The sequence below is a fragment of the Bradyrhizobium sp. 137 genome (assembly GCF_023074095.1).
Lineage (GTDB): Bacteria > Pseudomonadota > Alphaproteobacteria > Rhizobiales > Xanthobacteraceae > Bradyrhizobium.
This window is the reverse complement of sequence record NZ_JADPKU010000019.1, coordinates 1-44,692: the sequence shown is the minus strand read 5'-3', so window position 1 is coordinate 44,692 and position 44,692 is coordinate 1. Positions and strand designations below refer to the sequence as shown.

44 protein-coding genes and 1 tRNA gene are annotated in these 44,692 nt (G+C 64.6%); 23 read left to right on the top strand and 22 right to left on the bottom strand.

Features of this window, described 5'->3' with window-relative positions; all coding sequences use genetic code 11:
• Positions 1–99 precede the first annotated feature (99 nt).
• The gene (locus IVA78_RS03790; protein ID WP_247275682.1) at positions 100–942 is read right to left on the bottom strand and encodes a GNAT family N-acetyltransferase; all 843 of its coding nucleotides are present in this window, start codon (positions 940–942) and stop codon (positions 100–102) included.
• A gap of 108 nt (positions 943–1,050) precedes the next feature.
• Here IVA78_RS03790 and IVA78_RS03785 point away from each other — a divergent pair, with 108 nt between their 5' ends.
• Positions 1,051–1,752, top strand: a complete 702-nt coding sequence (locus IVA78_RS03785; RefSeq protein ID WP_247420507.1) for an SDR family oxidoreductase — start codon at positions 1,051–1,053, stop codon at positions 1,750–1,752.
• A gap of 8 nt (positions 1,753–1,760) precedes the next feature.
• Here the strand turns inward: IVA78_RS03785 and IVA78_RS03780 are convergent, their stop codons facing one another.
• Positions 1,761–2,816: a serine hydrolase gene (locus IVA78_RS03780; RefSeq protein ID WP_247420510.1), complete on the bottom strand. Its 1,056-nt coding sequence runs from the start codon at positions 2,814–2,816 to the stop codon at positions 1,761–1,763.
• Positions 2,817–3,035: 219 nt separating this feature from the next.
• Here IVA78_RS03780 and IVA78_RS03775 point away from each other — a divergent pair, with 219 nt between their 5' ends.
• Positions 3,036–3,425, top strand: coding sequence for a metalloregulator ArsR/SmtB family transcription factor (locus IVA78_RS03775; RefSeq protein WP_247275685.1), 390 nt, complete (start codon positions 3,036–3,038; stop codon positions 3,423–3,425).
• The gene (locus tag IVA78_RS03770; protein ID WP_247275686.1) at positions 3,425–3,916 is read left to right on the top strand and encodes an SRPBCC family protein; all 492 of its coding nucleotides are present in this window, start codon (positions 3,425–3,427) and stop codon (positions 3,914–3,916) included. The genes IVA78_RS03775 and IVA78_RS03770 overlap by 1 nt, the downstream gene beginning before the upstream one ends.
• Positions 3,917–4,112: 196 nt before the next feature.
• Here the strand turns inward: IVA78_RS03770 and IVA78_RS03765 are convergent, their stop codons facing one another.
• Entirely contained in the window at positions 4,113–4,439 is a 327-nt protein-coding gene (locus IVA78_RS03765; protein ID WP_247275687.1) for a hypothetical protein, read from the bottom strand.
• 208 nt (positions 4,440–4,647) lie between these two features.
• Here IVA78_RS03765 and IVA78_RS03760 point away from each other — a divergent pair, with 208 nt between their 5' ends.
• Complete coding sequence (locus IVA78_RS03760) at positions 4,648–5,145, top strand: ferritin-like domain-containing protein (RefSeq protein WP_247275688.1); 498 nt, start codon at positions 4,648–4,650, stop codon at positions 5,143–5,145.
• 124 nt (positions 5,146–5,269) lie between these two features.
• Entirely contained in the window at positions 5,270–5,539 is a 270-nt protein-coding gene (locus IVA78_RS03755; RefSeq protein WP_247275689.1) for a hypothetical protein, read from the top strand.
• A gap of 3 nt (positions 5,540–5,542) precedes the next feature.
• Here the strand turns inward: IVA78_RS03755 and IVA78_RS03750 are convergent, their stop codons facing one another.
• Together IVA78_RS03750 and IVA78_RS03745 are read right to left on the bottom strand one after the other, a co-directional pair.
• Complete coding sequence (locus tag IVA78_RS03750; protein ID WP_247275690.1) at positions 5,543–6,517, bottom strand: tripartite tricarboxylate transporter substrate binding protein; 975 nt, start codon at positions 6,515–6,517, stop codon at positions 5,543–5,545.
• Between the two features lie 36 nt (positions 6,518–6,553).
• Positions 6,554–7,435 carry an IclR family transcriptional regulator gene (locus IVA78_RS03745; RefSeq protein ID WP_247275691.1) on the bottom strand — a complete coding sequence of 294 codons (882 nt, stop codon included), beginning with the start codon at positions 7,433–7,435 and terminating at the stop codon, positions 6,554–6,556.
• Between the two features lie 212 nt (positions 7,436–7,647).
• Here IVA78_RS03745 and IVA78_RS03740 point away from each other — a divergent pair, with 212 nt between their 5' ends.
• Entirely contained in the window at positions 7,648–8,490 is an 843-nt protein-coding gene (locus IVA78_RS03740; protein ID WP_247275692.1) for a hypothetical protein, read from the top strand.
• A gap of 66 nt (positions 8,491–8,556) precedes the next feature.
• On the opposite strand, the gene IVA78_RS03735 is transcribed toward IVA78_RS03740, so the two are convergent.
• From IVA78_RS03735 to IVA78_RS03720, 4 genes are all read right to left on the bottom strand, one after another.
• Positions 8,557–9,768 carry an ABC transporter substrate-binding protein gene (locus IVA78_RS03735; protein WP_247275693.1) on the bottom strand — a complete coding sequence of 404 codons (1,212 nt, stop codon included), beginning with the start codon at positions 9,766–9,768 and terminating at the stop codon, positions 8,557–8,559.
• Between the two features lie 44 nt (positions 9,769–9,812).
• The gene (locus IVA78_RS03730; protein WP_247275694.1) at positions 9,813–10,664 is read right to left on the bottom strand and encodes a fumarylacetoacetate hydrolase family protein; all 852 of its coding nucleotides are present in this window, start codon (positions 10,662–10,664) and stop codon (positions 9,813–9,815) included.
• Between the two features lie 25 nt (positions 10,665–10,689).
• Entirely contained in the window at positions 10,690–12,195 is a 1,506-nt protein-coding gene (locus IVA78_RS03725) for a bifunctional 3-(3-hydroxy-phenyl)propionate/3-hydroxycinnamic acid hydroxylase (RefSeq protein WP_247275695.1), read from the bottom strand.
• Between the two features lie 73 nt (positions 12,196–12,268).
• Complete coding sequence (locus IVA78_RS03720; protein WP_247275696.1) at positions 12,269–13,060, bottom strand: DNA-binding transcriptional regulator; 792 nt, start codon at positions 13,058–13,060, stop codon at positions 12,269–12,271.
• Positions 13,061–13,208: 148 nt separating this feature from the next.
• On the opposite strand from IVA78_RS03720, the gene IVA78_RS03715 reads away from it, so the two are divergent.
• Positions 13,209–14,192: a VOC family protein gene (locus IVA78_RS03715; protein ID WP_247275697.1), complete on the top strand. Its 984-nt coding sequence runs from the start codon at positions 13,209–13,211 to the stop codon at positions 14,190–14,192.
• A 16-nt stretch (positions 14,193–14,208) separates the two neighbouring features.
• Here the strand turns inward: IVA78_RS03715 and IVA78_RS03710 are convergent, their stop codons facing one another.
• Together IVA78_RS03710 and IVA78_RS03705 are read right to left on the bottom strand one after the other, a co-directional pair.
• Positions 14,209–14,871, bottom strand: coding sequence for a response regulator transcription factor (locus IVA78_RS03710; RefSeq protein ID WP_247275698.1), 663 nt, complete (start codon positions 14,869–14,871; stop codon positions 14,209–14,211).
• On the bottom strand, positions 14,868–16,250 hold the full coding sequence (locus tag IVA78_RS03705; RefSeq protein ID WP_247275699.1) for a histidine kinase: 1,383 nt from the start codon (positions 16,248–16,250) through the stop codon (positions 14,868–14,870). Before IVA78_RS03705 ends, IVA78_RS03710 begins: the two co-directional genes overlap by 4 nt.
• A 195-nt stretch (positions 16,251–16,445) precedes the next feature.
• Here IVA78_RS03705 and IVA78_RS03700 point away from each other — a divergent pair, with 195 nt between their 5' ends.
• Positions 16,446–17,327, top strand: a complete 882-nt coding sequence (locus IVA78_RS03700) for a DUF3280 domain-containing protein (RefSeq protein WP_247275700.1) — start codon at positions 16,446–16,448, stop codon at positions 17,325–17,327.
• Here the strand turns inward: IVA78_RS03700 and IVA78_RS03695 are convergent.
• The 3 genes from IVA78_RS03695 to IVA78_RS03685 are packed head-to-tail and all read right to left on the bottom strand — an operon-like array spanning position 17,317 to position 20,353.
• On the bottom strand, positions 17,317–18,348 hold the full coding sequence (locus IVA78_RS03695) for an L-idonate 5-dehydrogenase (protein WP_247275701.1): 1,032 nt from the start codon (positions 18,346–18,348) through the stop codon (positions 17,317–17,319). The genes IVA78_RS03700 and IVA78_RS03695 overlap by 11 nt on opposite strands.
• Positions 18,349–18,374: 26 nt before the next feature.
• On the bottom strand, positions 18,375–19,142 hold the full coding sequence (locus tag IVA78_RS03690; protein ID WP_247275702.1) for an SDR family oxidoreductase: 768 nt from the start codon (positions 19,140–19,142) through the stop codon (positions 18,375–18,377).
• Between the two features lie 11 nt (positions 19,143–19,153).
• Positions 19,154–20,353, bottom strand: a complete 1,200-nt coding sequence (locus tag IVA78_RS03685) for a mandelate racemase/muconate lactonizing enzyme family protein (RefSeq protein WP_247275703.1) — start codon at positions 20,351–20,353, stop codon at positions 19,154–19,156.
• Between the two features lie 178 nt (positions 20,354–20,531).
• Between IVA78_RS03685 and IVA78_RS03680 the strand changes: the two genes are divergently transcribed.
• Together IVA78_RS03680 and IVA78_RS03675 are read left to right on the top strand one after the other, a co-directional pair.
• Complete coding sequence (locus tag IVA78_RS03680; RefSeq protein ID WP_247275704.1) at positions 20,532–21,299, top strand: GntR family transcriptional regulator; 768 nt, start codon at positions 20,532–20,534, stop codon at positions 21,297–21,299.
• Positions 21,300–21,323: 24 nt separating this feature from the next.
• A complete protein-coding gene (locus IVA78_RS03675; RefSeq protein WP_247275705.1) occupies positions 21,324–22,688 on the top strand; it encodes an MFS transporter in 1,365 nt (454 codons plus the stop codon).
• Positions 22,689–22,867: 179 nt separating this feature from the next.
• On the opposite strand, the gene IVA78_RS03670 is transcribed toward IVA78_RS03675, so the two are convergent.
• The 4 genes from IVA78_RS03670 to IVA78_RS03655 form a co-directional block, all read right to left on the bottom strand.
• Positions 22,868–24,118 (bottom strand): arsenic transporter, encoded by a 1,251-nt coding sequence (locus tag IVA78_RS03670; protein WP_247275706.1) that lies wholly within the window; start codon positions 24,116–24,118, stop codon positions 22,868–22,870.
• A gap of 10 nt (positions 24,119–24,128) precedes the next feature.
• On the bottom strand, positions 24,129–25,427 hold the full coding sequence (locus IVA78_RS03665) for an MFS transporter (protein WP_247275707.1): 1,299 nt from the start codon (positions 25,425–25,427) through the stop codon (positions 24,129–24,131).
• Between the two features lie 83 nt (positions 25,428–25,510).
• On the bottom strand, positions 25,511–25,951 hold the full coding sequence (locus IVA78_RS03660) for an EamA family transporter (protein ID WP_247275708.1): 441 nt from the start codon (positions 25,949–25,951) through the stop codon (positions 25,511–25,513).
• 188 nt (positions 25,952–26,139) lie between these two features.
• The gene (locus tag IVA78_RS03655; protein ID WP_247275709.1) at positions 26,140–28,617 is read right to left on the bottom strand and encodes a PAS domain S-box protein; all 2,478 of its coding nucleotides are present in this window, start codon (positions 28,615–28,617) and stop codon (positions 26,140–26,142) included.
• A gap of 205 nt (positions 28,618–28,822) precedes the next feature.
• On the opposite strand from IVA78_RS03655, the gene IVA78_RS03650 reads away from it, so the two are divergent.
• From IVA78_RS03650 to IVA78_RS03635, 4 genes are all read left to right on the top strand, one after another.
• Complete coding sequence (locus IVA78_RS03650; RefSeq protein ID WP_247275710.1) at positions 28,823–29,893, top strand: putative zinc-binding peptidase; 1,071 nt, start codon at positions 28,823–28,825, stop codon at positions 29,891–29,893.
• Between the two features lie 190 nt (positions 29,894–30,083).
• The gene (locus IVA78_RS03645) at positions 30,084–32,099 is read left to right on the top strand and encodes an acetyl/propionyl/methylcrotonyl-CoA carboxylase subunit alpha (RefSeq protein WP_247275711.1); all 2,016 of its coding nucleotides are present in this window, start codon (positions 30,084–30,086) and stop codon (positions 32,097–32,099) included.
• Between the two features lie 60 nt (positions 32,100–32,159).
• A complete protein-coding gene (locus IVA78_RS03640) occupies positions 32,160–33,026 on the top strand; it encodes an isocitrate lyase/PEP mutase family protein (RefSeq protein ID WP_247275712.1) in 867 nt (288 codons plus the stop codon).
• Positions 33,023–33,322, top strand: a complete 300-nt coding sequence (locus tag IVA78_RS03635; protein WP_247275713.1) for an acylphosphatase — start codon at positions 33,023–33,025, stop codon at positions 33,320–33,322. The genes IVA78_RS03640 and IVA78_RS03635 overlap by 4 nt, the downstream gene beginning before the upstream one ends.
• A 255-nt stretch (positions 33,323–33,577) precedes the next feature.
• Here IVA78_RS03635 and IVA78_RS03630 read toward each other — a convergent pair whose 3' ends face one another.
• On the bottom strand, positions 33,578–35,098 hold the full coding sequence (locus IVA78_RS03630; protein ID WP_247464317.1) for a PAS domain-containing sensor histidine kinase: 1,521 nt from the start codon (positions 35,096–35,098) through the stop codon (positions 33,578–33,580).
• Positions 35,099–35,255: 157 nt separating this feature from the next.
• Entirely contained in the window at positions 35,256–36,104 is an 849-nt protein-coding gene (locus tag IVA78_RS03625; protein ID WP_247464314.1) for a LysR substrate-binding domain-containing protein, read from the bottom strand.
• Between the two features lie 110 nt (positions 36,105–36,214).
• Here IVA78_RS03625 and IVA78_RS03620 point away from each other — a divergent pair, with 110 nt between their 5' ends.
• Complete coding sequence (locus tag IVA78_RS03620; protein WP_247420552.1) at positions 36,215–36,637, top strand: 4-oxalocrotonate tautomerase family protein; 423 nt, start codon at positions 36,215–36,217, stop codon at positions 36,635–36,637.
• A 57-nt stretch (positions 36,638–36,694) separates the two neighbouring features.
• On the opposite strand, the gene IVA78_RS03615 is transcribed toward IVA78_RS03620, so the two are convergent.
• Positions 36,695–37,408 (bottom strand): DNA helicase, encoded by a 714-nt coding sequence (locus IVA78_RS03615; protein WP_247275717.1) that lies wholly within the window; start codon positions 37,406–37,408, stop codon positions 36,695–36,697.
• Positions 37,409–37,579: 171 nt separating this feature from the next.
• Positions 37,580–38,329, bottom strand: a complete 750-nt coding sequence (gene lipB, locus IVA78_RS03610) for a lipoyl(octanoyl) transferase LipB (RefSeq protein ID WP_247275718.1) — start codon at positions 38,327–38,329, stop codon at positions 37,580–37,582.
• A gap of 98 nt (positions 38,330–38,427) precedes the next feature.
• Between lipB and IVA78_RS03605 the strand changes: the two genes are divergently transcribed.
• The 8 genes from IVA78_RS03605 to IVA78_RS03570 form a co-directional block, all read left to right on the top strand.
• The gene (locus IVA78_RS03605; RefSeq protein ID WP_011088012.1) at positions 38,428–38,670 is read left to right on the top strand and encodes a FliM/FliN family flagellar motor switch protein; all 243 of its coding nucleotides are present in this window, start codon (positions 38,428–38,430) and stop codon (positions 38,668–38,670) included.
• 179 nt (positions 38,671–38,849) lie between these two features.
• A tRNA-Leu gene (locus IVA78_RS03600) sits at positions 38,850–38,934 on the top strand.
• A gap of 266 nt (positions 38,935–39,200) precedes the next feature.
• A complete protein-coding gene (locus IVA78_RS03595) occupies positions 39,201–39,848 on the top strand; it encodes a response regulator transcription factor (RefSeq protein WP_247275719.1) in 648 nt (215 codons plus the stop codon).
• Positions 39,849–40,012: 164 nt separating this feature from the next.
• Positions 40,013–40,297 carry a circadian clock KaiB family protein gene (locus IVA78_RS03590; protein WP_247275720.1) on the top strand — a complete coding sequence of 95 codons (285 nt, stop codon included), beginning with the start codon at positions 40,013–40,015 and terminating at the stop codon, positions 40,295–40,297.
• Positions 40,294–41,784, top strand: coding sequence for a circadian clock protein KaiC (kaiC, locus tag IVA78_RS03585; protein ID WP_247275721.1), 1,491 nt, complete (start codon positions 40,294–40,296; stop codon positions 41,782–41,784). The genes IVA78_RS03590 and kaiC overlap by 4 nt, the downstream gene beginning before the upstream one ends.
• Positions 41,785–41,823: 39 nt before the next feature.
• Positions 41,824–43,704 carry a response regulator gene (locus IVA78_RS03580; protein ID WP_247275722.1) on the top strand — a complete coding sequence of 627 codons (1,881 nt, stop codon included), beginning with the start codon at positions 41,824–41,826 and terminating at the stop codon, positions 43,702–43,704.
• Between the two features lie 162 nt (positions 43,705–43,866).
• On the top strand, positions 43,867–44,076 hold the full coding sequence (locus IVA78_RS03575; protein WP_247275783.1) for a hypothetical protein: 210 nt from the start codon (positions 43,867–43,869) through the stop codon (positions 44,074–44,076).
• A gap of 205 nt (positions 44,077–44,281) precedes the next feature.
• Positions 44,282–44,692: transposase (locus tag IVA78_RS03570; protein ID WP_247464310.1), on the top strand; the 411-nt coding region annotated here is incomplete at its 3' end.

Here is a 44,692-nt window from a genome sequence, read left to right as displayed (position 1 = left end):
CGTCGATCTCATCCTACGGCAGCGATCGCAGCGATGCCCCTACTGCAGAAGACGTATCCGTGAAAAACTGCAGCACAAACCAATTCTGCCAAAGTAGTGCTAGCCCAGCTCGAAGCTGGTGACGCCGAAGACGCGGTCGATCCGCAGCGACCGGATCGGTCCCGTGTACATCCGCGCCGTCTCGAACACTGGTTTGAGCCCGAGCTCGCCCGCGAGCGCGATGGCCTCGCGATTGACGGCGGGGACATCGAGGAACACTTCGCCGCCGGCCACACCCGCAAGCAGGGCCTGAACGATCGCTTCCGCCGCCGCGCGATCGTCGGCAACGAGCGGACCGATCTTGTGACCCGTTTGGCACGGCCGGATCACGCCCCATGCGGACAGCTTGCCGTCGCGCAGCAGCGCGCGGCCGACATGGCCTGATGTGTTGATCCAGGCGTGCAGGAACGCGCTACGCGCGGCAGGGAAGACGGTGGCATCATCGGCTTCAACACGTGCAAACGGGATGTTATCGAGGGCGACGACATCGGCAGGCGGTTTCGGTGGCGCGGCTACGGTGCCGCCATAGCGGATATTGGCGTAGGCGAGCTGGAAGCCCGATTTTCTGTAATTGTCTTGCTGCGCGACCACGCCATCGAGCCCGATCACGCGAGTGCCCGCGTGCGCGATCGCCGCGTTCCAGATGCGCAGGCCATGGCCTTTGCCGCGAAAACTCTCGCGCACGATATAGAAGCCGAGGAAGGCGAAGCGGTCATCGTAATTGACGCAGGAGACGGTCGCGACCGGCTCGCCGTCGATCTCGCCGAGAAAGAAGCCTTGCGCATCGGGGATCGCAAAGCAGGCGGCATCGGCCAGGCCCGGATTCCAGCCCTCGGCCGCGGCCCAATCGATGGGGACGGCGATCTCCTCCGGACGCAAAATGCGGATCTGCAAATCGCTCATGACGAATGCTCTCGACGATGGACCTGCCGGCGGGTCTGGCGGTAGAAGGCCTCATGATAGGTCGGGCATGCGGCTCGCCTCAACGATATTCGCAAGGGATGATCGGTCATGGCGGAGAAGGTTGCACTCGTCACCGCGGGCGGCAGCGGCATGGGGGCTGGGGCGGCACGGCGGCTGGCAGCAGATGGGTTTCGCGTCGCGATCCTGTCGTCCTCCGGCAAAGGCGAGGCGCTCGCCGCCGAGCTCGGCGGCTTCGGCGTCACCGGTTCGAACAAGTCCAACGACGATCTGAAGCACCTCGTCGAGGGCGCGATGACCAGGTGGGGACGGATCGACGTGCTCGTCAACAGCGCCGGCCACGGGCCGCGCGCGCCAATCACGGAGATCACCGACGAGCAATGGCATGCCGGGCTCGATACGTACCTTCTCAACGTGATCCGTCCCACCCGGCTGGTCACGCCAGTGATGCAGGCGCAGAAGAGCGGCGCCATCATCAACATCTCGACCGCCTGGGCGTTCGAGCCGAGCGCGATGTTTCCGACTTCGGCCGTATTCCGGGCAGGGCTTGCTGCCTTCACGAAAATCTTCACCGACGCGCATGCGGCCGACAACATCCGCATGAACAACGTGCTGCCGGGCTGGATCGACAGCCTGCCGCAGACCGAGGCGCGGCGCGACAGCGTGCCGATGAAGCGCTACGGCAAGGTCGAGGAGATCGCGGCGACGGTCTCGTTCCTGGCCTCCGACGGCGCGGCCTACATCACCGGCCAGAACATTCGCGTCGACGGCGGACTGACGCGCTCGGTTTGAGCGGACCCTCAATGTGAGGCGACGAGCCGCGCCAGTTCCGGCAGGATCTTGTAGCGCGCAATCTCGTGCGGATATTCGCCGCGATTGGCGAGCAGGATCAGGCCGAGCCGTCGCGCCGGCACGAGACCGATATAGCCGGAAGCGTTGTTGAGACCGCCCGGCTTGTCCACGAGGGCGACGCCGGGCAGATGCACGCTCTCCCAGGCCATGCCTTGTCCGAATTTTTCGTCGATGCGGAAGGCCTCATGCTGCGTCATCCGCAACGCCTCGCGCAGATGCGGATCGAGCGAGCGGCCATCGACGCAGGCGGCAACGAAGCTCGCGAGATCCCGCGCCGAAGAGAACATCTGGCCCGTGCCGGAAAAGTCAAAATAGCTCTGCTGGTTGCCGATCGGGCCGATTGCCATGCCCTGGTCCGAATAGCCCTGGACCACGCGCCGCATCCAGGCCTCGTCCATGACAGCGCGGTTGTCTTCGCCGCGCTCGGGGACACAGGTCGCGGTCATGCCGAGCGGTCCAAGGATGCGCTGTTCGAACAGGGTCGCGATCGGAGCGCCGTAGCGGCGCTCGAGCACGAGCTGAAGCAGGACGTAGCCGGCGTGGGTGTAGATGCGCTGCCGTCCGGGTGCGACGCCGGGCGGCGGTGCGAAGGCGTTCAGCATGGCGATGAACTGGTCGCGCGTAAACTGCTCGTCCGGCCAGGGCGGATGATCGGTCGGCAGCAACAGCCCCGAGGTGTGCGTGACCAGCTCGCCGATGGTGACGCGGCGGACGTAGTCGCCGTTCAGCTCGGGAAGGTATTTCGGCAAATGGTCGTCGAGCCCCAGCTCGCCGCGCAGCGCACCGAGCGCCACGAGAGTCGCCTCGAAGGGTTTTCGCAAGGAGGCGACATTGAACAGCGTGTCCGGCGTCACCGGCCGTTTTGCCGCATCATCGGCAAAGCCGTAGGTGAAGAACTCGACATGGCGGCCGGCATAGAGCGCGGCGGCAAGGCCGCCCGCATGATCCGGCGTCGCGGTCGCCGTAAGCCCGTTCGCGACGATGTCGCGCATCTGCGCAATCATGTCGGAATCCGCCGAGGCGCGGCCGGGCAAGGCCAGTGCGAGTGGAACGAGCGCTGCCCGGGAGAGCGCCCTCCGGGCCCTTCTTAACGTGACGGCGCGCACGCCCCAATTCACGATTGCGCGTTGAGGGTTCCGCCTGGCGGGGCCCGAGACCGAATCACTTAGCCTGTGGGCTAACAATGATTGACGCGAAACGGTGCTGGCGCTATAGTTAGCTTCATGGCTAACCAATTGTCCCGGCTCGATCAGATCTTTGCCGCGCTCGCCGACCCCACGCGGCGGGCGATCGTGATGCGGCTCTGCGCGGGCGAGGCCTCCGTCGGCGAGCTCGCCGATCCCTTCGACATGGCGCTGCCGAGTTTCATGAAACACATCCATGTGCTGGAGACGAGCGGGCTCGTGCTGTCGGAGAAATCCGGCCGCGTCCGTACCTGCCGCCTCAGCCCGGATGCGCTGATCAGCGCGGAAGACTGGTTCCAGCAGCAGCGTGCCGTCTGGGAGATGCGGCTCGACCGGTTCGCAGTCTATGTGATGAAGCTCAAGAAAGAGAAGGAAAGGGCGGCCGCCAAGCGTCCGTCCCGGACAACCAAACGGAAAGGTTCTGAGTGATGACGAGTTCTGCCAATGCCGCCCTGTCGCAATGGTCGCTCGACCGCGAGATCGTGATGTCGCGCGTGATCGACGCGCCGCGCGATCTCGTGTTCGAGGCCTGGTCCGATCCGAAACACCTGCCGCAATGGTTCGGACCGAAGGGGTTCAAGGTCGAGACCTTCGAGATCGACGTGCGCGTCGGCGGAGTCTGGCGCTTCAACATGGTCGGCCCCGACGGCACCGTCTATCCGAACCGCATGCGCTTCCGCCGCATCGAGCGGCCGTCTCTGATGGAGATGGATCACGGCGCCGACCAGGACGACGATCCCGGCCTGTTCCGCTTCACCGTCACCTTTGCCGAGCAAAGCAACGGCAAGACCGTGCTGACGCTGCGCCAATTGGCCTCGAGCACCGAGCAGCGCGACGCCATGATCGGATTCGGCGCCGTCGAATACGGCTACCAGACACTGGACAAGCTGGCGGGGTATGTGGCCGGGATGAAGGGCTGAGAAGGGCCGCACTCATTCCGAGGTCGATGCTTCGCATTGAGCTAGCTGAACGCGTTCTAGGTTCAGCAGCTCGGAAGGTTCTAAGTTCGGTAGCTCGGCAAGACCGGTGCGGCCCCGGCGGAGAGAATTCGGCGGGGTCGCATTAACGCGTGGCTCGGTCGTGCTCGGCTTTCGGAGGACCTGACCGATTGTCCCGCTAGCGTCGCGGTGTGGTGCCGTCTGACGGTGGGGTAGTCTCGTTGCGCATGCCTTTGGGACTGGAGGCACCTTGTCCGCCGCGCTCCACATGCGTGATGTCGCCACCGCCGCCGGCTCCGGAACCGCCTGCGCCCGCACCGCCTCCATCGCCCGAACCTGCGCCGGCTCCCGCGCCGGCACCCGCGCCGGCGCCGGCACCAGCTCCGCCGCCGGCGCCCCCAGCACCACCACCGGCGCCGCCGCCGCCCGCTTGTGCGAACGCTGCGCCGACTGAAGCGCCGGCCAGCATCGCGGCCGTGAAGATCGTCAGAAATGTCTTACGCATGATCTTGCTCCTTGAAGTTTTACCACGGACCAATCACGCGCGTCGCCAACCGTTCCTACGTTCATTGATGTTGGAGGACCTTCCGGCGGTGGACCGGAACGCCCGGCTCCGATGCAGGTCGCCTGCGGCAATCAGCCCGGTACCCTTAGGAACAATCGCCCCTTCTTCCTGGTTGCGGCACGAAGCCACTCAAACGGAGGACAGGAAAATGGCTGACGCAGCCCGCGATACGTTCGTGGTCGGACTACGCAACGCGCACGCGATGGAAATTCAAGCGAGAGAACTGATGGAGCGCCAGTCGGAGCGGCTGGACGAATATCCCGAAGTCAAGGCAAAGGTCACCGCGCACCTTCAAGAAACCAATGAGCAACTGAATCGGCTGGAGAAGTGCCTCGAGGCCTGCGGCGAGAGCACGTCCAGCCTGAAGGACACGACGCAGTCGGTCATGGCCAATATGATGGCGATGGCGCATTCGGTCGCCGGCGACGAGATCCTCAAGAATACCTTCGCCAACAACGCGTTCGAGAATTTCGAGATCGCCGCCTACAAGTCGCTCCTGACGCTCTGCGGCGCCGCCGGAGCGCCCGAAGCCAAGCCGCTGCTCGAAGTCTCGTTGAAGGAAGAGCAGCGCATGGCCGCCTGGATCGACTCAAATGTCGAGAAGGTGACCATGGAGTACCTGACGCATCAGCGCCAGGCCGCGTAGTTCTCCGCGTTCCCAGGATATCGAACCACCGGCGCGCCAGGGCGGCCGGTGGTTTCTCACGATTGCCAACGGGAGCGAGCGTTCGGCCCCGAGGAACGATCGCTGCACTCCGGCTTTGGCAGTGATGACGCACATCATCTTCAGTGACTATCGCAACCCCGCCGCCGAGCAGGCCTTCGAGATTGCCTGGGATTTTCTCGCGCGAACTGGCGCCATTCGCGACGAATTCGAGGCCTGCGCGTTCCTGGCCCAACGTATCGCCGTGATGGTAGACGAGGGTCAGACGAACCGGATCCGCATGGCCAATCGCGCGATCTCCGAATATCAGCATCAAGTCGACGAAGCCGATAGCCTCATCCGCAGCGGCGGCCGCCGTGCCGAGGGACGTTCCTGACCGTCATTCGCCTTTGAGGCCGGCGTCGCGGATCAGCTTGGTCCATTTCCGCGTCTCGTTGTCGATGAATTGGCCGAACTCGGTCGCGGTGCCGGGGCGCACTTCGAGGCCCTGGGCGGTCAGCTTGTCCTTGATTGCGGGTTCGGCGAGCGCGCGCAGCACCTCGGCCTGGAGCTTGTTGACGATCGTGCGTGGTGTCGTCGATGGCGCCATGAAGCCGTACCAGCCGGCGGCGGCCACGTTGGGAAAGCCCTGTTCGCGCAAGGTCGGCGCCTGCGGGTAGAGCGCGCTGCGCTCGGGCGAAGCGACGCCGAGCACGATGAACTTGCCGCTCTGGATGTAGGGCAGCGCGGTCGGCAGCGCCGTCAGCGTGGCGTCGACGCGGCCGGCGAGCAGCTCGGTGTAGGAGGCGGCATCACCGCGGAACGGGATGTTGAGGCCCTTGACGCCGGCGTCCCGGAACAGGAGCTCGCCGGCAAGGTGCGGCTGCGAGCCCGCGCCGGGCGAAGCGAAGGTGAGGCCGTCGGGCTTCGATTTGCCGTAGGCGATCATCTCCGGCAGCGTCTTGAACGACGCGTCCGCGCTGATAATCAAGAACAGCGGCGCGATCACCGCCATTGCCACGGGTTGCAGATCCTTTCGCTCGTAGGTCAGCTTGCCGAACAGCGCTTCGGCGGTGGCATAGGGAGCTGCGACATAGAGAATGGTGTAACCGTCGCCCGGCGCATGCGCGACCAAAACGTTGGCGATGCGCGTGCCGGCGCCCGGCTTGTTCTCGACGATGAACTGCTGGCGCAGGCTGCGGCCGAGCTCCTCCGCCAGGAGACGCAGCGAGATATCGTTGGAGCCGCCGGGCCCGTAGGGTGAGATTAGCCGCACCAGACGTGACGGCCAGGCGTCCTCAGCGCGAGCGGAAAATGGCGGGTTCGCCAGGCAGGCGGCGAGGGCGCCCAGCAATGTTCGGCGTGTGATGATCATGATGGCCTCCCCGACGTGGGGCGCCAGCTTGTTTGTTCATGTCCTGGCGCCCTTCTTGTCTTGCTTGCGTGTCTCGGCTGCCGGCTCCGCCGCCTTGACGGTCGCACGGATGCTGTCGGCGAGCGCCGCGATGCGCGGGCCGATCTCGCCCTCCAGCTGCCCCGGCTGGAGTCGGAATGCCGGGATGCCGCAATTGATCGAGAACGACTGCTTCGCTTCGCTCGCGTGAAACAGCGGCGCGGCGACGGCGTGGATCGAAGCCATATACTCGCCCCAGCAGGTGCAGAAGCCGCGGCTGACGCATTGAGCGAGGCCCGCTCGGTATTTGTCCTGGAAGGCGGCCCACAACTCGGAATCTTCGGCAGCGATGCGCCGTTCCAGTTGGGCCGCTTCGGCCGGCGGCAAGATCGCTGCCGCGGCGCGGCCCATGGCGGTCATTACAACCGGAATCGGCATGCCGATGTCAGGGACGTGCGGGCCGACGTCGCCGGAGCGCGCAGTCTCGACATAGATCATGGAGGTCGCATCCAGCAGCCCGATCGAGACGGTGCCGCGGACACTCTGCGCGAGCTCCTGCATCATGGGCCGTGCAATCTGGCGAAATTGCATGTCGGCGAGCAGCGGATGCGCCATGCGCAAGGCCCGTGCGCCGACGCGATATTTGGCGCGCTCGGGGACGGAGCGGAGATAGCCGAGCTCGGCCAGCGTGTGAGTCAGCCGCGCCACTGTCGGTCGCGGAATCCCGGTCAGTGTCGACAGCTCCATGTTGCCGAGCTCCGTTGCTCCGGCCCTGAAGGCTTCGAGCACCACGAGGCCCTTTGCCAATGTCGTCGCAAACGCAGCGTCGTCTGCGCTGTCGGCGAGCACCGCGGCGGCCGACGAAGAGGCGAGGAGCGGTTTGGAGCGGGATCGGGCCATCCGGGCTTTAATGAACCGCGCGGGGACGGTTGTCCAATAAATTCAGAAAATACGCCGTTTCTGTCCAGTATGCGGACAAAGATAAATCCCTCCAGCCTGGTCAGGAGCCGCACGGAAGGTGCCGCTACACACACATTTTTGTCGTGATTCCACGGCGTCTTGTGACAGGATTATTACGAACACATGTCACATCGATTACAGCGGAGCGATTCATGTTGCAGTGGCAGGCACGGTCAAATCCCCTCGCGTGGTGGTGGGGGTCCCTGACGCTGGTCAGCGCTGCCAATATCCTCGTCTGGTTCATGCTGTACCGCGAGTTCTACCCGACCGTTGCGGGCAGCCTCAGTGGCGGCTCGGATATCGGCCTGATGTTCCTGCTGTGCGCGGCCTATGTGTTCGGTTGCGCGTTTCGCTCAGTGCTGCCGCGCGCCGATGTGCAGCGCATCTGCCTGTTCGATACCTGGCTGTCGAGCGTGTTCGTCGGCCGTACGGTCGCAACCGTCGCCGAAGTCTGCTTCGCGGCGCAATGGGCGATCATTCTGCATCAGCTCGGGACCATGACCGGCGCGCAGACCGCGGTGAACATCGCGCTCGTGATCGTGCCGATCGTCATCATCGCGGAGTGCTTCTCCTGGTACGCGGTGGTGACCACCAACTTCCTCTACAACGCAATCGAGAATTCGCTGTGGGCGGTGACCTTCTTCCTCGCCGGCATCGCACTGTGCCGCCTAATGCCGGAATTCCAGGGCGTGGTGCGCTGGGCGCTGATCGCGGGAATCGTCGGCATCGCCTGCTTCCTCGCCTTCCTCGTGACCGTCGACGTGCCGATGTATCTCAGCCGCTGGCGGGCAGGGCACGCCGAGGGCGGCAGGTTCCTGGGCTTCCTCGAAGGCCTGCACGATGTCGCGACGCGCTGGGTCGTGACTCACGACATCGCGCATTGGAAGGGCGAGCTGACCTGGATGTTCCTGTATTTCAGCGCCGCGGTGTGGTCGAGCTTGGCGCTCTGCGCACTCTACGCGATGGAAGGCTATCTGGTGCGCTATCTCGCCTGACGGTCAGATTTTCGGTTGACGCGTACTCTTGAAGCGAAGCGGCATCCAGCTTCGCTTCAAGGGGCTTTACTTGCCGACCAGGCTGCATTTGCTGCGGTCGAGCGGACGAAAGGCCTGGTCGGGCGGGATCGTCGCGACCAGCTTGACGAAATCCCAGCGACCTCTGGATTCCTCGGGCGTCTTGACCTGCACCAGGTAGAGATCGTGCACCATGCGCTGGTCCTCGCGAATGCGGCCGTTGGGCGTATAGGCATCCGACACCGGCGTCGCCTTCATCTTGGCCATCACGGACGCGCTGTCGTCGGAGTCGGTGTCCTTCACGGCTTGCAGATAGTGGCGCACGGCGGAATAGACGCCCGCCTGGATCTGCGAGGGCATCGCTTTTCTGCGCGCATAGAACGCATCGGAGAACTTCCGCGCGGCGGGCGAGACGTCCTCGAAGAAGGAGGTGACGATGAGATCGCCGCGCGTCGCCTTGAGCCCGACCGCCTCGATGTCGACGTTCTGGAACGACATCGGCACGATCTTCATGCCCTGGGCGGCGAGGCCGAATTCCTCAGCCTGCTTGATCGCGGTGGCGTTGTCGCCGGCGACGTTGATGGCCAGGATCCTGGCGCCCGAGGACTGCGCCTGCAGCAGGAACGAGCTGTAGTCGGGCGTGCCGAGCTGGGCTTTCACACTGCCGGCGACCTTGCCGCCGAGCGCAGCGATGCGCTCGCGCGCGGTTGCCTCGATCGAATGGCCGAAAGCGTAGTCCCCGGTGATGAAGAACCATGGCTCCTTGCTGGTCTGCATGATGCCGGACACAACCGCCGTCGCGGTGGAATAGGCGTCCTGGGTCCATTGCACGCTGGTCGGCGCGCAGGCTTCATCGGTGAGCTGGTTGGCGCCGGCACCGGAGACGAGGAAGATTTTGCCGTTCCCGCGCACCAGCTCCTGCACCGCGAGTGCGGCGCCGGAGCTGCCGCCATCGGCGATGGCCTGGACCCCGTCGCTGAACCATTTTCGCGCCAGCGATGCGGCGAGATCCGGCTTGTTCTGGTGATCGGCCTGCAAGATCTCGATCGGCTTGCCGTTGATCTTGCCGCCGAACTCCTCCGCGGCCATGCGCGCCGCCTCGACCGAGCCCGGGCCCATGGCGGTCGCGAACACGCCGTTCATGTCCGTGAGAACGCCGATTCGGATGGCGTCAGCCTTGATCTCGGCGTGCGCGCTGGTGCCTGCAAGTGCCAGCGCGATTAGCACAGTGGCAACGGATGTCGTGCGGAGGGTGGCCATGGCGTTTCCTGATGTCGTTATGTTTGATTGATTGGCATCGGTGATCAGGCCGGTTCGGCGATGACCGTGTTGCGCAACGTGCCGATGCCGGAGATTTCGACCTCGACGGTGTCGCCGGGGCGCATCCACAGCGGCGGCGAGCGCTTGGCGCCGACGCCGCCGGGCGTACCCGTGACGACGACGTCGCCGGGGACGAGCGGGCAGATCGTCGAGATGTAGGAGATCAGCTTGGGGATGGCGGTGATCAGGAGGTCGGTGGTGGTATCCTGCACGATGGTGCCGTTCAGGCGCGTCTGCAAGGTGAGCCTTGACGGATCTGGAATTTCGTCCGCCGTCACCAGCCATGGGCCAAAGCTGCCGCTTTCGGCAAAGGTCTTGCCGGAGAGGAACTGGCTGGTGTGGCGCTGCCAGTCGCGGATGCTGCCTTCGTTGTAGCAGGAATAGCCCGCGACATGGTCGAGCGCGCGGTGTGCGGGAATGTGCCGGCCTTCCTTGCCGATGACGAGTGCGAGCTCGCCTTCGTAGTCGAAATCGTCGCTGACCTTCGGCTTCACGATCGGCTGGAGATGGCCGACCTGGCTGCAGGCGAAGCGCGCAAACAGCGCCGGCTTTTCGGTGACGGTGCGACCGGTCTCGGCCACGTGATCGCGATAGTTGAGACCGACGCAGATAATCTTGCCGGGATCGGGGATCACGGGCGCGAAGCTGATCTTGTCGAGCGCGTGATCGGGGGCCGCGGAGTCGGCCAGCCTTGCCGCCTCGGCGAGGCGATCGGCCTCGAGCAGCTGCCGCAGCGTGGTGCACCCGGCTATGCGCGCGCCGAGATCGACGACACCGTTGTCCTTGACGGTGCCGAACGAGGGACGGCCGTCGACGATGAAAGAAAGCAGTTTCATGAGATATCCTCGAGAAAGTGTCCGCTCAGGCCGCTGACGGCACGTGGGTTGGAGGCGCAATGGGGGCGATGAGGCGGTCGAGCTCGGCCTCGTTGCGGGCGGACCCGCGCACATAGCGGTCCGGGCGAACGAGTGCGGCGATGATGCCGTGCTCGCGCAGCCAGGGGCTGATGCCGTTGGCATCCTCGCTGGTCAGGATCTTGAGCCCCGTCTGCGACAGCGCCAGGCGCGGCAGTGCGGCCGCCCTCTCGACGAGCAGGAGATGATGATAGCCGGTCCGGTCGTCGCTGCGGCGTCCGTCGCTCAGCATGAATTGCGGTGCGAGGTGTCCGGCGAGCGGCAGGTCGCCGAACGCGAGGCCGGGGCCGAGCAGGGGCTTCTTCACTTCCAACTTGACCGGCGCGTTCTCGCGCGCTTCGCCGGCGGCAAGGCCGGCCTCGATCGCCTTGGTGTTGATGATCCCGCCGAGGCGAATGGCGAGCTCGATGAACTCGCGCACATGCGGCAGGCGTTCGCTCTGATAAGTGTCGAGCAGATCGGGCGCGGCGCTCTCGCGGATCACGCTCGCCAGCTTCCAGGCGAGGTTGGCGGCATCGCGGATGCCGGCGCACATGCCCTGGCCGAGGAAGGGCGGAGTCTGGTGGGCGGAGTCTCCCGCGAGCAGCAGACGTCCGCTGCGCCATCGTTGCGCGATCACGGAATGAAACGTGTAAACCGCGGCGCGCTCGATCTCGGCATCGTCCGGCGTGATCCAGCGCGACAACAGCTCCCAGACTTTTGCCGGCTGCGTGACCTCCTGGGTGTCCTCGTCGGGCAGGACCGTAATTTCCCAGCGCCGCCGCGTGCCGGTGCCGCGCACGTAAGTTGCGGGCCGCCTCGGATCGCAATGCTGGAGGCTGTAGTCGCCGAGGTCGTCGCGCGCGCGCTTGAGCAGCACGTCGATCACAAGCCAGCGCTCGTGGAAGCCGAGGTCGTCCATGCCCGAGCCGATGAAGCGGCGCACCAGGGAGCGGGCGCCGTCGCAGCCGATCACGTAGCCGGCGCGAACTTCCCTGAGTCCTCCGTTGGAGAGGTCCTCATAGCGGACGCGCACGCCGGCCTCATCCTGATCCAGCGCGAACACGTCGCAGCGACTGCGCAAGGCGACATGTGGCCAGCGGGCGAGGCCGCCGATCAGCACGGTCTCCAGATCAGGCTGGTGGAAGCGGTAGCTGAGATTCCAGCCCATCGGTGTCGGCGTCTGCGGGCGCGACCAGTCCAGCAGCATGCGGCCGTTGGTATCGAGAAAGAGCATGCCGGGGCTGAGGATGACGTGCGGCAGGATCGCGTCAGCAAGGCCGATGGTCTGGAACACGCGCATGCATTCGTCGTCGAAATGCACCGCGCGCGGCAAATGATAAGTCCGGGCCTCGCGCTCGAGCACGAGCGTTCGCGCGCCGCACAGGCCGAGCAAATTGGCGAGCGTGGCGCCGACCGGACCGCGGCCGACGATCACGATGTCAAACTCTTCTGGGGCGGATTTATCTTGCATGGGGCTATCTTTTCCCCAAGCGGTGCGATCCCTTCAACACTGCCGCGCCAAGTGTCCGCCCAGCGGACGGCGACTAGACCTCGACGGGAATGGCTGACGCGGTCTCCTGAAGCTGGCCCGCGAACTGCGCCACCGCTTCCTCGATGCCCAGCGCGGAGCGGATCCAAATAATTGAGATGCAGCCGAATACGGTGCCGTTGCGAACGATGGGCACGGCGATCGAGGAGGTCTTGGGATTGTATTCGCCCTCGCTGCGGATCGCGTAACCGCGCGCGGCAGTCTCCGCGATCATGCGGTCGAGCCGGCCTTGGTCGAGGAAGGGGCGGTCGTCGGCCTCGTCGATGCGGCGCAAATGACTGACGATCAGATCGCGCTCGCGCGCGGGGCAGGCGGCGAGATAAGCGCGCCCCGCGGACGTTCGCAGCATCGGCAGGCGCTTGCCGATCATGCCGCGGTCGATCGAGAGGGGACTGCGCGAATGGGTGGTTTCCTGCACCACCATCGCGGCGTTCTCGTAGGTGGAGAGATCGACTGGCCAGATCAGGGTCTTGCTGAGTTCGGCGAGATAAGGCGCTGCCGCCTGACAGATCACCACGCCGGGGTCATAGCCGTCACCGAGGCTCAGCGCCCGCCGGGTCACACGAAATCGGTCGTCGCTGGCGCTGCGCGCGACATAGCCGAGTTCCTCCAGCGTTTCGAGCAGGCGATAGACGGTGGGACGGGGCAGGTCGAGCGCGCGGGCAACGTCGCCGGCGCGGATGCCGCCGGAGCGGTTGACTTCCTGCAGCACGTCCAGCCCGCGCTTGAAGGCGCGGACGCCGTCAGACTGCCGAGGCTGGCCGTTCCGCGTCCGCTCCTTGGACACTTTGTATTTCCTCCCTTGTGGCACATCCCGGCGCGCTTATTGTCGTTGCGAACGCGAGGCGATTGCGGAACGCCACCGTAGGATCGCGCGCGGCCGGTATCAAGCTCGCCGCAGTACGGCGATCGCGATGCCTTCGGGAAGGAATTCGATGGAAATCGCAGCGCTCGGGTATATCGGAATCAGTTCATCCCAGCTCGACCAATGGAGCCTGATGGCGACCGGGCTGCTCGGGATGCAGCAGGTCGATCGTGGCGGCAAGGTGCGGGCCTTCCGCATGGACGACCGCAAGCAGCGGCTGATCGTCGACGGCGGCAGCGATGCGGGCCTTGCGGTGATGGGATGGGAAGTTCCTTCGACCGCCGAACTGGACAAGTTGGCAGGACGGCTCGAAAGACATGGCACCAAGGTGACGAGGGGCTCGCGCGCACTCGCTGACGAGCGGCATGTCGGCGAGCTGATCGCGTTCGCCGATCCCGCCGGCAACCGGCTGGAGGCTTTCTGCAAGCCGGAGCTTGCGAGCGAGCCGTTCGAGCCGGGCCGCCCGATCTCGGGCTTCCGCACCGGGCCGCTTGGCATGGGGCATGTCGTGCTCAATGTGGAGAATGTCGAGGTGCTGTTGCCGTTCTATCGCGACGTGCTCGGTTTTCACGTTTCCGATTTCGGGCTGAAGCCTTACGGGCTTTATTTCTTCCACGTCAACGGCCGTCACCATTCCTTTGCGATGGTCGGATCGGGGCGGAAGGCGATGCATCACTTCATGGTCGAGCTCGGCTGCCTCGATGATGTCGGGCAGGGCTACGACCTCGCGCAGATGGACGAGGGACGCACCGCCTACACGCTGGGCCGGCACACCAATGACCACATGACCTCGTTCTACGTGAATACGCCGTCCGGCTTCTTCATTGAATACGGCTGGGGCGGACGCGTCATCGATCCCGAGGCCTGGCAGCCGCACGAGACCTCTGATGGGCCCTCCCTATGGGGTCACGAGCGGCTGCATATGCCCGAAGAGCAGCGCAAGCGGCTACGCGACATGCGGCTCGACGCGGCTGCCCGCGGCGTGCGCGTCGCCGATCCGCGTGTGCCGCCGCTCAACTGCGCGTGGCTGGACTCGGTGGTCGCGCGCGAATGATGCTCGGCGGCGCAGCTCAGGCCTCGCCGAGATCGACCTCGGTCAAGATTCCCTGGCGCAGCGCCAGCCGCACCAGCTCGATGTCGGAGCCGACGCCGAGCTTGTCCTTGATCAGCGAGTGCAGGTTCGCCACTGTCTTCGGGCTGACATGCAGCGTCGCGGCGATCTGCTCAGTCGTGTTCTCGGCGAGCAGCAGGCGGAGCACCTCGAATTCGCGCGGCGTGAGCACGTCGGCGGCCGAGCTCTCGCCGCCGATGCGGCTGAGAGCAAGCTCATGGTCGATGTCGGGGCTGATGGCGATCTTGCCGGCGAGCACGTCCTTCACCGCGCGCACCAAGGTCTCGGGTGGACTGGTCTTGGTGACGTAACCCCTGGCACCGGCGCGGATCGCCTGCACGGCAAAGCCGGCATTCTCGTGCATGGTGAAGACCAGGATCCTTGCCGCCTTGTCCCATTGCCGGATCCGCCTGACGGCCTCGATGCCGCCGATGCCGGGCATGCTGAGGTCCATGATGACGAGGTCGGGTGCCTCGGATTTGTACAGCCGGTAGGCTTCCGCGCCGTCGGCCGCCTCGGCGACGACGCGCAAACCCGGCTGTTTCTGGAGCACGGAGCGATACCCCTCGCGGACGACGGAATGGTCGTCGACCAGCAAGATGGTCGCTTCAGTCGTGCTCATGCGGCGTGCTCCAGTGCCTGCCGATCGGTGGCCGCGAGCGGAATGAACACGCGCAGCGCGGAGCCATTAGGGCCGGTCTCGAAGCTCAGCCGGCCGCGAAGCGCGGCGACGCGCTCGCGCATGCCGAGCAGGCCCATGCCGGATTTGACGGCCGCCTCGTTCGGCCGGCCGTCGTCCTCGATCGCGAGCGCGATCTCATTTTCGGCCATCGTCAGATGAAGGCTGACCTTCGTGGCCCCGGCGTGCTTGGCCGCGTTGGTGAGCGCTTCCTGCACGATCCGGTAGAGATTGGCGCTGACGGAGGCGGGCACGTTCTCGAAGGCGCCGTCGAACCGGATATCGACGCGGGTCTGGCCGCGGCTGCGGCCGTTCCACCCCGCCACCAGGCCTTCGAGGCTCGCGACAAGGCCGAGCTCGTCGACGTCGGGGGGCCGCAACCGGAACAGCGCGCCGCGCAGCGTCTCCATCATGCCGGTCGCGGTCCGGGCAATGCTGTCGCACTCTCCCAGCAGCCCCGGGCAGTCCTGCGCCGCCGTCTGGCGGGCGGACGCGGCAAGCGCGCGGATTGCGGCGAGCGACTGGCCGAACTCATCATGCAGCTCGCGCGCGAGATGGCGGCGCTCCTCGTCCTGTAGCGCGATCAGTTTCCGCGTCAGCTCGTTGCGTTCCGCAAGCGCGATGTCGAGGCTTTCGGCGAGGTGGTTGAAGACGTCGCGGATGGCAGAGAGCTCGGCGAGATCGAACGGCGGCAACCGGGTCGTGAGGTCGCCACCCGCGATTCGCTCAAGGCCGCTGCCGATCATGCGGGTGGGGCGCAGGGCGCGAGCGAGTGCGGCATAGACCAGCGCGCAGAGCAGCGGCAACGCGATCGCTAGCGCGATCATCAGGCGGCCAGCCTCGTGCCAGGCCTCGGCCGTCTGCACGGTGGGGTCGACCGAGACCACGGTCTCGCCGAGCGTCGTTCCGCGCACGATCACCGGGCGTGCCGCCTCGCGGCCGGGGTCGAACAGGCTGCGATAGAAGGCGGCGAAGGCTTGCGGCGGCGGGCTCGCCGGGGCAGGCGCGCCACTACAGAAGCGCTGAAGCATCTCGCCGCTAGCGCTCCGGAATCCAAGACACAGACCGGCGGTCATCACATGGGCCGAAACCGGATCAAGGTTCGGGAAGTCGGAGCGGGGGCTAGCTACCCACTGGACCTTGCCCTGTTGCAGCTCCAGTGTCTTCGCCACGATGGCGGCGATACCGTCGATGCGCGCATGCGCTGCGCGTTCGGCCGTAACAAGGAAATAGGCGGAGATCGCGGCGAAGCAGGCGGCCGATATTGCGGCCACGCGGAGCGTCAGACGGACCTTGAGATCGAACCTCGGGCGATTCCACATCGGCGGGCACCTGGTGCGAACGGGTTTTGTCGCTCGTCCATTAAACGGCAGAACGCAACCCGCGGGAAGCGTTCGCGTCCTTCCGCAGTGCAATGTCGTGAAATTTTCCCGGCGCTCGTCGGGACAATTACGGCTGCGTGGCCTCAGGCGACCCGTCCAGATTTGCAGGGCCGCTCCATCCCACGAGGCTCCTTCATGCACTGCTTCCGGCTGATTCTCTCTGCTTTTTTCCTCTTCGGCCTCTCTTCGTCGCGAGCCGATGCCGAGGCTGCGATTGGCGTTGCCATGGACGACTTCAGCTATACCGATACGTCGGGCGAGCCGGCCAACCAGACCGCCGCCCACGAGCGGCGGCTATCGGCGTTCATGGCCGCGCTGAGGCGGGATATCGGCACGGACCGGCGCTATCGGCTGCTGCGGTCTGCCGAGGACGGTGCGGCGTTCAAGGTCGTCGGCGGCATCCAGAAGACCAGCACGCTGGTGCAATGGGCCAAGGTCGCCGTGATCGACGTCGGCGCCAAAAGGCTCGTGATGGACAAGCTCTACACCTTCCGCGGCGACAATGATGAATCGTGGGAGCGCGCCGAGATCTTCGTGTCCCGCGAGGTCATGGCTGCGCTCGCCACGCCAGCTCCGGTCGCGCTTGCCGTGTTCGACTTCGAGCTCGAGGACATGACGGCCGCTTCCGCGATCGTCTCGGCTTCGGACGCCTCGTATCTGGCCGAGGTCAGCGCCGCCGTGCGCGAGGCGCTCGGCCATTCCGGCCGTTATCGGATCGTCGATGTCGGCGGAGGGACGGCGAGGACGGGCGCCTTGCGGGATTGCGGCGGCTGCGAGGCCGCGATTGCGCAGAAGCTCGGCGCGGACCTGTCGCTGATCGGGGTGGTGCGGCGTGTCAGCCGCACCGAATACACGCTCGGCTTCCAGGTGCGCGATGCCAAGACCGGCGCCGTGGTGGCGCGCGGCGACAGCGGCCTGCGCCTCGGCGCGGACTATTCCTGGAAGCGCGGCGCCGTGCGGCTGGTCAGCGACCGGCTGATCGAGAGTCAGCAGGCCACCGACGCTCCTAGAAAGTAAGCTGCACCTTCATCGATTGTGAGCGGTCGCTGGCGAGTTCGAAGGCGGCGACCGCGCTCTCGAACGGCATGGTGGCCGTGATCAGCGGCTTGACGTCGATCAGGCCTTCGCCCATCAGCCGCACCGCGAGCTCGAACTCGGAATCGAAGCGGAAGGTGCCGCGGAGCTGCAATTCCTTGGCGACGATGGAGTTGATCGGCAGCGTCATCTCGCCACCGAGGCCGAGCTGAACGAGCGTGGCACCGGGCCGCAATACGTCCAGCGCGGTACGGAGTGCGGCCTGGTTGCCCGAGGCTTCGAACAGCGTATCGAACACGCCCTTGCCGGCACGCCAGGAATCGAGCGCAGTGGCATTGGTCGCGACATTGATCGCGTGCGTGGCGCCGAGCTTCTTCGCGACCGCGAGCGGGGCGTCCGCGACATCGGTCACCACGATCTCGGCGGCGCCGCCGAAGCGCGAAACCAAGATCATCAGCGCGCCGATCGGGCCGCAGCCGGTGATCAGCACGCGTTTGCCGAGGAGAGAACCGGCCTGATTGCCGGCATGCAGACACACGGCGAGCGGTTCGGCGACCGCAGCTTCGGCGAGCGACAGTCTGTCGGCGATCGGTACGGCCCGCGTGGCGCCGACCGTAATGAATTCGCGAAAGCCGCCTTGCACATGGGGGACGCGCATCGCGCTGCCGAGGAAGCGCATGTCGAGGCACTGGTTGTGCATGCCTTCCCGGCAATGCAGGCACTGGCCGCACGGATTGCTCGGATTGACTGCAACGCGCGTGCCCGGCCTCACCTGGGTGACGCCGTCACCGACGGAAGCGACCACGCCGGCGATCTCATGCCCCAGCGCCATCGGCTGCTGGATGCGGACCACGCCGAAGCCGCCGTGATGGTAGTAGTGCAGATCGGAGCCGCAGATGCCGCCATTGGCAATCTTGACGCGGACTTCGCCCGGTCCGGGCTCCACATCCGGATAGAGGTCGATCCGCAAGTCTTTCGGGGCGTGAATGACGACGGCGCGCATGGTTTGTTCCTTCAGCGGTTCGCGGGTCACATCGCGGCAATCATGCCGCCGTCGACATAGATGATCTGGCCGTTGACGTAGGTGGAGGCGTCGGAGGCCAGGAAGATCGCCGCGCCGACCAGCTCATCCGGCTTGCCCCAACGTTTCGACGGGATGCGGCTCATCAGCCAGGTGTTGAAATCGGTGTTGTTGACCAGCGCCTCGTTCATGTCGGTCAGCATGTAGCCGGGGCCGATTGCATTGGCCTGGATACCGTGCTGGGCCCATTCCACCGCCATCGAGCGGGTGAGATTTTTGATGCCGCCCTTGGCCGCGGTGTAGGGCGCGATGGTCGGGCGCGCGAGCTCGCTGCCGAGCGAGCCGATGTTGATGATCTTGCCGCGCTTGCGTGGGATCATGCGCTTGGCCGCCTCGCGGCCGATCACGAAGGCGCTGGTGAGATTGGTCTCGATCACCTTGCGCCATTCGTCGGTAGTGAACTCGACCAGCGGCTTGCGGTGCTGGATACCGGCATTGTTGATGACGACGTCGACGGCGAGGCCTTGTCTGTCGAAGTCGTTGAAGGCAGCGACGATCGCGGGCTCGTCGGTGACGTTGAACGCGGCGCCTTCGGCCTGATGTCCGGCGCTGCGAAACTCGGCGACGGCCTGCTCGACGCGCTTGGGATCGACGCCGTTGATGATCAGCTTGGCGCCGGCCCTGGCCATGCCTTCGGCAATGGCGCGGCCGAGGCCGCGAGAGGAGCCGGTCACGAGCGCGGTACGGCCGGAAAGGTCGAAGAGGGCGGTGCTCATCTCAAGAATCCTTAGACGTTAGAGCGGCGCACGATCAGATCGGAGCGGTCGAAGACGGCCGGCAGGAGGTCGACGCCGAGGCCGGGGCCCTCCATCGGATAGACAAAACCATCCTTGATCATGGGCATGGTGGTGACGAGCTCATTGTACCAGCCCTTGTAGAAGGCGCGCACCGATTCCTGGATCAGCGTGTTGGGCTGGCTGAACGACATGTGGATGGCGGCTATGAAGCCGATCGGGCCAATGCAGTCATGCGGTGCGAAAGGCCGATGATAGGTTTCGGCCATCGCTGCGATCTTGCGCCCCTCGGTAAGGCCGCCGGTCCAGCACAGATCGGCCATCACCACGTGCATGGCGTCGCGGTCGAGCATGTCCTTGTAGGGGAAGCGCGAGCCCAGCGTCTCGCTGGCGCAGACCCAGACGTCGGTCGAGCGCGCATATTCGGCCAGGGCCTGCGGCGAGTTCATCCGGATCGGGTCCTCGTACCACGTCGGCTTGTAGGGCTCGAGCGCGCGCGCGATCTGCTTGGCAGTCGGCAGATTCCATAGCGAATGGAGCTCGACCATGATCTCCATCTTGTCGCCGACAGCTTTGCGGATCTTCTCGAACGGCTCGATCGCCTGCTTCATCTGAGCGGCGGTGATGTAGAGACCTTTGTTTTCCTGGGCGGCGGGATCGAACGGCCAGATCTTCATCGCGGAGATGCCGCTTTCCAGGAGATTTTCGGCGAGCGCGTCGGCGCGATGCATGAAGCCGTCGAGATCTTCGTAAGGTCCCTTGGAGGCGCCGAGATTCCAGTTCGCGACCGGGCTGATATTGGTCGAGCGGACATATTGGGTGCCGGCGCAGGTGTTGTAGATGCGCTGCTTGTCGCGGCAGAGGCCGCCGAGCATCTGGTGCACCGGCTGGCCGCAGACCTTGCCGAACAGGTCCCACAGCGCGATGTCGATCGCCGACGCCGCGCGGTATTCGACGCCGGTCGATGACTGCGCCATCGGCAGGTTCAGCATGTCGCGGTGGATGGCTTCGATGTGCAGGGGGTTGCGGCCGAGCAGCCGGCCGGCAAAGGTGTCGTGAATCTGCGCCTCGACCGCGCCCGCGCCGTAAAAGGTCTCACCGAGCCCGATCATGCCCGCATCGGTGTGGACGCGCACCCAGATGACGTTGGAGAATTCTTCAGTGCGCAGGGTCTCGATCGACGTGATCTTCACGGCAATAATCCTCCCGTCGGGCCCATAGCGCCCGCCTTGTTTGTCATTTCTGCGCCACCATTTGCCGGCGGGCCGATGGGCAGTCCTACGCCTGCTTGTAATATTTCACAATATGTTTTAGGGATGTCACAAGCAAGGCGCCAGCTCGCAACGAGAGCGCAGGTTGACGGAGGACGACATGGCACGGCGCAAGCGCGCGCTCGAGGTGGTGAGAAACGACGATAGCGGCGAGGGCAGGCCCTCCCGGCGCAACCGCCTCAACTTCTTCGAGCTGGCCTATCAGAGGATCGAGGAGCTCCTCGTCCACTGCGAGCTCAAGCCGGGCCAGTTCATGACCATGCTGGAATTACAGCAGATCACCGGCTTCGGCCGCACGCCGGTGCACCACGCCGTCAATCGTCTCTCAGCCGACACGCTCATCATCATTCGTCCACGGCACGGCCTGCACATCGCCCCGATCGATCTGGCGCGTGAGCGCATGCTGCTGGGCTTACGCCGCGACATGGAGCGCTTCGTGATCCGTCTCGCGGCCGATCGCGCCAGCCTGTCGCATCGCAATCAGGCGCTGCACATCGAGCGCCTGCTGCGCGAGCGCCGCGCCAGCCTGACCCTCGACGAATTCAACAGCATCGACCGTCGGATCGACGCGCTGGTGCTGGAGGCCGCGGGCGAGCCGTTCCTGGTGCACACGCTGCGGCCGCTGCACACGCTGTACCGGCGCATCGGCTACATCCACCACCGCTTCATGCCGGGACAGACCGAGCTGTCGGGCACGATCGATTGCCATCTCGCCGTTCTCGCTGCGGTCGCCAATCGCCGCGTCGAGGATGCGGTGAAAGCGAGCGATGCCCTGATCGATTACATGGATGCGATATTCACCGGCATGGAGGCGGGGATCGATCCGCGCCTGCTCGATTGCAGCATCGAGCCGCTGCTCGGCGCGTGAGAAAGTTTGAAGGAAGGAACACACATGTCGACGATGGCGATGCCACAACCGAGCGCGAGCGAGGCCGCGGTCCGCTACCTCATCACGAACTACAGTCCCAAAGGCAACAAGGTCGGCTGGCTGATGATGGCCTCGATCCTGGTCGAGGCCTGGGATCTGTATTCGATCGCCTTCGTGCTGATCTTCATCAAGGAGCAGTACAATCCCGATCCGCTGATGCTGGGCCTCGCCGCAGCCGGCACCCAAGGCGGCGCCCTGATCGGCGCGCTGCTCGGCGGCTGGCTATCCGACAAGATCGGCCGCCGCGTCATGTTCCTGGTGACGATGGTGATGTTCATCGTGCTGGCATTGGCGCAGGCGTTCGTGCCCAACGTTGCCTGGCTCGTCGTGATCCGCTTCCTGCTCGGCATCCCGCTCGGCTCGGACATTTCGACCGGCTACACCTACATCATGGAATCCATGGCCAAGGGTGAGCGCGAGGTGATGGGCAACAGGTGGCAGTTCATGTTCGCGGTCGGCGAGGTCCTGACCATCGGCGTCATCGTGATCTTCCTGCTGATCGACATGAACCACGAGATGCTGTGGCGCGTCACGCTCGGCCTCGGCGCGGTGCCGGCGCTGATCATCCTGATCATGCGCCACGACGTACCGGAGACGGCGGTGTGGCTGGTGCAGAAGGGGCGCTACCGCGAGGCCAAGCAGGTCGCGCGCGAGATGTTCAACGACAATCTCGACATGCTGCCGGACCGGGACGTCGAGGTGCCGAAGGTCTCGACCCGCGCGTTCCTCGCCGATCTCAAGAAGGATCCGATCCGCTGGCGTGCCACCCTATATGGCTGGATCGCCTGTTTCGCGCAGGCGAGCGAGTTCTCGACCTTCGCGTTCTACCTGCCGGTGCTATTCGTCATGGTCGGCGTGTCGAGCGTGCTCGGCAATAATCTGGTGACGATGGGGCTATTCAGCTTCGCCGCTCTGTCGGGGTGGGTCGGGCCGCTGCTGACGCCGAAGATCGGCCATCGCGGCATTGCGATCGCAGGCTTCTCCATCGTGCTGGTGTCACTGCTAGTCGCTGCGTTTGCGCTCTTCACGGACAACAAGATGCTGCTGCCGTTCGCCGCGGCCGGCATGCTCTGGGGCCACTATTGGGACGCGTCGAACTGCATGACCATCCCGACCATGGTCGCCCGGCCGCGATACCGCGGCACCGCCAGCGGCTTCGCCTATATGTTCGTGAAGCTGCCGTCGTTCCTGGCGATCTTCCTGTTCCCATCGCTGTTCGCGGCGATCGGGCAAGCCAATGCCACCCTGTTCGTCGCAATCTTCCCGGTGATCGGATTGCTGGCTGCGATCTTCATCCTGCCGGAGGTCTACGGCTACGAGAACGACTGACGAAGCACGACCTGGTCGCGGCGTCATCGCCGCGATCGGGCCGGACGGTCACGGGCTCAGAAGACCGGATCGATCCCACCTCACGGCCGAGCAGGCCGATCGTCTGCCGCAGCGTCGCCGGCCGCATTGATCTACCGCAAATAGCTCGCACCTGATTTCGAAAGCTGCGTCTGGCTTCCTTACCAGATTGCCGCCGCCAACGCCGCGATCAGTGCGGGCGGGGTCACCAGCAGGCCGAGCTTGAGGAATGGCCAGGCGCCGACCTCGATCTTCTCGCGCCGGAGCGCAACCAGCCAGAGGATGGTGGCGAGCGAGCCGGTCACCGACAGATTGGGGCCGAGGTCGACGCCGATCAGGATGGCGCTGACAACGGGCGCGGGCAGATGATCGCTGGCGGCGACGGAGCCGGCGACAAGGCCGACCGGAAGATTGTTGGCGATGTTGTCGGCGAGCGCGGTGGCAATGCCGACGCTCCAGGCGGCCTGCGGGACGGATTGCGCCACCGCTTGGTGCAGCAGCGCGCTGAGCTGCGCGATCACGCCGGTCTTCACCAGCGCCTCCACCATGACAAAGAGCCCGCCGACCAGCGGCAGCACGCTCCAGGAGACGCCGCGCAGCACGGGCATAGGCGATTGACGGTTGATCAACAGCACGGCGGCCGCCGTCGCGGTCCCGCAGACGAACGTCGGCAAGCCCAATTGCAGATCGAGCGCAGAGGCCCAGATCAGCACGATGCCGATGGCGCCGATGCCATAGGCGGTCAATCGGCCGCCGCGTCCGAGTTTCGGTTGAGGGACACTCGTTTCGATCGTTTCCTCCTTCAACTCGCGGTGCAGCGCAAGGCGCAATGCGACATAGGTGAAGCCGATCGAGGCGAGTGACGGCAGCGTGAACTGACGCAGCCATGCTCCAAGATGCGGCATGTGCTTGCCGAAGACCACGAGATTGGCCGGATTGGAAATCGGCAGCACGAAGCTCGCGGCATTGGCAATGAAGGCGCAGACGAACAGATAGGGCAGCGGCTTGGCGCCGGCCGCGCGAGTGGCGGCGTAAACGGCCGGCGTCAGCACGATCGCGGTGGCGTCGTTCGAGAGCAGCACCGTCACCAGCGTGCCGACGAGATAGATCAGCAGGAACAGCCGCTGCGGAGAGCCGCGTGCATGCTCGACGGCAAAGGCGGCCAGATAGTCGAACAGGCCTTCGAGCCGTGCCAGCTCGGCGATCAGCATCATGCCGATCAGAAACAGATAGACGTCGACACCCTTCTCGATGCCGGTGAGCGCATCCCGCCACGGCAGGAAGCCGAGGAGCACGAGAGCGGCGGCACCGATCGCTGCCCAGATCGCCTCGGGCAGGCGAAAAGGGCGGATGATCACGCCTGCGGTCGCAGCGACGATGATGCTCCAGGCCCAGATGGCGTCAGACGGCACGTTTCAGTCCTCAAGGTGAACCAGATCTATTCGGCAGCGATAGCCGATGCGGCGCAGCTGTCTTCCCCCGCGCGCACAGATCGCCGTCTGCGATTTGCCGCGTCTGCGGTAGCGCGAAGAAGCAGATCACGGCGCCGATCGCCGCCACAGCGCCAAGCGAGATGAACGCTGCATGGTAACCCGCGCGGACCACGACCAGGCCTGCCAGTGTCGTCGATAGTGCAGCTCCAATGCTCTGAGCGGTGATGACCGCGCCCTGCGCGACGTTGAAGCGGCCGGTGTTGCGCATGAGGTCGGCGACGATAACCGGAAAGATCGCGCCGAAAATGCCGGCACCAACACCGTCCAGAAGCTGCACACCGACCAGCCAGAACGGATTGTCCGAGAGCGTATAGAGGATGCCGCGGATCGGCAGGATCAGCAGCGCGGCGAGGAAGAAGCGCTTGTGGCCCCAGCGGTCGGCTTTGGCGCCGACCAGCATCGCGAACGGTACCATCACGACTTGCGCGGCGACGATGCAGGCCGACATCAGACTGGTGCCCATGTTCTTGTCCTGCAGCGCGAGCTTCTGGCCGACCAGAGGCAGCATGGCCGCGTTCGAGAGGTGAAACAGCACGACGCAGAGCGCGAAGACGAGCAGGGGGCGGCAGGTCAGGAGCACGCCGAGGCCCGAGGGGTGGTCGGGCAGATTGTTCGCGTGAGCGTGGTGCAGGCCGCGAGCAAGATCGTGGTCAATGGCTCGTTCGGGGATCGCGACAATGCTGGCGAGGCTCGCAATCGCCATGGCGCCGAGCAGGTAAAACACGACGGTCGGGCCGAACCAATAGGCGAGGACGCCTGCCAGACCCGCAGCGACAGCGTTGCCGGCATGGTTGAAGGTCTCGTTACGGCCGATCCGCCGGGTAAAAGCGGCATGGCCGAAGATGCCGAGCGAGACGGCGGCGATTGCAGGCGGAAAGATGACAGCGGCGGCCTGGGCAATCCCCTGCGAGATCGCGACTGGCCCGAAGTTCGGAAACAACGGCAGCGATAGCGAGGCAAGGGTCACCATAATGGCGGCTATCACCATCGCGAGCCGCTTCCTCGGCGTTGCATCGACCAGCGCACCTGCCGGCGTCTGCGCTACGATGCCGGCGATCGTTGCAATCGACATCACGAGCCCGATGCGCGCCTCGTCCCAGCGCTGCTCGGTGAGGAGATAGACGGCGAGGTAGGGCCCGAGCCCGTCGCGCACGTCGGCGAGGAAGAAATTGGCCGCATCGAGCGCGCGGCCGGCGTGCCTCGCTTGATCGGAGTTTGCGCTCGACATCGGATCTCTCGGCCGAGGCTCAAGGTGGCCCCGGCAGCAACCTTCGTGTTGCCGGCCTGGTTCCGCGGATCACGCCGGGCTCCTCAAAACTTGACCGCGAGCAGCACCGCGCCGCCGCCGATCATGGCAATGCCAAGCCAGCCCTGAGCCGTCGGGCGCTCGCCGAGAAAAGCGAAGGCGAACAGCGCGATCAAGACGACGCTGAGCTTATCGATCGGCGCGACCAGCGTTGCGGGCCCGAGCTTCAGCGCTCGGAAATAGCACAGCCAGGACGCGCCGGTCGCAAGCCCCGAGAGCACCAGGAATAACCAGGTTCTCGACGAGACCGCTGAGGGCATGGCGAACTGGCCGGTGCAGAGCAGCAGCACCGATAATGCGAGCAGGACCACGATGGTGCGGATACAAGTGGCGAGGTCCGGATTGATATTCTCGACGCCGACCTTGGCAAAGATCGCGGTCAGCGCGGCAAAGCAGGCGGAGAGGATCGCCCAGGTCTGCCAGGCGGAGAGGAGCGCGGGTTTCATCAGGGTCTTTACGTGTGGCGGCTGATCATCGTTGTGCGGGCAATTGCAGCCTAACACTCAAATGTCGTCTCGGCGAAGGCCGCGACCCACAAGCACGAAAAGGTGTTTGGCGAAGAGCGACGATGCGTGTGCCACAAGGGAAATCACGCGGTATGGATCCCGGCTTTCGCCCGGACGCCGAAAGAGGTTCACCGTGCCATCGACAGCTTCTCCGTGATCGCCTTGCGCAGGATGCGCGAGAGCGATTCCACCGAATACGGCTTCTGGATCAGCTCGAAGCCGCGATGGGCGTTCTCGGCGAGCACGTTGCTGTAGCCAGAGGTGAGCACGACCGGCAGACCCGGATACTGCTCGCGGATGACGCCGGCGAGCTCGACGCCGTTCATGCCGGGCATGATGACGTCGGAGAAGACGAGGTCCACGGCGAATTCGTTCTCGTCGAGGATGGTCAGCGCCGCATTGGCATTGGCGACGCGGCGGACGACGTAGCCGAGATCCTCCAGCAACTCGGTGGAGAAGCGGCCGACCTCGTCGTCGTCTTCGACCACGAGGACGCGATAGCCGCGCCCGGTGGCCGCCGCCTCATAGGTCAGTGCCGCTGCTTCCTTGTCCGTTACAGGGCTCTGCGCCCGCGGCAGATAGATGGTGAAGGTCGCGCCTTTGCCTTGCGCGCTCGTCACCGCGATGTCGCCCCCGGATTGTTTTGCGAAGCCGAAGGCTTGGCTGAGCCCGAGTCCCGTGCCCTTGCCAACCTCCTTGGTGGTGAAGAAGGGCTCGAATATCGAGTCGAGATGTTCCGGCGCGATGCCGCGACCCGTGTCGCTGACCGAGATGGCGATGTAGTCGCCGCCGCGCGGCGATTGTGCGCGCAGGCTCGGAATGCCCTCGACCTTGCGCACCGCGATGATGAGGCGGCCTTCGCCATCCATGGCGTCGCGGGCGTTGACGGCGAGGTTGATCAACGCGGTCTCGAACTGGGCGATGTCGGCCAGGGTGAAGCAGCGGGTATCGTCAATCTCGACCGCGATGTCGATGCGGCCCCCGACCAGCGGCCGGATCAGTTGCGCGATGCTCTCGACCTGGCTGCCGACATCGAAGATCTGCGGCTTGAGCGGCTGCCGCCGCGCGAATGCCAGCAGCTGCGCCGTCAGCTTGGAGGCGCGCTCGACCGTCTCGGAAATGGCGTCGACATAGCGGCGGCGGCGCTCCTCCGGCAGCTCGCGGCGGCGCAGGAAGTCGGTCGCCGAACGGATGATGGTGAGGAGATTGTTGAAGTCGTGCGCGACGCCGCCGGTAAGCTGACCGATCGCCTCCATCTTCTGCGACTGCCTTAGCGCTTCCTCGCCGCGCCGGCGCTCGGTGATGTCGACGGCCTCTGGCACGGCACCGGTGATGTTGCCGTGGCGATCGAGCACCGGACGCATGCCGAAGTCGAAATCGCGCTCGCCGACGGGAAGGTGCAGGCGCATCTCGAGCCGCACGGCTTCGCCCTTGAGCACCCTGTCGAAGGCCTCTCGCACGGCAGCACTCATGCCGCTCGTGCCGGTGAACCAGGGCGTCTCCCACAACGGCTTTCCGATCACGTCCGAGGAATTCGCCTTGATGCCGGCGAGCGCGGTCTTGTTGGCGTAAAGCAATTCGCCCGTGAGATTGACGAGGCCTTGATATTGGTTACTGGTCTCCAGGATCGCACGCAGACGCGCCTCGTTGGCTTCGAGCTCGGCGGTACGCTGGGCGATGCGCTCTTCCAGAGTCTCGTTGAGCTGCCGGAGCTCGATCTCGGCCTGCTTGGCCGCGGTGATGTCGTGGGCGACGCCGATGAAGCCGATATGCTTGCCAGTCGGATCCCAGCGCGGCTGCGATTCCGAGCGCAGCCAGCGCCATTCGCCCTTGGCATTCTTGTAGCGCGCTTCCAGCACGAACGGCTTTAGCGAAGCTTCGCCCTGGACGGATTGCTGAAGCACGTGCGGCAGGTCGTCCGGATGCAGCACCTTGCGCCAGTCGAAATCGATGGCCTGATCGTAGGGCAGGCCGACGAAATCGACATAGGCCTGGTTGGCGAAGGACCGCTTGCGGTCGAGCTTGGTCACCCAGATCGGCACCGGCGCGCTGTCGGCAATCAGCCGAAAGCGCTCCTCGCTCTCGCGCAGCGTCTCGCGCGCGAGCATCTGGTCGGTGATATCGATATGGGCGCCGACGAGCCGAATGGCGCGGCCGTCCCTGTCGCGCTCGATCTTGGCGACGACCCGGATCCAGCGGGTCTCGCCGTCGCTGGGACGGATGATGCGGTATTCGGCAGTGTAGTCTTGGCTCGTTCCGGCGAGAGCCTCGAAGAAATGGCTGACGGTCGCGTCGCGGTCCTCGGGATGGATGCGGTTGACCCAGTCCTCGTGCGTCTCGTCCGTGGCCTCCGGAGGCAGCCCGTGGATCATCAGATATTCGGGCGAACGGCGGTTCTTGAACCCTTCGCGGAAGTCGACCTCGACGCCGCCGACCTTGCCGATGCGCTGGATGCGTGCGAGCTCGGCCTCGCGCTCCTGAAGCGCGCGATAGGCGTTGTCGCGCTCGCGCGCGACGTCTTCGAGGTGCTGGCGCAGCCTTTCGGCAGCGAGGGTCTCGGGCAAAGGATCGGTCAAGGCGTCGGCCGTTGTCATGCAGGTGCGCACGTGCCGGACCGATATTCACACAGACGGAGCGTGATGGCCATCGCTTAGAGGGGAATATGCAGGTAAGGCGCAGGATGACGGAGGATATGAACGAACGCCTCCGCTGGCTATTTGTTCCTGACGTTGGAACGATGGGCCCTCTGCGCGCCTATCTGCGAGGCGCCACAACTCATTCACAAGCCTTCCTTTCCGAAGAGGCTAAATCTTGAAGCTCTTTGTCTGCCAAGCCTGCGGCAACGTCCTGTATTTCGAGAACCGCGCTTGCGAGCGCTGCGGCCACCGCGTCGCCTTCCTGCCGGAGAAGGAGACGATGTCGGCGATCGAGCCCGACGGCGGGGCCTGGAGGACGCTGGTCGACAAGGCCGAAAGCCGCATGCTGTGCCGTAATGCCGAATACGATTCCTGCAACTGGCTGACGGATACAGGTAACGGCACGGGTTATTGCCGCGCCTGCCGTCACAACGGCATCGTGCCGGATCTGTCGGATCCGGCGCAGCTCGCCGGCTGGCGCGAGCTGGAGGTGGCGAAGCACCGGCTGTTCTATTCCCTGATCCGCTGGAAGCTGCCGCTCCAGACCCGGCAGGACAATCCCGCGCATGGGCTGATCTTCAATTTCCTCGCCGACGATCCGCACAGCGGAGAGAAGATCATGACCGGCCATGACAACGGCCTGATCACGATCGCGCTCACCGAGGCCGACGACCTCGCGCGCGAGCGGCGCAGGCTCGAGATGGGCGAGCCCTACCGGACGCTGCTCGGGCATTTCCGCCACGAGGTCGGGCATTATTTCTGGGACGTGCTGGTGCGCGACGGGGACAAGCTAGACCAATTCCGCGCGATGTTCGGCGACGATTCGGCCGATTACGGCCAGGCCCTGCAGCGTCATTATGCCGAAGGCGCGCCGCCGAACTGGCAGCAGAACTACGTCGCGGCCTATGCGACGATGCATCCGTGGGAGGACTTTGCCGAGACCTGGGCGCACTATCTCCACATCGTCGACACGCTGGAGATGGCCGCCGAGTTCGGCATGGAGGTACGCCCCAAGGTCGACCGCGACGGGGAGCTGACGGCGCGCATCCGTTTCGACCCCTACGAGGCCCGGGATGTGGAAGCGCTGGTCAACGCATGGTTGCCCTTCACCTTCGCCATGAACAGCGTCAACCGCGCCATGGGCCTGCGCGACCTCTATCCCTTCATCCTGTCGCCCGCGGTGGTCGCCAAGCTTGGCTTTGTTCACGGCCTCGTGCGGGACGCGGCCAAGGCCGGGAAGCTGTAGGTGGTGCCAGGGCCAGCCGGCTCCGTTGCGCAAGCCCATTCCGGTCTTGCGCTGGTACGCCAGAGGGGAGGGATTTAGACCGTTGCCTCCGGCCCATTTTGATGTACCACGGGAGCCACACGGCCCGTTTCCCATAGGCCCCAGCGGCCAGGTAAGGGGTCCCCGCCCAAGGTCGAGACTCAAGAAAAGCATGTTCAAACGCATTCTGATCGCCAATCGCGGCGAAATCGCCTGCCGGGTCATCAAGACTGCCCGCCGGATGGGAATTCAGACCGTTGCGGTCTATTCCGAGGCCGACCGCGATGCCCTCCATGTCGAGATGGCCGACGAGGCCGTGCTGATCGGCCCACCCGCTGCGGCCGAGAGCTATTTGGTGATCGAAAAGGTCGTGGACGCCTGCCGCAAGACCGGCTCGGAAGCGGTGCATCCCGGCTACGGCTTCCTGTCCGAGCGCGAGGCGTTTCCGCGTGCGCTGGCGGCGGCCGGCATCGTCTTCATCGGCCCGAACCCCGGCGCGATCGCGGCGATGGGTGACAAGATCGAATCCAAGAAGGCGGCTGCCAAGGCCAAGGTCTCGACCGTGCCGGGCCATCTCGGCGTCATCGAGGACGACAAGCACGCGGTCCGCATTGCCGACGAGATCGGCTATCCCGTCATGATCAAGGCCTCCGCTGGCGGCGGCGGCAAGGGCATGCGCATCGCGCACTCCAAGGCCGAGGTCGCCGAGGGCTTCAATCTCGCCAAGGCCGAGGCCAAGGCCTCGTTCGGCGACGACCGCGTCTTCGTCGAAAAATTCATCGTTGATCCCCGCCATATCGAGATCCAGGTGCTGGGCGACAAGCACGGCAACGTGATCTATCTCGGCGAGCGTGAATGCTCGATCCAGCGCCGCAACCAGAAGGTCATCGAGGAGGCACCGTCGCCGCTGCTGGACGAGGAAACCCGCCGCAAGATGGGCGAGCAGGCGGTCGCGCTGGCGAAAGCCGTGAACTACGATTCCGCCGGCACCGTCGAGTTCGTCGCAGGGCAGGACAAGAGCTTCTACTTCCTGGAGATGAACACGCGCCTCCAGGTCGAGCATCCCGTCACCGAACTCGTGACCGGAATCGATCTCGTCGAGCAGATGGTCCGCGTTGCCGCCGGCGAGAAGCTCGCCATTGCGCAGAAGGACGTCACGCTGACCGGCTGGGCGGTTGAATCGCGCCTCTATGCCGAAGATCCGTTCCGCAACTTCCTGCCTTCGATCGGGCGCCTGGTGAAATATCGCCCGCCGGCGGAAGCCAGCCAGGATGGTATCACCGTGCGTAACGACACCGGCGTCCAGGAGGGCGGCGAGATCTCGATCCATTACGATCCGATGATCGCCAAGCTGGTGACCCATGCCCCCTCGCGCGCGGCCGCGATCGAGGCGCAGGCGACAGCGCTGGATTCCTTCTATGTCGACGGTATCAGGCACAACATTCCGTTCCTGTCCGCGCTGATGCACCATCCGCGCTGGCGCGAGGGACGGCTCTCCACCGGCTTCATCGCCGAGGAGTTTCCCAAGGGCTTTGCGGTGCGCGTGCCCGAAGGCGAGGTCGCGCGGCGGATCGCTGCGGTCGGCGCCGCCATCGATCATGTGCTCGGCGAGCGCAAGCGGCAGATCTCGGGCCAGATGGGCGGCCGCATCGTGCAGCGCGAGCGCCGCCGCGCAGTCTGGCTCGATCGCCAGGAGATCCTGCTGGAGGTTGCGCGCGAGGGCGAAGCAATCACGGTGCGTTTCGTCGATGCGGACGGCAAGGCCGGCAATGCGCATCTGCTGCAATCGCCGTGGAAGCCCGGCGATCCGGTCTGGCAGGGCACCATCGATGGACAGTTCGTCGCGCTGCAGGCCCGCCCGATTGCCAACGGCATTCGTCTCGCGCATCAGGGCGTGGAGGTGCCCGTCTATGTCTGGACCGAGGCGGAAGCGGCCTCGGCCCGGCTGATGCCAGTGACAACGGCTTCCGACACCGGCAAGAAGCTGCTCTGTCCGATGCCGGGCCTCGTGGTCTCGATCGCCGTGAACGAGGGGCAGGAGGTCAAGGCCGGCGAGACGCTCGCCGTCGTCGAAGCCATGAAGATGCAGAACGTGCTGCGCGCCGAGCAGGACGGCACTGTGAAGAAGATCCACGCCAGCGCCGGCGCGACCCTCGCGGTGGACGCGCTGATTTTGGAGTTTGCGTGAAGCGCGCCGGAGCGCAACGCCAGACGCTCCTCAGGATGAGGAATGGAGAGTGAGGCAACCATGGCCTTTCGTTCCCGCCGCGAGAAACTGCGATCGATCCTGTCGGGCTCGGCTTGCGTCCATCCCGGCTCGGTCTACGACGCTATCTCGATCCGCATTGCCGAGGACCTCGGTTTTCCGCTCGGCATGTTCGGCGGTTCGGTGGCCTCGCTCGCCGTGCTCGGCGATCCCGACGTCACGCTGATCACGCTGAGCGAGCTTGCCGAGCAGATGCGGCGGATGTCGCGCGCCTCCGCGCTTCCCGTCCTCGTCGATGCCGATCACGGCTATGGCAACGCGCTGAACGTGCGCCGTACGGTGCAGGAGCTGGAGACGGCGGGGGCTGCCGGCCTCACCATCGAGGACACGCTGCTGCCGGCGGCGTTCGGCGAGGCGAAGACGCAACTGATCCCGCTCGAGGAAGGCGTCGGCAAGATGAAGGCGGCGCTCGACGGCCGCAGCGATCCCTCGCTCGTCATCATGGGGCGCACGGGAGCTGCCTCGATCACGTCCATCGAAGATGCGATCCGGCGCGCCATGGCCTATGAAGCCACCGGCGTGGACGCGCTGTTCTTCACCGGCATCAGGTCGCACGCGGAACTCGCGGCCATCGCATCCGCCACGCACCTGCCGCTCGTGCTCGGCGGCGCGCCGGAGGAATTGAACGCTACCGACTATCTCGAGAGCCAACGCGTGCGCATCGCGCTGCAGGGCCATGCGCCGATCGCGGCTGCAACGCAGGCAGTGTACGAGACTCAGAAGGCATTGCGTGAGGGCACGGCACCGAAAGCGCTGAAGGGATTGCCCACATCGGAACTGACCAGCCGCGTCATGCGCGAGGCCGATGTGAAGGCGCGCAGCGCCGATTATCTTGGACCGAGAAAATGACGCGGGCGATCCTCCAGGTCGTGATCCGCGGCCGCGTCCAGGGCGTCGGCTACCGCGCCTGGGTCGAATCCCAGGCGGCTGCATGCGGTCTCGAAGGCTGGGTCCGCAACCGCCGTGACGGCAGCGTCGAAGCGCTGTTCGCGGGGACGCCCAAGCACGTCGCCGACATGGTCGCGCTGTGCCGCCACGGCCCGCCGTCCTCGCGCGTCGACAGCGTCACCAGCGAGACTGCGGGTGCCGAGGAGCTGAACCTGCGCCGGGCAGGGGAGGCGTTTTCGGTGTTACCGACGGCGTAGGTGTGCTCCCGCTCCCCGGTTGCGGCAAGCTATCGCATCTTGAGAGCGTTTCCCTGCGGCCATCCTTCGAGACGCCAGCTTAGGCGGGCTCCTCAAGGATGAGGATGGAATGCGCGGCAGCAGTTTCAACGAGCACCGAAGCCGATTAGCCTCATCCTGGAGAAGACTGCGCAGAGGGTCGTCTCGAAGGGACGAGGCGCGCAATCAGAACGCCGCCATGCGATTGCCCTGCCGCAAGCGGGGAGAGGTGAGCAATCACCGCGGCAGCTTGGCGATCGCCTCGCTGAGCTCGTGGATCTCGTAGGGCTTGCGCAGGATCGGGAAATCGCCGCGCACGCCGGCGGCGACCTCGCTATAGCCGGTGGCGAGCAGGATCGGCAGGCCGGGCCGGATCTGGCGCAGGTGCTGGGCGAGGCCGAGCCCGTCCATCTTGCCGGGCATGACGATGTCCGAGAATACGAAGTCGACGCCGTTCTTCTCGATCTCGAGCAGCGCAGCTTCGGCATCGGCGACCCTGCGCACGCTGTAGCCGAGCTGTTCCAGCAGGCCGACGCTGACGGAGGCGACGTCCGGATTGTCCTCGACCAGCAGCACCGTGCCGCTGCCGCGGAACGATGATGCTCCCGCCGGCTCGCGCGATGGCGCGTCGTCCGCGCGCGGCAGCAGGATGGTGAACGTGGTCCCCTTGCCAAGCTCGCTGGCGACCTTGATCGTGCCGCCCGCCTGGTGGGCAAAGCCGTGCACCTGGGAGAGGCCGAGTCCGGTGCCTTTTCCGATCGGCTTGGTCGTGAAGAACGGCTCGAAGATCTTGTCGAGGACGTCATCGGGAATGCCGAACCCGGTATCGCTGACGTCGATCGCGACGAAGTTGCCGGCGAGCGTGGGCTCATGGAGTACGACGTTGTGCGCACCGATCGTCACCGTGCCCCCGTCGGGCATCGCATCGCGGGCATTGATGACGAGGTTGAGCAGCGCGGTCTCGAGTTCGGAGACGTCGGTCTTGATCGGCCACACTTCGCCGCTGATGTCGAAGACCAGACGCACGGAGCTGCCGACGCCGGCATCGAGCACCTCGCGGATCGCCGCGATACGCTCGGCGAAATCGACCGCCTGCGGATTGACGCTCTGTCGCCGTGCGAAGGTGAGGAGCTGGTTGGTCAGCGCCGCGCCGCGCTTGGTGGCGGTCTCGATGGCCGAGATCGCGCGCTGAACCTTGGCCTCGTCGTCAGTGCCCCTCTTCAACATGTGGAGGCTGCCGCTGATGATCATCAGGAGATTGTTGAAATCGTGAGCCACCCCTCCGGTGAGCTGGCCGAGCGCATCGAACTTCTGGGATTCGGCGAGCTGCTTCTGCATCACCTCGAGCTTGAGCTGCGTATTGCGGCGTTCGGTGATGTCGCGCGTGATCTTGGCGAAGCCGACCAGCTCGCCGTCCTCATAGATCGGATCGATCACGACGCTGGCCCAGAAGAACGTGCCGTCCTTGCGGACACGCCAGCCTTCCTCCTCGTAGCGGCCCTTTTCCCGCGCGATGCCCAGCGCCCGCGCCGGTTTGCCGTTGGCGCGGTCGGTCTCGGTGTAGAAGCGCGAAAAATGTTGGCCGAGGATTTCCCCGGGCGAGTAGCCCTTTATGCGCTCGCCACCGATGTTCCAGCTCGTGATGATCCCGCTGGGGTCGAGCATGTAAAGGGCGTAGTCGGCAACGCCTTCAACCAACAGCCGGAAACTGCGTTCGCTCTCGAACAAGTCTCTCTGCTGTCTAGACTTTTTAACCATTCCGGACCCCGCCTCGACGGGGGCAAACGCCCGAGGCGCCGGATGGTTCCCCCAATCTGGGACATTTTTAGGCAAACATCGGGGGGCGTATGCAAATCGGCCGCCGCTCACGAGACGCTGCGCAGCGCGTTCGAGGCCATCTTGTGAGCGTTCGGCCTCAAGCCGCCGTGCCGCTCCGGAACGTCGCCGTCACTGCACGCAGCGCCGTAAGCTTAGCGGGATCGCTAACCTTGGAATGCAGCATCACTTTCGAGCTGCCGAGTTTCGGCAATTTGTGTGCCGGCCCGATGTCGACCAGCCCGGGAGGCGCAATCCGCCGCGCCAATGGCGCGACCGCGAGGCCGGCAAGCGCGGCCGCGACGGCTGCCGTGACGCCACCGCCGACGAAGCGCTCGCGCCAGGCGATGCCGGCCTTGTCGAGTGCGCGGACGGCAACGGCGCGGACGCCGCAAGGTGGGGCGAGCGTCGCAAGCGGCAACGGCTCACCCTTCCGTAGCGTGAAGCGTCTTGCGGCGAACCAGCCGAACTCGTCCTCGGCCAATTTTTCGCCGCCGCGACGGCTGCCCTCCTGGCGCACGATCACCGCATCGAGCCGCCCCGCGTCATAGGCATCCTGCATCTCGCGCGAGAAGCCGATGGTGACGGCGAGGGTGAGATTCGTAGACATCGCGTGCAGGCGTTCGAGCAGTGGGACGAGTTCGGGCCCCGCCGCATGGTCGGAGATGCCGAGCGAGAGCGTCTGCGCGACTGAAGCCTCACCTGACAGCGCCCGGTCATGCGCCTCCATCAGCGCGCTGGCACGATCGCGGAACGCGGCGCCCTCGGCGGTGAGCCGGACCGCGCGCGGCGAGCGTTCGACGAGACGCTTTCCGAGCAGCGTCTCCAGCCGCTGCAGCTTCAGGCTGACGGCCGCCTGTGTTGTGCCGAGCGCCTCCGCGGCGCGGGTGAAGCTCTGGAGCTCGGCGACCAGCAGGAAGGCCTGGACGGTGGCGAGGACGGCTGTCATCACAAGTCGTTATCATTGATATCATCAACGATAACATACCAAAATGGCGAAGGGAGATCTAGCTTCTCATCAACGCCGCGCGACCTGCGCGGCTCCGGAGGAGAACATCCATGCCCCTGATCACCGTGTCCTACACCACATCCCGCCAGTCGCCCTCGCTGAAGGCCGACATTGCGAACGCCGTGTCCGAGCTCACCGCAACGATCCTGCACAAGGACCCCAAGGTGACTGCCATCATCGTGAAATCGGTCGATGCAAGCGACTGGTTCGCCGGCGGCAAGTCGCTCGCCGAGCAGAAGCTTGCGAGCTACTGGATCGACATCCACGTCAGCGAAGGCACCAACACCAAGGACGAGAAGGCGGCCTATCTCGCTGCCATGTTCAGGCGCATGGCCGAGCTTTTGGGCCCGCTGCATCCCGAGACCTATCTGCACGTCGACGAGGTCAAGGGCGATGCCTATGGCTTCGGCGGCCTCACTCAGGAGCGCCGCTACATCGCCGGCAAGCTCGAGGTCCCGCTCAAGGCGGCGTGATGCCGGAGGTCGCGGGTGACGATCTCACCCGCGGCACGGACCGGACATGGAGGATGGTCAGCTCGCGAGCCGGAGCTGAACTTCGGAGTTGTTCAGAAAGCACATCTTGTCGAACAGCTTCAGGTCCAGCGGATTTGGCAGCCTGACATCGCCGAGATCGGGGCATGGCTTGACGGAGGGGTCGTAGGATCGATTGATCTGCGAAATGAAGACGACGACCAATCCCCTGTCGTGTGCGAACGATTTCAGTGCGCGCACCTGAACGGAGAGGTCCGGCTTGTCCCGCCTCTGATCGAGCAATTGCAGATAGTCTATCACCACGACCGTGCCGCAGGGAGCTGCGGCCATTTGCTTGACGACGTAGTCGGCGCTGATGGCGTCGGAGCAATCGATCTCGAACAGCCTGTCGAATTGTGCGGGGTCCACGCCGATCGCGCGGAGGCGGTCCAGAACCTCTTTCTCGGTATATTCGAGCGAGAAGAACGCAGCGCGATGGCCCGACCGCATTGCCTCCACCGCAAGCTCGAGGCTCATCAGGGTTTTGCCGTGACCAGGACGCGCGCCGACCAGCACCAGGTCGCCCGGCCGGAATTGCGAGAATAGCCTGCTGGCCGGCGTCACCGCCGCCGCCTTCGCCGCGAGCATGCTCCAGGCCGAAAACCCCTCAATCGTCGCGATGCGGTCAAGCGCCTCGTGAAGCGGAATGCCTCGCTCGCGGGACATGCGTTTCGCCTTGCGCTTCAGATGATAGATGGGCGCAGATAATTTCATCGCGAGAACCTCCCATTGCGAGCATGATCGCAACCCCTCCTTATGCCTGGCGCTCGAACAGTCGGTCGAAGATCAATTCGCCCGGTATGAAGTCTACTTTCCCGGCGGAGGGGGGGAGGTGTGGGCGACACCGAAACAAGCATAGCTGATTCCGCGAAGACCACGGAAGCGTCAGACCGCCGCTTCCGGCACCAGCGCGCGTGTCGGCCCGAACAATTGCTCGAACGCCTGGCGCAGCGCGATGTCGACATCGGCCATGGCCACGAGCTGGCCGAGATCGACCAGCGAGGTGACGCCATAGCGGGGATCGGCGACGCCGCAAGGGATGATGCCGGCGAAATGCGACAGCTCCGGCTCGACGTTGATCGCAATGCCATGGAATGACACCCAGCGTCTCAGCCGGACGCCGATCGCCGCGATCTTGTCCTCATGCTCTGGCCCCTTGTCCGGCCGCCTGACCCAGACCCCGACCCGGTCCTCGCGCCGCTCGCCGCGCACGTTGAAGGCCGCCAGCGTGCGTAGAATCAACTCCTCCAGGCTCGCCACATAGGCCCGGACGTCCGGCCGGCGGCGCTTGAGGTCAAGCATGACATAGGCCACCCGCTGGCCGGGGCCGTGATAGGTGAGCTGGCCGCCGCGTCCGGTCGCAAATGTCGGGAATCGTGGATCGAGCAGGTCGGATTCTTTGCCCGAAGTGCCGGAGGTGTAGAGCGGGGGATGTTCGAGCAGCCAGACCAGCTCGGCAGCCTCGCCCGCGGCGATCGCCGCGACTCGGGCCTCCATGGCGGCTACCGCGTCCGGATAGGGCACCGGAGCGTGCGAAATAAGCCACGTGACGGGCTCGCCGCCGGCGGCGGAAAACGACGCCAAATCGAGCCCGTGACGCGGGTTTTGGCGGGGGTTTTCAGGCGAATTAACCATTGGCTAACCATAACGTGGTGATCATGACCGGAGCAAATGCCAAGTTCTTTGGTTCAAAGTCCTTTGGTTCACAGTCCCAAGTTGCGGCGGTCCTGACAGTGCCCACTCTCGATAAAGTCACCGTGGATCTCATGGTCGTCCTCGGGACGACCACCATGCCGATCCATCAGGTATTACGTCTTTCCCGCGGCGCCATCATCGAACTGGACGCAACCGAGGCCGACGAGGTCAAGGTTTTGGCCAATAATTTGCCGGTCGCCTCCGGCGTCGTGCTGGTCGATCGCAACCGGATCGCGGTCGAGGTCAAGCAGATGCTGCCGCGCACGCCGGGGACGCGGTAGCGCCCCGGGGACGAGGTAAAGGCCTGGGCACGGGCTGAAGCCAGATCCCAAGGGAAGGGGCATGAACTTTCCTGCCTTGTGGAATTCGGGGCCTTTGCAGGCTTGTATCCCCCTGATGGATTTGTTAGATCGGCGGCCGCTGATCCGGCCAGCCTAAGACCTCAGGCCGGCATCTCCTAGCGCTCGTGGCGGAACTGGTAGACGCGCTGCCTTGAGGTGGCAGTGGGTAACACCGTGGGGGTTCGAGTCCCTCCGAGCGCACCACACCCACATATTCGGAGCGTCCGGAGCGGTCGCTTCGTCTGCGGACGGCTGGTCGAATATTCATCCCCTTTGTCCGGTCCACGAATTCAGGCCGGACGCCCCACCAAAAGCGCCATTCACGCGGGTCCGCGAGCGAACCCGCTCGCATCAGGCCACGTTAGCGCAGAATTACCAGTCATTTGGTACGAAGGAACTAGTTCCGGGGGCGGGCGTTATCCAGGCAAATCCAAGCAAGTCGAATTCCGCAACCAGAGGGGAGCCAGGCCATGGGCCGAATGGCGAGCGATGATGCGCGCGAAAACGAACCTTGGACCGCGATTTTGTCTGCTCTCGAGAACGGCGCCATCGTGGTCGATAGGAAGGGAAACCTCGTTTGGGTCGATGAGAAGACCCGAAGTCGGCTGGATGGAAGTCTCAAGAGCCTTGAGCTGCCCCTTCGGAGGCCGGCAGGTCAAAGCATCGATTGCTTCGTTTCGGTTCGAACGCTGACGCTGTCGGATGCGCCGACCGCCATCTGCATCATTCAGGAAACGGAAGAGGCAAACCAGGACACGATGTCGGCGATCGAGTCGGTCCTGGCAGATACAACGTCTTTTGCCCGAACCATTATCGAGAAGCTGAAGGGTGTCCGTATCGCTCAACCGAATCCTTCTGTGGCGGATATCGAACTGCTCACCGATCGCGAGCGGGAGATTCTTGGACTGATCTGTCAGGGCAAGAGCGACCTGCACATGAGCGAGCAGCTGCACCTGTCCCAGAACACGATCCGCAACCACGTTGCATCGCTCTATCGCAAGATCGGCGTCAATCGGCGAAGCGCGGCAATCCTTTGGGCGCGTGAGCGCGGGATCACCAACGAGGCTTTGGCGGAGGCAAGACGGCGGCGACCGCGTGCGGATCGAGCGGAACGTTAGCCGCTACTAGTCGCCTAGTATTTCTCTCTCTCTTGCGCTCCGGGGAACCATGTTGTTCCTTCGGAGCGCAGGCTTGTTGAGCGACCGAAGACCGCCGGAGGGGCGAGCAGTGGCAGCTTTGGTTCGGCATTGGCCCGACGATCAAAAAAGTAAGGCTATGTCCGGTGGCTGCTCCGCTCGTGCTACGACTCTACATTGCGGGTAACTCGGCGAGCTCCCGCCGCGCCCAGCAGAATCTTGAGCGCCTTCGCGCCTCGGTGAGCAGCAAAGGCTGGGACGTCGAGATCATCGACGTGCTCACGCGTCCTGATCTCGCCGACCGCGCCGGCATCATTGCCACGCCGACCCTTTCGTACGAGGACGGCCCTCGCTCCCGTCGCATCGTCGGAGACCTCAGCGATACCAAACGCATCCTTGAATTCATGGGAATCGAAGGAGATCACGCATGACCGCCCAGGATAGCGGCCAAGACGGCGACCAGGAGACCGAGATCTCCAGCGTACTGGAGCGGGTCAGGACCGGCGTCGATGCGTTCGATGAATTGGTGATGGGTGGGCTCCCGCGCGCCCGAACGACGGTCGTCGGCGGCACGCCTGGAAGCGGCAAGACGGTGTTCGCCACCCAGTTTCTCGCGCACGGCATCGAGACGTTCAACGAGAACGGCGTGCTGGTCACGTTCGAGGAGCCGCCCGCCGATATCGAGGCCAATATGAGCGGGTTCGGCTGGGAACTGGCAAAGTGGCGGAAGGCCGGTCGCCTCGCGTTCGTCGACGCGAGCCCACCGAGCACGGACGAACTGGTCATCGGCGACTTCGACCTGGAGGGGCTGCTGTCCCGAATCATGCATGCAGCCAGGAGCGTCAACGCCAAGCGCGTGGTGCTGGACTCACTCACTCAGCTTTTCGATCATTTCATCAGCGATCCCAAGATACTGAGGCGCGAGCTGTTTCGCATCAGCACGGCCTTGAAGAAGGCGGGCCTGACCGTGCTGATGACGGCGGAGCGAAACAGCGAATATGGAGAGATCACGCGGCATCGGCTCGAGGAATTCGTCGCCGACAATGTCGTCATCCTGCGTAATCTCCTCTACCGAGAGAAGCGCCGGCGGACGATCGAGGTGCTCAAGATGCGAGGCAGCCATCACGCGGAGGGCGAGGCGCCATTCACGCTGTTGACAGGACGCGGGGTCGTCGCCATTCCGCTGTCGTCTCTCCGGCTCGAGCAACAGTCCAGCACCGTGCGGGTCACCAGCGGAAATTCTGCAATCGACGAGATGTGCGGCGGAGGCTTCTTCCGAGACAGCGTGACGCTCGTGAGCGGAGCCACAGGCACCGGAAAGACGCTGCTGGTCACGAATTTTCTCGCAGGCGGCGTCGAGGCCGGGGAAAGAGCCATTCTGTTCGGATACGAGGAGAGCAAGGGCCAGCTCTTCCGAAATGCCACGGGCTGGGGCGCCGATTTCGCGCGGATGGAGGCGGAAGGAAAATTGAAGATCGTTTGCCTGTACCCCGAAGCCCAGGGGCTGCCCGATCACCTGTTGACGATCCAGGCGCTGGTTGACGAATTCAAGCCCAACCGAATTGCCGTCGACAGCCTTTCGGCCCTGGAGCGAATTGCCCCCGAGACCGGCTTCCGCGAGTTCCTGATCAGCCTGACATCCTTCATCAAGAAGCGGGAGATCGCCGGTTTGTGCACGGCGACCAGCAAGTCTCTGGTGGGCGGCGAAAGCGCAAGCGAGCAGCACATTTCCACCATGACCGACTCCATAATTCTGCTGCGATACATCCAGGAGCAGGAGATCATGCATCGCGGGCTGATGGTGTTGAAGATGCGCGGCAGCGAGCATGCCAAGGAGATCCGGCGTTTCACGATAGACGGCGCCGGCATGCATTTGGGTGAGCCGTTCAGTCGGGCTCCGAACGTATTCAGGGAATGAGCTCGCCGACGCATTTCACATGGCCGCTTCAGGTGAATCATGAGCATAGCGGGTCCGTCCACAAAGCCGGCGATCGATCAGTCCGAGGTCCGGTTTCTGATCGAAAAGAATGCCGACGGCATCATTGTCGTCGATGAATCCGGCGTCGTGCTGTTTGCCAATCCGGCCTCGGAAACGATCTTTGGCCGCCCGATCGGATCGTTGATCGGATCACCCATCGGCATTCCCTTTGTCGTGGACGATATGACCGAGATCTCGGTTCATCAGCCGGGCGCACGCGTCATCGATGCGGAAATCCGCACGGTTGAGACGACTTGGGATGGCCGGCCTGCGCGCCTTGCGAGCATTCGCGACATTTCGAGCCGCAGAGCCACCGAGGAGCGTCTGCGCCATGCCGCCAAGATGGAGGCAGTGGGTCGGCTGACCGCCGGCATCGCACACGATTTCAACAATCTGCTAACGGTCGTGCTCGGAAATCTGGAAAGCGCCATGCGCGTGACTGCAGGAGCCGACAGCCGGATTGCCAATGCGCTCGAAAATGCCGCGCGGGGTGCCCGGCAGGCCGCGCAGCTGACGGCGAAGCTGCTGAGTTTTGCCCGCCAGAAGCCGCTGGAGGCCCGACTCGTCGATCTCAAGGAGCTGATCTCGAGCTTGTCCGATCTGCTGCAACGGACGCTCGGAGAGACGATCGTCGTCAGAACGACGGTCGCAGAGGATCTTTGGCCGGTCGAAGTGGATCCGACGGAGCTGGAATCGGCGATTCTGAACTTGGCCGTGAACGCGCGAGACGCGATGCCGGAGGGCGGAAGTATCGCAATTGAAGTGACGAATATCGATCGAAAGCTCGCCGATGAAACCCGCGAGGATGAAGGGCGGCTAGGCCCTCACGTCCTCATCGCCGTGACCGATTCAGGCTGTGGAATGACTCCTGACGTGCTCAGTCGCGTGTTCGAGCCTTTCTTCACGACAAAGCCGGATGGAAGAGGAACGGGGCTGGGCCTCAGTCAGGTCTACGGCTTTGTGAGGCAGAGTGGGGGCCACATCACGTTGTCAAGCAAGCCAAATGGCGGAACAAGGATCGAGATCCTGCTTCCGAAGGCGGCGGCGCAATCCGACGCTCTGCCGCCGCCGCAAGCCTCAAAGCAAGACAGCCCGTTTGTCCTCCACTCCCGAGAGGGCGAAACCATCCTTGTCGTTGAAGACAACGAGGATGTGCGGGCTTTCACGAGCAACAGCCTCCGCGAGTTCGGATATGTGGTGATCGAAGCGAGCGACGCGCATTCGGCGCTGAAGATACTCGAGCGCGGCGCAAGGGTCGACCTTCTGTTCACGGATCTTGGCCTTCCCGGCCAGCTCACCGGCAAGGACCTCGCCGAGTGTGCTCGTGCGCATCGCCCCGGGTTGAAGGTTCTCATCACCACCGGCTACGCCGGTGACGTCCTCATTCGCGAAGGCCGCCTCGAGGCCGGCACCAGACTGCTCAGCAAACCGTTCTCCTCGGCGGAGCTTGGTGGCAGGGTGCGCGAACTCTTGAACCAGGGAAACGCCCCCACGCGGCGCGTCCTTGTCGTCGAAGACGAATTCCTCTTGAGCCTGCTGCTCACGGACATGCTCTCGGAGAGGGGCTTCGTCACCGAGGCCGCGACAAGCTTCGAGGAGGCAGTCCTGAAGGCGAGAAGCACGCACCACGAGCTGGCGGCCGCCGTGGTCGATCTCGGGCTTCCCGACCGACCCGGAGATGGACTGGTTGAGGAGCTTCGGGCCCTGCGGTCAGACCTGCCCATCGTCCTGACAACTGGCTACGCCGATGACGAGATTCGGCAACGCTTCGCGCCTGCGGCGCGACTTGAAATTCTGACCAAGCCCTTCGACGTGGATCAGCTGATCGCCGCGCTTGAGCGAATGGAGGTTCACTCGTAGATGCTGAATGTGCAGCTGAACTCCGTGAGCAATTCCCTGTATTTCATGCCGGTTTTATGGGATTTCGTAATTGGAACCAGGCTTCCCTCGGGCCGTTAAAGGCCCATCTTGCCGGACGCTCCTGCACTTCGGCCGGCAATATTCGCAGCGAGGAGAGTGGCGATGGCAAGTGCGGCAGATCGTGATCCCCGACACCATACACAGAAGATGCAGAAGGCTCTCCGCGATATCCGGAGCCATTTGCGCGAGGACATCGAGAAGGTCGACGAACCGCAGTTGAAGGCGATGTTCGAAACGTCCGCCGAGGTTTTGGGCGGCCTCGAGAAGGCTTTCAAAGACTACGAACAAAAGAACGAGAAGGCATGGCGCTGATCACAGCACGGTGCGGCCCCATTCACGGCAGGGCTAGTCGTCCGTGAAGAACCTCCAAGCGGTTGATCAAGAATCAGTTTTCGGGGCGAGAAGGTCTTGGGGATTGCAAACTTTCGGGCTTTGACGGCCCAAAAGCTTGCAGTTTCATTTTTGAGGATTCCGTCGAATCACGAGTCGTGATTCCGTCGTCGCATCGGAGGGAGCGATGCGACCAAAGGAACGACGCGGGACGGGACAAACCGATCTTCTGCGCTCGCGGCTGGACGCGATCATCGATATGGGGCACCCGCTGGTGAAGCTGGCGGGGACAATCGACTGGTCGTTCCTGGAGCAGCGGTTCGGGGCGGTCTACGAGGACAAGCCGGGCCGGCCGCCATTGCCGACGCGGCTGATGGCGGGGCTGGCGATCCTCAAGCACACCTACGACCTCTCCGACGAGGTCCTGTGCGAGCGCTGGGTGGAGAACCCCTATTACCAGTTCTTCTGCGGCGAGGAGTTCTTCCAGCACCGATTGGTGTTCGATCGCTCTTCGCTGACGCGCTGGCGCCAGCGGATGGGCGAGGAGAAGCTGCAGGCTTTGCTGCAGGAGAGCCTTTCGGTTGCCACCAAGACCGAG

What these genes read in the sequence shown, in the direction of transcription:
- IVA78_RS03635 (WP_247275713.1), top strand. Translation starts at nt 33,023, where the DNA reads ATGACGCGGGCGATCCTCCAGGTCGTGATCCGCGGCCGCGTCCAGGGC.
- IVA78_RS03695 (WP_247275701.1), bottom strand. Translation starts at nt 18,348, where the DNA reads ATGCGCGCCGTCGTCATTCACGCCCCGAAAGACTTGCGGATCGACCTC.
- IVA78_RS03775 (WP_247275685.1), top strand. Translation starts at nt 3,036, where the DNA reads ATGGCTAACCAATTGTCCCGGCTCGATCAGATCTTTGCCGCGCTCGCC.
- IVA78_RS03575 (WP_247275783.1), top strand. Translation starts at nt 43,867, where the DNA reads ATGGCAAGTGCGGCAGATCGTGATCCCCGACACCATACACAGAAGATG.
- IVA78_RS03705 (WP_247275699.1), bottom strand. Translation starts at nt 16,250, where the DNA reads ATGTGGAATCGCCCGAGGTTCGATCTCAAGGTCCGTCTGACGCTCCGC.
- IVA78_RS03765 (WP_247275687.1), bottom strand. Translation starts at nt 4,439, where the DNA reads ATGCGTAAGACATTTCTGACGATCTTCACGGCCGCGATGCTGGCCGGC.
- lipB (WP_247275718.1), bottom strand. Translation starts at nt 38,329, where the DNA reads ATGGTTAATTCGCCTGAAAACCCCCGCCAAAACCCGCGTCACGGGCTC.
- IVA78_RS03750 (WP_247275690.1), bottom strand. Translation starts at nt 6,517, where the DNA reads ATGATCATCACACGCCGAACATTGCTGGGCGCCCTCGCCGCCTGCCTG.
- IVA78_RS03715 (WP_247275697.1), top strand. Translation starts at nt 13,209, where the DNA reads ATGGAAATCGCAGCGCTCGGGTATATCGGAATCAGTTCATCCCAGCTC.
- IVA78_RS03730 (WP_247275694.1), bottom strand. Translation starts at nt 10,664, where the DNA reads ATGAAACTGCTTTCTTTCATCGTCGACGGCCGTCCCTCGTTCGGCACC.
- IVA78_RS03640 (WP_247275712.1), top strand. Translation starts at nt 32,160, where the DNA reads ATGGCCTTTCGTTCCCGCCGCGAGAAACTGCGATCGATCCTGTCGGGC.
- IVA78_RS03690 (WP_247275702.1), bottom strand. Translation starts at nt 19,142, where the DNA reads ATGAGCACCGCCCTCTTCGACCTTTCCGGCCGTACCGCGCTCGTGACC.
- IVA78_RS03680 (WP_247275704.1), top strand. Translation starts at nt 20,532, where the DNA reads ATGGCACGGCGCAAGCGCGCGCTCGAGGTGGTGAGAAACGACGATAGC.
- IVA78_RS03700 (WP_247275700.1), top strand. Translation starts at nt 16,446, where the DNA reads ATGCACTGCTTCCGGCTGATTCTCTCTGCTTTTTTCCTCTTCGGCCTC.
- IVA78_RS03630 (WP_247464317.1), bottom strand. Translation starts at nt 35,098, where the DNA reads ATGGTTAAAAAGTCTAGACAGCAGAGAGACTTGTTCGAGAGCGAACGC.
- IVA78_RS03580 (WP_247275722.1), top strand. Translation starts at nt 41,824, where the DNA reads ATGAGCATAGCGGGTCCGTCCACAAAGCCGGCGATCGATCAGTCCGAG.
- IVA78_RS03725 (WP_247275695.1), bottom strand. Translation starts at nt 12,195, where the DNA reads ATGCAAGATAAATCCGCCCCAGAAGAGTTTGACATCGTGATCGTCGGC.
- IVA78_RS03675 (WP_247275705.1), top strand. Translation starts at nt 21,324, where the DNA reads ATGTCGACGATGGCGATGCCACAACCGAGCGCGAGCGAGGCCGCGGTC.
- IVA78_RS03620 (WP_247420552.1), top strand. Translation starts at nt 36,215, where the DNA reads ATGCCCCTGATCACCGTGTCCTACACCACATCCCGCCAGTCGCCCTCG.
- IVA78_RS03710 (WP_247275698.1), bottom strand. Translation starts at nt 14,871, where the DNA reads ATGAGCACGACTGAAGCGACCATCTTGCTGGTCGACGACCATTCCGTC.
- IVA78_RS03740 (WP_247275692.1), top strand. Translation starts at nt 7,648, where the DNA reads ATGTTGCAGTGGCAGGCACGGTCAAATCCCCTCGCGTGGTGGTGGGGG.
- IVA78_RS03625 (WP_247464314.1), bottom strand. Translation starts at nt 36,104, where the DNA reads ATGACAGCCGTCCTCGCCACCGTCCAGGCCTTCCTGCTGGTCGCCGAG.
- IVA78_RS03745 (WP_247275691.1), bottom strand. Translation starts at nt 7,435, where the DNA reads ATGGCCCGATCCCGCTCCAAACCGCTCCTCGCCTCTTCGTCGGCCGCC.
- kaiC (WP_247275721.1), top strand. Translation starts at nt 40,294, where the DNA reads ATGACCGCCCAGGATAGCGGCCAAGACGGCGACCAGGAGACCGAGATC.
- IVA78_RS03660 (WP_247275708.1), bottom strand. Translation starts at nt 25,951, where the DNA reads ATGAAACCCGCGCTCCTCTCCGCCTGGCAGACCTGGGCGATCCTCTCC.
- IVA78_RS03615 (WP_247275717.1), bottom strand. Translation starts at nt 37,408, where the DNA reads ATGAAATTATCTGCGCCCATCTATCATCTGAAGCGCAAGGCGAAACGC.
- IVA78_RS03780 (WP_247420510.1), bottom strand. Translation starts at nt 2,816, where the DNA reads ATGATTGCGCAGATGCGCGACATCGTCGCGAACGGGCTTACGGCGACC.
- IVA78_RS03790 (WP_247275682.1), bottom strand. Translation starts at nt 942, where the DNA reads ATGAGCGATTTGCAGATCCGCATTTTGCGTCCGGAGGAGATCGCCGTC.
- IVA78_RS03645 (WP_247275711.1), top strand. Translation starts at nt 30,084, where the DNA reads ATGTTCAAACGCATTCTGATCGCCAATCGCGGCGAAATCGCCTGCCGG.
- IVA78_RS03595 (WP_247275719.1), top strand. Translation starts at nt 39,201, where the DNA reads ATGGGCCGAATGGCGAGCGATGATGCGCGCGAAAACGAACCTTGGACC.
- IVA78_RS03760 (WP_247275688.1), top strand. Translation starts at nt 4,648, where the DNA reads ATGGCTGACGCAGCCCGCGATACGTTCGTGGTCGGACTACGCAACGCG.
- IVA78_RS03785 (WP_247420507.1), top strand. Translation starts at nt 1,051, where the DNA reads ATGGCGGAGAAGGTTGCACTCGTCACCGCGGGCGGCAGCGGCATGGGG.
- IVA78_RS03755 (WP_247275689.1), top strand. Translation starts at nt 5,270, where the DNA reads ATGACGCACATCATCTTCAGTGACTATCGCAACCCCGCCGCCGAGCAG.
- IVA78_RS03665 (WP_247275707.1), bottom strand. Translation starts at nt 25,427, where the DNA reads ATGTCGAGCGCAAACTCCGATCAAGCGAGGCACGCCGGCCGCGCGCTC.
- IVA78_RS03735 (WP_247275693.1), bottom strand. Translation starts at nt 9,768, where the DNA reads ATGGCCACCCTCCGCACGACATCCGTTGCCACTGTGCTAATCGCGCTG.
- IVA78_RS03770 (WP_247275686.1), top strand. Translation starts at nt 3,425, where the DNA reads ATGACGAGTTCTGCCAATGCCGCCCTGTCGCAATGGTCGCTCGACCGC.